62 protein-coding genes and 2 pseudogenes (2 of these 64 running past the window's edge) are annotated in these 57,026 nt (G+C 48.1%); 25 read left to right on the plus strand and 39 right to left on the minus strand.

The window, feature by feature from the left end:
- On the minus strand, positions 1-106 hold the 5' end (the start) of the coding sequence (locus RGB73_RS20055; RefSeq protein ID WP_310764518.1) for an HAD family hydrolase. The gene continues 689 nt to the left of window position 1, outside the view; the window shows 106 of its 795 coding nt (coding positions 1-106); its start codon is at positions 104-106; its stop codon lies beyond the left edge, outside the window.
- A 211-nt stretch (positions 107-317) separates the two neighbouring features.
- Between RGB73_RS20055 and RGB73_RS20060 the strand changes: the two genes are divergently transcribed.
- Positions 318-476 (plus strand): hypothetical protein, encoded by a 159-nt coding sequence (locus RGB73_RS20060; RefSeq protein WP_310764519.1) that lies wholly within the window; start codon positions 318-320, stop codon positions 474-476.
- Positions 477-570: 94 nt separating this feature from the next.
- Here RGB73_RS20060 and RGB73_RS20065 read toward each other — a convergent pair whose 3' ends face one another.
- The 3 genes from RGB73_RS20065 to RGB73_RS20075 form a co-directional block, all read right to left on the minus strand.
- The gene (locus tag RGB73_RS20065; protein WP_310764520.1) at positions 571-1,428 is read right to left on the minus strand and encodes a hypothetical protein; all 858 of its coding nucleotides are present in this window, start codon (positions 1,426-1,428) and stop codon (positions 571-573) included.
- On the minus strand, positions 1,421-2,002 hold the full coding sequence (locus tag RGB73_RS20070) for a sigma-70 family RNA polymerase sigma factor (protein WP_310764521.1): 582 nt from the start codon (positions 2,000-2,002) through the stop codon (positions 1,421-1,423). The genes RGB73_RS20065 and RGB73_RS20070 overlap by 8 nt, the downstream gene beginning before the upstream one ends.
- A gap of 426 nt (positions 2,003-2,428) precedes the next feature.
- Positions 2,429-3,181, minus strand: coding sequence for a GNAT family N-acetyltransferase (locus RGB73_RS20075; RefSeq protein WP_310774444.1), 753 nt, complete (start codon positions 3,179-3,181; stop codon positions 2,429-2,431).
- 467 nt (positions 3,182-3,648) lie between these two features.
- Between RGB73_RS20075 and RGB73_RS20080 the strand changes: the two genes are divergently transcribed.
- Complete coding sequence (locus tag RGB73_RS20080) at positions 3,649-4,887, plus strand: winged helix-turn-helix domain-containing protein (protein WP_310764522.1); 1,239 nt, start codon at positions 3,649-3,651, stop codon at positions 4,885-4,887.
- A gap of 206 nt (positions 4,888-5,093) precedes the next feature.
- On the opposite strand, the gene RGB73_RS20085 is transcribed toward RGB73_RS20080, so the two are convergent.
- Positions 5,094-5,495 carry a DUF6223 family protein gene (locus RGB73_RS20085; protein WP_310764523.1) on the minus strand — a complete coding sequence of 134 codons (402 nt, stop codon included), beginning with the start codon at positions 5,493-5,495 and terminating at the stop codon, positions 5,094-5,096.
- Between the two features lie 314 nt (positions 5,496-5,809).
- On the opposite strand from RGB73_RS20085, the gene RGB73_RS20090 reads away from it, so the two are divergent.
- The 4 genes from RGB73_RS20090 (at position 5,810) to RGB73_RS20105 (ending at position 9,325) form a co-directional block, all read left to right on the plus strand.
- Positions 5,810-6,496, plus strand: coding sequence for a response regulator transcription factor (locus RGB73_RS20090; RefSeq protein ID WP_310764524.1), 687 nt, complete (start codon positions 5,810-5,812; stop codon positions 6,494-6,496).
- Complete coding sequence (locus RGB73_RS20095; protein WP_310764525.1) at positions 6,493-7,662, plus strand: sensor histidine kinase; 1,170 nt, start codon at positions 6,493-6,495, stop codon at positions 7,660-7,662. The genes RGB73_RS20090 and RGB73_RS20095 overlap by 4 nt, the downstream gene beginning before the upstream one ends.
- Entirely contained in the window at positions 7,659-7,898 is a 240-nt protein-coding gene (locus RGB73_RS20100; protein ID WP_310764526.1) for a hypothetical protein, read from the plus strand. Before RGB73_RS20095 ends, RGB73_RS20100 begins: the two co-directional genes overlap by 4 nt.
- A 614-nt stretch (positions 7,899-8,512) precedes the next feature.
- Positions 8,513-9,325: a DUF6492 family protein gene (locus tag RGB73_RS20105; protein WP_310774445.1), complete on the plus strand. Its 813-nt coding sequence runs from the start codon at positions 8,513-8,515 to the stop codon at positions 9,323-9,325.
- A 482-nt stretch (positions 9,326-9,807) separates the two neighbouring features.
- Here RGB73_RS20105 and RGB73_RS20110 read toward each other — a convergent pair whose 3' ends face one another.
- From RGB73_RS20110 to RGB73_RS20130, 5 genes are all read right to left on the minus strand, one after another.
- Entirely contained in the window at positions 9,808-10,011 is a 204-nt protein-coding gene (locus RGB73_RS20110; protein ID WP_310764527.1) for a hypothetical protein, read from the minus strand.
- Positions 10,012-10,054: 43 nt separating this feature from the next.
- Positions 10,055-11,851, minus strand: coding sequence for a GmrSD restriction endonuclease domain-containing protein (locus RGB73_RS20115; RefSeq protein WP_310764528.1), 1,797 nt, complete (start codon positions 11,849-11,851; stop codon positions 10,055-10,057).
- Between the two features lie 205 nt (positions 11,852-12,056).
- Complete coding sequence (locus RGB73_RS20120) at positions 12,057-13,025, minus strand: helix-turn-helix transcriptional regulator (protein ID WP_310764529.1); 969 nt, start codon at positions 13,023-13,025, stop codon at positions 12,057-12,059.
- A 138-nt stretch (positions 13,026-13,163) separates the two neighbouring features.
- The gene (locus RGB73_RS20125; protein WP_310764530.1) at positions 13,164-14,630 is read right to left on the minus strand and encodes a 3'-5' exonuclease; all 1,467 of its coding nucleotides are present in this window, start codon (positions 14,628-14,630) and stop codon (positions 13,164-13,166) included.
- Positions 14,560-15,426, minus strand: a complete 867-nt coding sequence (locus tag RGB73_RS20130) for a phosphorothioated DNA-binding restriction endonuclease (protein WP_310764531.1) — start codon at positions 15,424-15,426, stop codon at positions 14,560-14,562. Before RGB73_RS20130 ends, RGB73_RS20125 begins: the two co-directional genes overlap by 71 nt.
- A gap of 1,623 nt (positions 15,427-17,049) precedes the next feature.
- Here RGB73_RS20130 and RGB73_RS20135 point away from each other — a divergent pair.
- A complete protein-coding gene (locus RGB73_RS20135; protein WP_310764532.1) occupies positions 17,050-17,487 on the plus strand; it encodes a VOC family protein in 438 nt (145 codons plus the stop codon).
- A gap of 417 nt (positions 17,488-17,904) precedes the next feature.
- The gene (locus tag RGB73_RS20140; RefSeq protein ID WP_310774446.1) at positions 17,905-18,774 is read left to right on the plus strand and encodes an NAD(P)-dependent oxidoreductase; all 870 of its coding nucleotides are present in this window, start codon (positions 17,905-17,907) and stop codon (positions 18,772-18,774) included.
- 848 nt (positions 18,775-19,622) lie between these two features.
- Here RGB73_RS20140 and RGB73_RS20145 read toward each other — a convergent pair.
- The 4 genes and pseudogenes from RGB73_RS20145 to RGB73_RS20160 form a co-directional block, all read right to left on the minus strand.
- A complete protein-coding gene (locus RGB73_RS20145; protein WP_238504043.1) occupies positions 19,623-19,931 on the minus strand; it encodes a hypothetical protein in 309 nt (102 codons plus the stop codon).
- Positions 19,932-19,944: 13 nt separating this feature from the next.
- Entirely contained in the window at positions 19,945-20,199 is a 255-nt protein-coding gene (locus RGB73_RS20150) for a YolD-like family protein (RefSeq protein ID WP_310764533.1), read from the minus strand.
- A gap of 617 nt (positions 20,200-20,816) precedes the next feature.
- A complete protein-coding gene (locus RGB73_RS20155; protein WP_246005779.1) occupies positions 20,817-21,173 on the minus strand; it encodes a magnesium chelatase subunit ChlI family protein in 357 nt (118 codons plus the stop codon).
- Positions 21,174-21,224: 51 nt separating this feature from the next.
- Positions 21,225-21,293: pseudogene (locus tag RGB73_RS20160) on the minus strand (hypothetical protein); the annotation flags it as partial.
- 59 nt (positions 21,294-21,352) lie between these two features.
- Between RGB73_RS20160 and RGB73_RS20165 the strand changes: the two are divergent.
- A complete protein-coding gene (locus RGB73_RS20165) occupies positions 21,353-21,760 on the plus strand; it encodes a helix-turn-helix domain-containing protein (protein ID WP_310764534.1) in 408 nt (135 codons plus the stop codon).
- Between the two features lie 84 nt (positions 21,761-21,844).
- Here RGB73_RS20165 and RGB73_RS20170 read toward each other — a convergent pair whose 3' ends face one another.
- From RGB73_RS20170 to RGB73_RS20185, 4 genes are all read right to left on the minus strand, one after another.
- The gene (locus RGB73_RS20170) at positions 21,845-22,060 is read right to left on the minus strand and encodes an SOS response-associated peptidase family protein (protein ID WP_310764535.1); all 216 of its coding nucleotides are present in this window, start codon (positions 22,058-22,060) and stop codon (positions 21,845-21,847) included.
- 313 nt (positions 22,061-22,373) lie between these two features.
- Positions 22,374-22,970, minus strand: coding sequence for a TetR/AcrR family transcriptional regulator (locus RGB73_RS20175; protein WP_310764536.1), 597 nt, complete (start codon positions 22,968-22,970; stop codon positions 22,374-22,376).
- An 88-nt stretch (positions 22,971-23,058) separates the two neighbouring features.
- A complete protein-coding gene (locus tag RGB73_RS20180) occupies positions 23,059-23,454 on the minus strand; it encodes a hypothetical protein (RefSeq protein WP_310764537.1) in 396 nt (131 codons plus the stop codon).
- Positions 23,455-23,801: 347 nt separating this feature from the next.
- Complete coding sequence (locus RGB73_RS20185) at positions 23,802-24,593, minus strand: hypothetical protein (RefSeq protein WP_310764538.1); 792 nt, start codon at positions 24,591-24,593, stop codon at positions 23,802-23,804.
- A gap of 199 nt (positions 24,594-24,792) precedes the next feature.
- Here RGB73_RS20185 and istA (RGB73_RS20190) point away from each other — a divergent pair, with 199 nt between their 5' ends.
- The 11 genes from istA (RGB73_RS20190) to RGB73_RS20240 all read left to right on the plus strand — a co-directional run bounded on the left by istA (RGB73_RS20190) (position 24,793) and on the right by RGB73_RS20240 (position 32,058).
- Positions 24,793-26,016, plus strand: a complete 1,224-nt coding sequence (gene istA / locus RGB73_RS20190; RefSeq protein ID WP_310764539.1) for an IS21 family transposase — start codon at positions 24,793-24,795, stop codon at positions 26,014-26,016.
- Entirely contained in the window at positions 26,013-26,816 is an 804-nt protein-coding gene (istB, locus tag RGB73_RS20195) for an IS21-like element helper ATPase IstB (protein WP_310764540.1), read from the plus strand. The genes istA (RGB73_RS20190) and istB (RGB73_RS20195) overlap by 4 nt, the downstream gene beginning before the upstream one ends.
- Before the next feature lie 28 nt (positions 26,817-26,844).
- Positions 26,845-27,573 (plus strand): hypothetical protein, encoded by a 729-nt coding sequence (locus tag RGB73_RS20200; protein WP_310764541.1) that lies wholly within the window; start codon positions 26,845-26,847, stop codon positions 27,571-27,573.
- Positions 27,574-28,073: 500 nt separating this feature from the next.
- Positions 28,074-28,559, plus strand: coding sequence for a hypothetical protein (locus RGB73_RS20205; protein WP_221842855.1), 486 nt, complete (start codon positions 28,074-28,076; stop codon positions 28,557-28,559).
- 124 nt (positions 28,560-28,683) lie between these two features.
- Positions 28,684-29,559: a tyrosine-type recombinase/integrase gene (locus RGB73_RS20210; RefSeq protein ID WP_310764542.1), complete on the plus strand. Its 876-nt coding sequence runs from the start codon at positions 28,684-28,686 to the stop codon at positions 29,557-29,559.
- Between the two features lie 89 nt (positions 29,560-29,648).
- The gene (locus RGB73_RS20215) at positions 29,649-30,062 is read left to right on the plus strand and encodes a hypothetical protein (protein ID WP_310764543.1); all 414 of its coding nucleotides are present in this window, start codon (positions 29,649-29,651) and stop codon (positions 30,060-30,062) included.
- A 13-nt stretch (positions 30,063-30,075) separates the two neighbouring features.
- On the plus strand, positions 30,076-30,318 hold the full coding sequence (locus RGB73_RS20220) for a hypothetical protein (protein ID WP_310764544.1): 243 nt from the start codon (positions 30,076-30,078) through the stop codon (positions 30,316-30,318).
- 78 nt (positions 30,319-30,396) lie between these two features.
- Positions 30,397-30,876, plus strand: coding sequence for a JAB domain-containing protein (locus tag RGB73_RS20225; protein ID WP_310764545.1), 480 nt, complete (start codon positions 30,397-30,399; stop codon positions 30,874-30,876).
- Between the two features lie 2 nt (positions 30,877-30,878).
- Positions 30,879-31,205, plus strand: a complete 327-nt coding sequence (locus tag RGB73_RS20230) for a DUF960 family protein (RefSeq protein ID WP_310764546.1) — start codon at positions 30,879-30,881, stop codon at positions 31,203-31,205.
- Between the two features lie 90 nt (positions 31,206-31,295).
- On the plus strand, positions 31,296-31,433 hold the full coding sequence (locus tag RGB73_RS20235) for a hypothetical protein (protein ID WP_310764547.1): 138 nt from the start codon (positions 31,296-31,298) through the stop codon (positions 31,431-31,433).
- 256 nt (positions 31,434-31,689) lie between these two features.
- Complete coding sequence (locus RGB73_RS20240; RefSeq protein ID WP_310764548.1) at positions 31,690-32,058, plus strand: ribbon-helix-helix domain-containing protein; 369 nt, start codon at positions 31,690-31,692, stop codon at positions 32,056-32,058.
- A 380-nt stretch (positions 32,059-32,438) separates the two neighbouring features.
- On the opposite strand, the gene RGB73_RS20245 is transcribed toward RGB73_RS20240, so the two are convergent.
- Positions 32,439-33,665, minus strand: coding sequence for an IS256 family transposase (locus RGB73_RS20245; protein ID WP_171506495.1), 1,227 nt, complete (start codon positions 33,663-33,665; stop codon positions 32,439-32,441).
- A 118-nt stretch (positions 33,666-33,783) separates the two neighbouring features.
- Here RGB73_RS20245 and abc-f point away from each other — a divergent pair.
- Positions 33,784-35,082 (plus strand): annotated as a pseudogene (gene abc-f / locus RGB73_RS20250) (ribosomal protection-like ABC-F family protein); the annotation flags it as partial.
- 97 nt (positions 35,083-35,179) lie between these two features.
- Here abc-f and RGB73_RS20255 read toward each other — a convergent pair.
- The 7 genes from RGB73_RS20255 to RGB73_RS20285 all read right to left on the minus strand — a co-directional run bounded on the left by RGB73_RS20255 (position 35,180) and on the right by RGB73_RS20285 (position 42,653).
- Positions 35,180-36,412 (minus strand): cytochrome P450, encoded by a 1,233-nt coding sequence (locus RGB73_RS20255; RefSeq protein ID WP_310764549.1) that lies wholly within the window; start codon positions 36,410-36,412, stop codon positions 35,180-35,182.
- 117 nt (positions 36,413-36,529) lie between these two features.
- Entirely contained in the window at positions 36,530-37,258 is a 729-nt protein-coding gene (istB, locus tag RGB73_RS20260) for an IS21-like element helper ATPase IstB (RefSeq protein ID WP_023555238.1), read from the minus strand.
- Complete coding sequence (gene istA / locus RGB73_RS20265) at positions 37,255-38,760, minus strand: IS21 family transposase (RefSeq protein WP_024985199.1); 1,506 nt, start codon at positions 38,758-38,760, stop codon at positions 37,255-37,257. Before istA (RGB73_RS20265) ends, istB (RGB73_RS20260) begins: the two co-directional genes overlap by 4 nt.
- An 80-nt stretch (positions 38,761-38,840) precedes the next feature.
- Positions 38,841-40,085 carry an IS256 family transposase gene (locus RGB73_RS20270; RefSeq protein WP_310764550.1) on the minus strand — a complete coding sequence of 415 codons (1,245 nt, stop codon included), beginning with the start codon at positions 40,083-40,085 and terminating at the stop codon, positions 38,841-38,843.
- A 464-nt stretch (positions 40,086-40,549) separates the two neighbouring features.
- A complete protein-coding gene (arsC, locus tag RGB73_RS20275) occupies positions 40,550-40,975 on the minus strand; it encodes an arsenate reductase (thioredoxin) (RefSeq protein WP_122905067.1) in 426 nt (141 codons plus the stop codon).
- A gap of 34 nt (positions 40,976-41,009) precedes the next feature.
- Positions 41,010-42,308 carry an arsenic transporter gene (locus RGB73_RS20280; protein WP_310764551.1) on the minus strand — a complete coding sequence of 433 codons (1,299 nt, stop codon included), beginning with the start codon at positions 42,306-42,308 and terminating at the stop codon, positions 41,010-41,012.
- A gap of 21 nt (positions 42,309-42,329) precedes the next feature.
- Entirely contained in the window at positions 42,330-42,653 is a 324-nt protein-coding gene (locus RGB73_RS20285; RefSeq protein WP_212132944.1) for an ArsR/SmtB family transcription factor, read from the minus strand.
- A gap of 206 nt (positions 42,654-42,859) precedes the next feature.
- On the opposite strand from RGB73_RS20285, the gene RGB73_RS20290 reads away from it, so the two are divergent.
- The 4 genes from RGB73_RS20290 to RGB73_RS20305 are packed head-to-tail and all read left to right on the plus strand — an operon-like array spanning position 42,860 to position 44,914.
- On the plus strand, positions 42,860-43,309 hold the full coding sequence (locus RGB73_RS20290) for a MarR family winged helix-turn-helix transcriptional regulator (protein ID WP_143864386.1): 450 nt from the start codon (positions 42,860-42,862) through the stop codon (positions 43,307-43,309).
- A gap of 56 nt (positions 43,310-43,365) precedes the next feature.
- The gene (locus RGB73_RS20295; protein ID WP_310764552.1) at positions 43,366-44,232 is read left to right on the plus strand and encodes a permease; all 867 of its coding nucleotides are present in this window, start codon (positions 43,366-43,368) and stop codon (positions 44,230-44,232) included.
- A gap of 14 nt (positions 44,233-44,246) precedes the next feature.
- Positions 44,247-44,393, plus strand: coding sequence for a hypothetical protein (locus RGB73_RS20300; protein WP_170163441.1), 147 nt, complete (start codon positions 44,247-44,249; stop codon positions 44,391-44,393).
- Positions 44,394-44,419: 26 nt separating this feature from the next.
- Positions 44,420-44,914, plus strand: a complete 495-nt coding sequence (locus tag RGB73_RS20305; RefSeq protein ID WP_238504412.1) for an arsinothricin resistance N-acetyltransferase ArsN1 family A — start codon at positions 44,420-44,422, stop codon at positions 44,912-44,914.
- A 292-nt stretch (positions 44,915-45,206) separates the two neighbouring features.
- Here RGB73_RS20305 and RGB73_RS20310 read toward each other — a convergent pair whose 3' ends face one another.
- The 13 genes from RGB73_RS20310 to RGB73_RS30635 all read right to left on the minus strand — a co-directional run.
- Positions 45,207-47,324, minus strand: coding sequence for a heavy metal translocating P-type ATPase (locus RGB73_RS20310; protein ID WP_122905063.1), 2,118 nt, complete (start codon positions 47,322-47,324; stop codon positions 45,207-45,209).
- Complete coding sequence (locus RGB73_RS20315; protein ID WP_122905062.1) at positions 47,314-47,685, minus strand: ArsR/SmtB family transcription factor; 372 nt, start codon at positions 47,683-47,685, stop codon at positions 47,314-47,316. The genes RGB73_RS20310 and RGB73_RS20315 overlap by 11 nt, the downstream gene beginning before the upstream one ends.
- A 209-nt stretch (positions 47,686-47,894) precedes the next feature.
- Positions 47,895-48,143, minus strand: coding sequence for a LexA family transcriptional regulator (locus RGB73_RS20320; RefSeq protein ID WP_238504249.1), 249 nt, complete (start codon positions 48,141-48,143; stop codon positions 47,895-47,897).
- A gap of 457 nt (positions 48,144-48,600) precedes the next feature.
- Positions 48,601-48,996 (minus strand): Rok-like winged helix domain-containing protein, encoded by a 396-nt coding sequence (locus tag RGB73_RS20325; RefSeq protein ID WP_310764553.1) that lies wholly within the window; start codon positions 48,994-48,996, stop codon positions 48,601-48,603.
- A gap of 273 nt (positions 48,997-49,269) precedes the next feature.
- Positions 49,270-50,103 (minus strand): ThiF family adenylyltransferase, encoded by an 834-nt coding sequence (locus RGB73_RS20330; RefSeq protein ID WP_310764554.1) that lies wholly within the window; start codon positions 50,101-50,103, stop codon positions 49,270-49,272.
- Positions 50,090-51,205, minus strand: a complete 1,116-nt coding sequence (locus tag RGB73_RS20335; protein WP_310764555.1) for a Mov34/MPN/PAD-1 family protein — start codon at positions 51,203-51,205, stop codon at positions 50,090-50,092. Before RGB73_RS20335 ends, RGB73_RS20330 begins: the two co-directional genes overlap by 14 nt.
- A gap of 121 nt (positions 51,206-51,326) precedes the next feature.
- On the minus strand, positions 51,327-52,670 hold the full coding sequence (ltrA, locus tag RGB73_RS20340) for a group II intron reverse transcriptase/maturase (RefSeq protein ID WP_310764556.1): 1,344 nt from the start codon (positions 52,668-52,670) through the stop codon (positions 51,327-51,329).
- 556 nt (positions 52,671-53,226) lie between these two features.
- Entirely contained in the window at positions 53,227-53,883 is a 657-nt protein-coding gene (locus tag RGB73_RS20345; protein WP_246005800.1) for a prokaryotic E2 ligase family D protein, read from the minus strand.
- A gap of 79 nt (positions 53,884-53,962) precedes the next feature.
- Positions 53,963-54,484: a hypothetical protein gene (locus RGB73_RS20350; protein WP_122905056.1), complete on the minus strand. Its 522-nt coding sequence runs from the start codon at positions 54,482-54,484 to the stop codon at positions 53,963-53,965.
- Between the two features lie 14 nt (positions 54,485-54,498).
- Complete coding sequence (locus RGB73_RS20355; protein WP_148039111.1) at positions 54,499-54,849, minus strand: hypothetical protein; 351 nt, start codon at positions 54,847-54,849, stop codon at positions 54,499-54,501.
- Positions 54,850-54,908: 59 nt separating this feature from the next.
- Positions 54,909-56,033, minus strand: coding sequence for a DNA polymerase III subunit beta (gene dnaN / locus RGB73_RS20360; RefSeq protein WP_238504245.1), 1,125 nt, complete (start codon positions 56,031-56,033; stop codon positions 54,909-54,911).
- Between the two features lie 108 nt (positions 56,034-56,141).
- A complete protein-coding gene (gene radC / locus RGB73_RS20365) occupies positions 56,142-56,825 on the minus strand; it encodes a RadC family protein (protein ID WP_310764557.1) in 684 nt (227 codons plus the stop codon).
- A 100-nt stretch (positions 56,826-56,925) separates the two neighbouring features.
- Positions 56,926-57,026 carry the 3' end of a DUF6573 family protein gene (locus RGB73_RS30635; RefSeq protein WP_396136118.1) on the minus strand. It continues 433 nt past the right edge of the window, so only the last 101 of its 534 coding nucleotides appear in the window; its start codon lies off the right edge, out of view; its stop codon occupies positions 56,926-56,928.

Consider the following 57,026-nt stretch of genomic DNA (forward strand, 5'->3'; position numbering starts at 1 on the left):
ACTGTTTTGCCGCCTCCGCGCAAGTGGCTTGGAACGCCTCTTTTACGCTGCGCTCGTCCCACAAGAGCGTATCATCCAAATCAAAAAGAACCGCTTTGATCGACATCTGTTGTATTCTCCTTTTTCCCTCGTATGGTCTCTCTACGTTCTATGATCAAGGAATCAGGGCGTTTTTTCAAGATCCGTGTGGAATATTCACCGCGTATTTTGGGCAACCATGCTTCGTACTCATTACCTATAGATGTTTCACGGAGAAACTGATTGAAGAAGCATCCGTAAACAATCTTGTCAGAGACGAATGAAGGAGTTGGTTGTCCGTGACGATCAAGACTTTGATTCTGTGGATCATCGCCATTGTTGCCTTGGCGCTTGTGGCAGCTTTTGTGTCCAGCGGTCCGATCCGCCTGATTGCCATCATCGGGATTTTGTTGATCAGTTTTGTGCTGCAGGGGACGATCATTCGATATAAAAAATAAAATTCGGAATCCGCATCCATTGCAAATAACAGCAAGGTGTTCCACAGCCCTATTGGCTATGGAACACCCATTCCCGCAAGCGAACGGATTCGCTTCATTTCCCTTCGGCAGGAGCTGGAGCAGGTCCTGCTTTTTGGGTTTGTGTCAAGCTGTCCCATTTCGTTTGCGCCTTATCGATTTCCTCCTGCGTCAACGCCTTACCGACCGCAAAGCTGCTTATGATTTTCCCGAGCGTTGCCTTGTCAAAATCCTCTCGCGCATACAGCTCTACCGTAAAGCCTTCCTCTTCCCAAATCACGATGCCATTCGCGAAATAGACCTTCTTCCCTTCGATCATCTCTGTTTTCACAGGGTCCGTGGTTCCAATGCCATTTTCCCCACCTTGCGAGATCAGGAAATTCACCGTCTTCTCGCCTTGGCGATATTGTGCTTCCACCATGGTTTTTCCGTGAATGACCGTATTCACGTATGCAAAATCCGCTACCCAGGTAGGCGCAGGGAAATTCATTCCTGTTGCGGCGCGAGCCTCTTGCAGAGTGAGTTGGGGAACAGCTGGCAATTCCCTCACCGCGGATTGCGCACCACTCTTCTCCCCGGCCGAAACAATGTTTGTTTCTGAAACCGGCACTTCCTTGTCATACTGGACAATTTCCATATTGCCCACTTGAAAACGCGCCAGGATGGATTGGATCATTTCTTGCGCATAGGAGGTTGTCGAAAGCGCACCTCCAATAAGAATTACTACGGCTGCCGCTGCTGTGGCCGTTTTCCATTTTCTGTTCATCTTCTCGATCCCATCCTTCTTCGTATTTTGGGGTTGAATGCTTCCCGTCTCGATTTTGTTTACCAGACGCTTGAAAATGCGTTCTTTGGCCAGCGTGTTATCGATCTCCATACGTTCAAGCAGCTCAGCGACTTTGCCATATGCTTTCGGGTCCTGTTTTTCACTCATCCGCGAACCTACCTGCCTTCAAGATTTTTTGCAGCTTTTTTAAACTACGGTAGACGACGACTCCGATGTTGGACTCGCTTACCCCCATCAGTTGGGCAATCTCTGAATTCTTCAGACCAGCCGCGAATTTCATGGCGATGATGTTGCGCTCTTTATCACGAAGTTTTGCCAACGCCTGAAACAGCGCCTGATGATCATCATCCCGGATCGCCAGTTCTTCTGGCGACGGCTTCAACAGCACGAAGTTCGTGATGGAATCCAGCGAAAAATGAAATCTTTTTTTCCGGGCGCGAAAGTAATCGGTCACCGCATTTCTTGCAATGGCAAACAGCCACACGTCAAACTTGGCTTTATCCTCCGAGAAGCTGCGGTATTTGGAAATGACCGTTTCAAATACCTGACTGCAAATATCCTCCGCTTCATGCTGGTTTTGAATCCGGTAACAAATGTACTTGTACACCCGATCGAAGTACTGCTCGTACATCTGCGAGAATTGCTCTGCCGATAAAACCTCTTCGCAAAGCTCTTCTTTCCGATTGTGGTAAATTTCCATGTTTACTCGAACACTCTCCAACTCCCCTCCTCCTTTCTTCTCCATTCGTCGTGCTGGTGAAGGAAATTTACGTATGTTAATACGTGGTGACGAGAAAAGCATTAACAAAATGGGTCAACAAAAAAACCTCCCCGGTTGGTTCCGTTTGAGGTTTGCCCCATCAAGGCTTTTATCTGTGATCCAGGTGTATCGATCTGTATCTGGCCAAACTTGCGATCGTTCTCAACATCCGCCGTTGTGTTCTCCTATGTAAATCGTTTCATCGATCCGTTTCCCAATTGGAAATTAAAAAATCCTCGACAAACAAGTCGAGGAGCAAAAGTGAGGTTATGATGGTCGTATCTATATTATAGTATACACCAGATGATATACTCAATTTATATATTTTGGCAATTCACGAATGAGTTTCCGCTTTCTTTTTGCCACTCATGTGGAATTCCAAATCGCTCATAACAGGCTCGAGAGCAGCTTCTCAAATTTACTAGGGCTCAAGATTTCATGGGTAACAAATTGTCCATTGAAAAACACCCCAAAAGTGGTCCAGATGAGAGGGGCGTTTTGCGCTTCTTCTCTCGTGGAAATCCGGTGGATATGAATGGGGACTTGCTTGTCCTCCGCTACTTTTCTTAGTTCCTCCAACACACCGACTGCAAAAGGACACTGGGCTGTGTAATAAATGGAGATTCCTTTTTCTCCTGGAGCAGGTTTTCTCTGTTTTTTAAAAGTAGGCCGGGCAGTTTGGTCGTTCCACTTTAGCGCGACCAGTTGAAAATAGGGTTCTGCTTGATCCGCCACGTGAAATCCCATGTGTTCAAAGAAACGTTTCTCGCTTAAATACGGGTATTTGTCCTTGCCGACCACATGCACGATCCCATCCATTCCGCGCTTTATCGCATCCTCTTTGCAGTAGTCCAGCAATTGTCTAGCATACCCGCTATTTTTGTATCGCCCCGACACCCACAGGCAATTGATGTACAGATAATTCGGGGCATCTAGGGGAACCCACGCCATTTCGGCAGGCAAGTATTCAATAAAGACTTTCGCTCGTTCATCCAAACGGTAAAAAACCAGCCCATCCTCCATGCGTTCTTTCAGCCATTGCTTCTTTTCATTCACGGCGTGCTCATATTGTTTGGCTCCCAATGCGCAGCATATATGTTGCGAATCGATGTTGTCCTTTGTTAATTGGATGAAGCCCATTGACCTGCCACCACCAAGTTTATCCAAAATTGGGTACCTCTGAATAGATACGTTCAAACTAGTTCCTTGGTTTCACTCAACAAAAGATTCGTCGCTCCCGCCCTTCCTTCTTCGCCACATTTCTCGCGTCGCTAGTTCAAAGGTAGAAGCAAAATCATTTTGGGCACGACCAGCGGGACCTATCAAGGGGCGCTTTGTTGAAGGTATACATATTTTGGTTGATAGACTATGATAGCTGTATCTGTTTCACAATTCTGTCATCTCTTTTTCTTCGCAAACCGAATCTGCGAGATTGATAGGATAGAGCATCATCGTTTGGCGAAGCCATACGGTTGTCCGCGTGCTGAAAGACGAACAGGATGAAACTGTGTTCCGAGGGAGCCAACAGATTGCAACTTGTCCGTACCTCCTCTGGAACTTCAACGAAACGTATCACGACCTCACGTCATTGGAAAGGATGTGCCCTTATGAAATCAGGTTCCCGGCAACCACTTGTCATCAGCAAAACAGAGGCTCGGCGGTTGGCCATTGTTCGTCAGCATCTGGCTGCCCCTCGCGAGGTCGCAGATGAGGAAAATCTGATGAAGGTCTTGCGGTCATTGCGGTATTTGCAGCTGGACCCGGTCAGTGTCGTGGCACCGAGCCATGAATTGGTGCTGTGGAGCCGTTTCGGAGCCGGCGCTGTCCCACTGCTCGATGACCTATTGTGGCGCCAACGGTCGTTATTCGAGTATTGGGTCAGCTGTGCAGCGATTGTCCTGACAGAAGACTATCCGTTGCACCGGGCATTTATGAACGCCTACCCGCCAAGCCGCATCGCGGAATGGATGAACGCGAATGCTTCCTTGCGTGAGCACATCTTACAACGCCTCCAGGAAGATGAGGCGCTGCCTACGAGCGCTTTTGAGGACCTCTCCACCGTGCCCTGGAAGTCAAGCGGCTGGACGGCCGATCGAAATGTCGAGCGCATGCTGCAGTTTTTGTGGCTGGGAGGCTCAGTAATGGTGACCGGTCGCGCGGCTGGCCAGCGCCTGTGGGCCCTGACCGAAGCTCACCTGCCGCCGGAGACCGATCGCGCGGCGTTGCCGATGGACATGGCGATCAACGCTGCCGTCGAACACAGTGTACGCGCCCTCGGCGTAGCGCGCGAGGCTGACGTGAAACAATACTTCTTCCGGCTCGAATCGCGAGTACCACTTCGTTCGGCACTCGATCGGCTGCAAAACGAGCGGAAGGTGATTCCCGTAGAAATCGATGGAGAGGCTTCGCGGCAAACCTGGTTCGTCCATGTTGACTCGCTTCAAGAGGTCGACGCCATCCGGGCAGGGAACTGGGAAGGGCGTACGACACTGCTGTCCCCCTTCGACAACCTGATAAGCGATCGGGACCGCACCGAGCGACTATGGGGCTTCTCCTTCCGCAACGAAATGTACGTTCCCAAGGCCAAACGGCAGTACGGCTACTACCTGTTGCCGATCCTGCATGGCGATCAACTGGTTGGACGGATTTCACCCAAAGTCGATCGCCGCCGCAATGTGCTCACAATTGAGGGACTTTACTTGGAACCCGACGTCCGCCCAACCGAAGACTTGTATCACGCGGTCACGGAGCAGATCAACGACCTCGCAGCCTTTGCTGGTGCCGAAACGGTCGAGTACAGCAGCCAGGTGCCGGAGTCTTGGCTGGCCAAGCTGCGTCGGGCTTGAACGACTAGTAGGCGATAGGATGCTGTTGGTTTGTAATGGACCAAGAGTTAAGTTGCGCTAGCAATATTCCAATAAACAAAAGCGGCACTCAGAATCATTGGAGTGCCGTTGCTGGTTGGACATTCTGCTACCGGAAATATACTGGGTAATACGAGGTACAGAGCGCTTGCCCAAATCTCCCTTGAAAACCTAACACCGTGGTCGGGTCAGCCCGTGCGGCGGGAGCGGGCCAAAGTTAGCCCAGCGAGCACCATGCTGGTGAGGCCCATCACGATGGCAATGATGGCCCCGGCTCGCCCGCTTCCTGTGCCGAAATCACCTGTGAAAATGGTCAGATGCAGCATCGCATAGGCGATAACGATCAGTCCCACCACCACGGCTATCATAGCCCCACGTCGCCCGCTGCCTGTACCGAAACGACCTGCGGAGCGAGCCAGAGACAGACCAGCCAGAACCGTGTTGATCAGCCCCACCAGCGCGTCTATCGTAGCCCAGATTCGCCCCGTGGTGATGATTTCATAACCGCCATTGCCGTAGGTCGCTGCAGCAGAGGCAATCGTTGGCACAAGCAGTTGTGTACCGAGTATGACGAATGAAACTAGCTTCATTTTCATTTGTGATTTCCCCTTTTTATGTGGATGTTCCCACTTTCACAACACTCGTCCGTAAGCAATCACTGTGCAGAACTCAGCTAACAAACGTTCCTTGAAATCCACCCCCCCTTACGCTCGCTTTCGATTACACCTATCCTCCAGTTCCTCTCCCTTCACAGCCACTTTACACAATAAATGTCGAGAACTGATGCAGATCCTCCTCTCATTGTGTGGATTCCTTCTTGTGCCGGTGAAATCACGGTATAATCTCGGTAAGCCGTATCATTTTGTCAACGAAGGCAGCTACAATTGGAAAAGAGGTGATTGGAATGGAACCGAAGTTGTTGCTTGTGGAGGACGAAACGGGCATGCTTGAGGAGATGCAGACCTATCTGCAGCGTGAAGGGTTTCGTGTATTGACCGCCCGCACCGGCACGGAAGCGCTCGCGATTGCCCGGTCTGAACGGCCTGATCTTGTCGTGCTTGATTGGATGCTTCCCGAGAAAAGTGGTCTCGACGTCTGTCGTGAAATCAGGCTAACTTCGCAATGCGGCATTATTATGGTCACGGCTCGATCGGATGAATCGGATAAAATCGTCGGACTGGAAATCGGCGCGGACGATTATTTGACGAAACCGTTCAGCTTGCGTGAACTCGCTTCACGTATCCGAGCGTTGCTTCGCCGCTTGCGCGGAGCTGAGGACAGGTCCATGTACTTGGAAAGAGATAACTTGATCATTTCCGAGGCCAAATGCCAGGTATTAAAAGACGGCCAGGAAATCCAACTGACTCCGACCGAATTCAAAGTTTTGTACACGCTGGCGGCTCGTCCCGGCATTGTCTTCAGCCGTCTGCAATTGCTAAAAGTGGCTTTGGAGGATGAGTACATGGGATACGAAAGAACGATGGATTCCCATATCCGGAATCTTCGCCGCAAGCTGGGAGACGATCCGGCCAATCCCCGTTATATTCAAACGGTATACGGTTTCGGTTACCGATTCGGTGAACAACCATGACATTGACGGTACGCCAAAAAATATTTGTCTACATGGGACTGATCGTTCTTATTATCGGCGGCTCTCATGCCGTAACCAATCTGGCCTATATGGAGTTTTTGTTCGATCAATTTCGTAAGGAAGAGCTCCGTGCTTCTTTTTTGAACGCTCCCCCCGGGGAACAAATCGAGTTGTTGAAAACGTACGTGATGGGCAAGATGAAGTTGTTTTGGCTCGGAAAATGGGGCTTTTTCCTGGCAATCGGCCTTTTCTTCAGTTTATGGATTTCAGGAGTACTGACTCTCCCGCTTCGAAAGCTCATTGCCGCGATCGAACGCGTTGCAAAGGGGGATCTGGAGGTGAGCGTTCCTGTACAATCCAAAGACGAATACGGGAAAGTCATCCAGACGTTCAACGATATGACACTTCGCCTGCGGGAAGCGGAGGACGCCCGAAAGCGGTTGGTGGCCGACATCACTCACGAGCTTCGTACACCGCTGTCCATTATGCAGCTGAAGCTGGAAAATTATCAGCAGGCCGGTCATCATGTCCCGCCGGAAATGCTTCGGATTCATGATGAAGTGATCCGATTGAGCCTGCTTGTGGATGATCTTCATGTCTTGTCGTTGGCAGAAGCTGGCCGGTTGCCGCTCGATTGCAAACCGCTCGATCTGACGGCACACCTGGAACGAATTGTGGATGACGTAAAATACGAAGCGGAAGAAAACGGATTGGAAATTCGCCTCAATTCGATTTCACGGCCGGTTACCGTAATGGCCGATGCGAGACGAATTACGCAGGTTTTCATTAATTTGCTGACCAATGCGATTCGTTACACGGCTAGCGGAGGTACGATTACCGTTGAAATCGAAGAACGGGTCGTTGAGCGGAATGCGTTATTTGCATGTGTATCCGTGATCGACACCGGCATCGGAATACCGGCGGAAGAGCTCCTACACCTATTCGATCGGTTTTACCGCGTAGAAGAAGCGCGCTCGCGGCACACAGGCGGTACGGGGCTCGGATTATCCATCGCCCATCATTTTGTAAGAGCCCATGGCGGCTTCATCCAAGTGTCAAGTCAGCCTGATGAAGGCACTGTATTTACCGTTAATCTACCTATTGGCAGTAGTACATGCGCGGCTGACACTGCCATTCAAATCGTACAATGGAGGAAAAACGTATGAACTTTACCCCACAACAACAAGCTGTATTACTGGCATTAACCACGGAATGGCAGACACCGGTGCAGATTGCTAGTCATCTTTCGGATGCATGGGGGAATCCATCCCACCTAAATGAGCGGCTCAAGGAACTGATGAGTGAAGGATTGGTGCAGGCCAATCCGGTCGTGCCAGGCCTGTATCGATTAACAACCGAAGGCATGGCCAGAAAGACGTTGGAATTGGGTGAGAACCGATAAAACAAAACGATTCGCAGCAACGGCATAGAACATCGAATGGAGGACCTTCGATCATTTATTGAAAACTCGTCATCGCTGCAAGATCCTACGATCCAAAAATGGGTTTCGCGGTCACAAGAGCTTGTGAAGAACCCTGAATTATTCGACTACGATAAATCGTGTAATGGAGAATGGATCTTCGTTTTTTGGGACGACTAATTACCGCTGCTAGTCTCCTGGAATGCTTTGTTATGTAGGCAACCAGAGTTAGAAGTTTGTCGGAAAGAATATATGTAGACTTTGACATCTTGGTTGTACGATTAAATGACCCGCTGTAAGTAGTCCTCTCTTTCTTATCCGTTGATGGAACGCAGTGTGCGCTGCAAGTCGTCTGCACGGTGTAGGCTCGAATGAAAAACCTAGCTGTCGGCATCAACCACCGAACCTCGTCTACTACTCGGGGGCTTACATGCTTCCTTTGACTGCGGCAGCACTCCACACGCCCATTTCGCAAGATTTCCATATCTGTCATATTCACCACACGGGAGAAAAACATATCCTATCTGGAAAGTCGCTCTGGCCGACCTGTTCAGACACCTATGCTGGAAACTGCTTTGCGAATAGGAGTGGAGAAGTTGACACGTTCAGCGATTGGCGCCTTCAGCAGCTCTATCAAAATTGATGTCCTGATCCCCGCTATTGAGAAAGACCTCGGCACTCTTCCCTATGTCATTGACAGTATTCGTAAGCAAGTGAAGCATCCCATCGGCAAGATCATGGTGGTATCGCCACCAAGCAAGCGAATCCAGGCCCTTTGCCGGCGTAAAAACTGCGTCTTCATCAATGAAAAAAGCGTCCTGCCGATTACAAAAAAAGACATTCGCTACCAAACCAAACGCGCCAATCGCTCAGGCTGGCTGCTCCAGCAATTGTTGAAGCTGGCAGGAGGAAACTTGACCGGGCAAAGGTATTATCTCGTGATGGATGCCGACACCATTCTCATCCGCCCTCATGTCTTTCTCGTCAACGGGAAAACCGTTTTTTACTGCCGTAACTGGAGTCGTCCCGAGTATTTTCGTACCTACAAGAAATTATTGGGGACCAAGCCAACCGCGAAGCGCTCTTTTGTTGCCCACTATATGCTGTTCGACAAATCGAAGCTCTCCCAACTGAAGTCTAAGATGGAGGCCAGACATAAGACCAGGTGGTACTGGGCGATTATCAAGAAAACCAACAAACAGAGTTATGCCGGCTTCTCCGAGTTCGAAACTTACGGTAACTTCGTGAAAGCTCACTACCCCGGTCAAATGGTTGTAAGAAGCTCCCTGAACAAAAGCCTCTCTTCCAAACCGGGATCACTTACTCGCAAACAGATCATCAGACTGGCCCGGAAATATCGGTCCCTCTCCTTTCATAAACGCAGGTGGTATATCCGGAAGAAGGGGTAGGAAAATAACGAGCTGCCGAGCCCTACTGCTTGCGGTGTAAGGTAGTCTCCAAACCTGGTTGAATGTGTCTGGGGCAATCTTGGACTCGTGAACAGGGGGATGAAGAGGGATCATGCGTGCAGGAAGGCTTCCTCATCCACTTCTGAAACACATGGCACGAAACGCATCATTTGACCCGCAATCGGCAACTCCGAGGTCCTTGCAGCATCCTTTCCGGCAGCTGCAAATTTTGGCGATTTTCAAAAGGAAACAAGAGTGCTTCTCCTTCCTACTCAAAAAGAAATCCAGTCCGTACCAACGCACGCTCCCACGTCATTTGCTTTGCCATCATTGATCATTCTCTCTTGTCTGTTCTTTACTATGAGCGATTGTAAGATCCGCACCGTACCATCATGTAACGGGGACAGCTGGACAGCATGTTCGGGCAAAAGTAAAGCCACGGGGGCTGCCCGTGGCTGTCGTGTCATCCGTGATCCAAAATGTCAGTCAGGAACAAATCGCAGAAGGTCCAGTCGGTTATCGGAAAGCCCCCGTTCGGCCTGTCGCTCGATCACCTCGTCCTTGTTCAAATGCAGGACCTTGCAGATCTGAATGCCGTCCATCCACCAACGGCCGAGATCACCGGCATCCTCCTGGCGTTCCCGGAGCAGTTTTTTCAGGAGTTGTGCCAGGGTTGGCGGGGGCATGCGTTGTTATCCTACCTTTTCAATCAGGATGCAAAAGCAAGAGCTACAAGGAGTAATAGAAGTTGCGAATTTTGTTCGCCATGAGTATGCGGCGCTCCTGCAAGAAATCCTCATAGTGATCGGCGTTCATCGCAAAGATGCCGGATGGGATGCAGCAGGCTTCCAGGTTGGCCAGTACTTCATTCATGTCCTGAATTTCACCGTATTTCGATGTTTTCTGCTGGCATTGCTCTTCGATCTTTTTCATGTAGGCTTCCGGTGCCTGATCTTTGATGACGATGTTAATCTCTTGCTGCATGTACACATAATTTGCGATTTGGTTGTACTGATTGCGATTTGTATATCCTTTTGACTGCAAGTATTTCTTCGGGAAAATATGGTGAATATCTCCCCGCTCCTCGATCAGGTGCTTCACTTCCGTCGCTTTGGATAGGAAACCTTTGTCGCCGCTCTTGATTTGCGCCATCAGGAATAGGTGAAAGTACGGGCTGCTGGACACGGAGGTATTCAGCCGGGTGACGAGGATATTCGACCAAAACGCATCAGACAGTTCCCCTTCTTCCGTATGCTTCAAATACTCCTCCACATCAGACGCCTGGTGGAAACGACGCACATCATACTCAAACGTCGATTCAGCGGAGCCCGAGTATCTGCTCGTCAGAATGGACAAGACAATCCAGCGCCGGACGACCCTATTGATTTTTGCCTGCTCCACTCCTTGGTCTTTCAAAAGCAGGTACAGGATGTAGCCAAAGTTCAGTACGTTCTGGGAGCGAATCAAGCTTTCATGGATCATCCCCGTGGACTTGACAATCATCAGATAGCGCTTGAAGTTGGTCTCATTCACAAAAGCCAGCACGCCTGCCTCCAGTTTCCGGAAAGAGGCCTCCGTGATTTCTTCCTTGTACTCCCTCGTTTCAAAGTCCCGACCGGATAACAGACTGACCAAATTCGCCAGTTTCCCCCGCAAAAACTTGAAGGTAAACGCAACCCGAAGCAAATCGGAGTAAGTCGGGACATACAGTGAATCCGTGTGGTCTTTCACCCACATGATCTTTTGGAAATAGGGGGTGCCGGAAAAGGAAGTGTCGTTCTCCTTGATCGCATGATAATCCGCCGGGTTAATGGCCAAATGGCAAAAATAGTCGATCATCTTGCGGATGTCGACGCCATTGTATTCTTCGTTGACGGCAATCTTGGACATGGCGAAGTCTGCCTGGCTGAGCACGACTCCCTGGGAGTTGATTCGGATGAAAATTTCGGTAACCGTTTCGATGTCCAGGTCGTGGGACAACTCGATCATGCCCAGGCTGCTGAATCGGATGTTCACCAAATGGTTCACGATATTTCCGATCCGGCTCGTGTCCGCCCCCTCATTTTTTGTGCAATACTGATGAACAAATTCAAATAGGTTGAATTGCTTCTGAAAAAAGGCAGAAATATCCGGGATCCACGCCGCATCCTTCTCGATAGCCGGGTTGGCCACCTCGAACCTTTCTTCCAATGGATTGAATGCGATGCGGATTCGCTTCTTTTTATAATCCGCCCCGACGACTTCTTTTCCCAGCAACGCAGCGGTCATGGCCGTGATGCGTTGCTGGCCGTCGATCAGAATCTTTTTTCCCATAGCATGGGTGCCATCCTTCAGTTTCGTATCCGGATTGCGCCATGTGATGATGTAGCCGACGGGAAAGCCTTGGTACAGGGAGTCCATTAGATCCCGTACTTTTGAAGCTTCCCATACAAACGGACGCTGGATTTCCGGGATGGCAATTTCTCCCCCGTGAATCCATCCGAGGATCGTTTCGATTGTGCTGTTGTTTACGATGTATTTGGACATGGTGTTTGCTCCTTTAACGAAATGCGCTTCTTCTCGTTCAAGGGTAGAATGGTAGTTCTTATGAATCTTCGCCGCTATTTTTTTCCTAAAAGGCATCGATGGTGTTGGACTTCCTACGATTGTTTGGTCATAAGCTGCCGTTTGGATATTTTCCCCATCAATACCGCATATACCGATCGTACATACCCATTAAAAGACGAAACCGTCAGAGAACCTGAGCTCCCTGACAGTATCTTTCCGCCATTTCCCGATATTCTTCATACAGTCTCTGCCGGTATTCCACAGGCTCCAGCAGCTCCGCGTCTTTCCCGTACTGCTTCATCCAGCGCATGAATTCTTCTGCCCCGCGGGTCGTGACCGTGACGATGAGGGAGCCGTCTTCCTGATCCGTAAAGCGCGGCTTCGAGTCGTATTTGTGCTCTTTGATATAGCGGGCGACTTCCCGCGAGAATCTCACGATGAATGTCGTCTCGTCGCTCTCCGCCTTGATCCCCCACAGCTTGTCCAAAAAGGAATCAATATCGAAGTCGTCCTCGATGAAAAACTTCTTGCGAGTCAGCTCGATGGAATGAAAACGGCTCAAGCGGAACGTGAGAACCTCTTCGCGCAGATGGCAATATCCGATGAGATACAGATAACCGCCGCGCGGGACCAAGTAATACGGATCGATCATCCTTTTCGTCAAATCTTCCCGATACATCGAGTAATACTCGCACTCGATCGTCACGTCTTCCACAATCGCCTGAATCATCCGCTGCATGAGCAGGTCTTGCTCTGAATTCATCTGCTCTGTATGGATGCGGATTCGCTTCCCCAATTGCAGAAGGTTGTCGTTTACCTTGAAACGGGTCAGGATCTTCTCCATGGCGGACTGAAAGGACTTTTGGAAGAGCTGCCCCTTCAGTCGGGATTGGCTTGCCAGCATCGGGTACAGAGAGATGGCGAGATATTCGTCTACACCGAGCTTTCCCGGAGTCTGTATGTAGTTGTCCACGATGAAATATCCCTTGCTGCCCTCCAGCATGACTTGAATCCCGCATTTATCCAGATCCTTGATATCCCTGTAAATGCTTCGCACCGAGGTTCCCGTCAGCTCGGCAAGCTGTGGCGCGGTTATTCCCGGCCGCTGCTGGATCGTCGTGAGGATGTAGAATAATCGCTGTGTTTTGTCCACGTTGTTCACTCCAGAAAAGGTAAAAATCTCCTAGGAGTTATTCTCGATGAATGAGACTAAATCCTCTTCCCAGCGAAAAACAGCTCGCTTCCTTCTCTATGAAAATAGCTCGCCCATGAGGGGAGGTTTCTCTTTCCGTCACGAGGAGACTGCTTCCGTTCTTTTGCTGATAAAGGAAAAGTCATGGCTGTATTGAATCATGCGGGCAATATCCTCTACTTCACGCTTGGAAATGCCAATCGAACTTTGAAAGCCAACCACCAGCGGATTTCCCTTCTCGTCTTTTGTACATTTCACTCGGACCTGATCGGCTTTTCCTGCCTTTTCGATGGAAAGCTTGAAAAAGAAATGATGGCCTCTTCTCGTGTAATACCGGACCTCTTTTATTTGCATGCCGCTCCGTCTCCATAATTCAATGGATGAAAGCCCCGGATTGCTTTGAATCTCTTCCTTCGTCCGAGGATTTGCGAAGCACCAATACACATAATTGATGAATGCGCCTACGCCCAGTCCGTTCAACTCGGCCAGATAATTGACAAGCCTGTCCCAATTGCCGGCAATTTCGGGGTCATTCATCGACTGTATCCATTCAAAGGGATTTTGGTCTGCTTTCCATCCGTTTAATTCCTTCTGTAACGGATAGACATTGCCTGCGTACGTGCCGCCATGACCGATCGCTAACGGAATAAAATGATCGATGCTCAGATCCGAACAGTTCTGTGTGAGCGCACAGCGATGATCGAATGTGGCTAAAGTCTGTTGAAATTCACTCACGAGAAGGCTCGATTCCAAGCCTTTTTCCCTCGATCTTTTTATATGATAGGGGATTTTCTTCCATAACAGCCCATTCTTCTTTTTCCGCTTGAGATTGGCTTTGCCTGCTTTCGGTTTCATGAGCAGGTTGTCCTTGCCTGTGAAGGTCGAAAAGAATTTCATAAACATCTCGCAGGCGTGCTTCGCATGGTCAACCGCACTATGCTGTTTGCCTTGAAAGGGGATATTCGCTCTTTGTAGCGCCTGCTGGAAACCCAATTGTCTTTTTGCTCGAACGGCTCTCATGAATTCTTGCTGCAGATCTTTATGCGGGCCGAGCCAGCTTGTGCCGATGCGGTGCACTTTGCAATTTTGCTCGAGCACTTGCTGGTCTTGCTGTCCCCACGTGTACAGCACATACCTTTCCTTTCCCAGCCATTTAAAAAAGGCCTCCATGGTTCTTGGAAAGGAATCGCAGTAATAGAGATGGGAATGTTTCACTCCTGTCAGATGAACGGTTTTCCCGTTCACTTTCCGAAACGAGGGACGAATGAACCGGTGGAACTCTCCCCCTTTCAACACGAAACCATCCACTTCTTTTACCTTCACAGCGGCAATCTCCATAATTTCCGGCAAGTCATCGGGAGACGATGGCACAATCCATTCGATATCTAAAATGACGCAGTTCATGGGACCCCCTCCTTGCTGAACAGTGTAACGCTCGGCGTGACAAAGGCTGTCAGGGAACGTGCGTTCTTTTATCCGCGAAGAAGTAGGGTCATCATAGATACCTGGCCGTCCCCTTGAAAACCTCCCGTACGTGCCAATGTTTAAAAGAATCGTTCGGGGCATAATCAGGACGGATGGGCTTTCGCAGCGTTTCGCCGTGAAATCGCATTAACCACTCCTCAAAGCCGTTTGTTCCATGCGCATCCTCCGAGACGAGCAAGCGATCATCGGCCGAGATCGTAAATACGCCTCGATCAAACAATTTATGGTGAAGCGAACATAGCGCAATCCCGTTTTCTTCACAATCCGGTCCGCCTACTTGATGCCATTTGATATGAGCTGCCTCGATTGCGACCAGGTTCCTCCCCAGCCGGACGTTAAAGCCGCATACCGCACAGCTGTATTCATACGCCCGCAGAACTCTTTCTCGAAAATGATGATCCCGCTGTTTCTTTTGGAAAGAATGAAAGGCCAGTCCCGTTTCCTCGAGGATATCCTCGTGCATCGTATCGGGAAAATGCTCGTTTAAAAGCTGCGCTGCAAGCTCCTGAACGAGCTGACCGTCACCCTTCAGGAGAGCGATCACTTCCGGCGTGAACCCTCCTGCGATTCTATCGTTTAGGAGCTGTCTGTCACTAAAGCTCTTCTTGTCCACCGCCGAGGACAGTTGCCATAGCCCATCCCCTACAAGGCGAACAAACGGTTCCTCCGGGTGATACGATTTCCTTGCAGGCCCAAATTCGATCAGCAGTTGTTTCAGCTTATCTCTCACTTCCTCATAGGGTAGTTCTACTCTGGCTGCGTTTTGGAACTGCCCGAGGGCGTAGAGGATCAACAGGGGCTTGTGAGGCGCTCGCTGTCCGTTCTTTTTCCAGATGGACATCGAAGAGATTTTCTTTTTCAGTTCTGGTACGTTCATGGGTTGATCACCTGTTTTGGATGTGATTCACTTTTCTATCAAATTCGCGATTACCATATTATACCGGACAATCACGACTGGTGGTCAAAGCAAAGTGAGGCAGCAGGATGTCAGCCAGCCAGATCTGGGGCTGAACAGCAAAATATCCTATCTACTTAATTGAGATAGGCTCCCACAAGGACTCAATAACCAACTGAGATTCCCGTAGACTCGTAAATTCATGACTCGGTACAATATCGCTGGTGCGAGAGGCTAGGCGTATCGATTGATCCACCTATTGCACATGCTGACAAAATACGATCCCAGAATGTCCGTTGTCAGTTTACCAAGATATACCTGTAATTTTTTTGTAATAGGCGCACAGAGAATTTCCATCTATGTAAGAATCAATTGATATAGGATCAATCCTTAGCGATATAAAACACACAAGTAGATCCATCTCGCTTGAGAAGGGCTGTACTTTCGGAATTTCCTTGCCTTATTCGGAAATATAAAAACCCGTCCTGCGTGCAATAGTAGGACGGGTAAATTCTTGGGTAATCTGTGGGCTCGATCTTTGCCAAAAAGGACGAGTTGCTCACTTATTTCTCAAGAGCTTGATAGCCCTGATTAATGTTAAGCATCCAAATATTATCATGATTACTAATCCGATAAGATTCAGAATAATAACAGGTAATTCCAGAAAATCAAGATCGCTCCCTACCTTCAACAGTGTGAATACAAAACCTATTAGAAAGGTTAGGAAGACTGCTACTGTTTTTTCCAAAATCGACACCACCTTTTTTTAATATAAAGGTGTGTCTATTATATTCCGCGATTCCATATGTTGCCAGTTGATTAAAATTCTTTCATCGATGGCTTTTCTATTGATTCATCGTACCGTTTGGATTGGAATCGCTGCATCGTCATTTGGTAGTCCGGAATACCGGTTTCCGGATCAAATGACTGCGAGCCCTCGGGGCCATCTGCAATCTGCTCAGGATATTTTGTAGTAACATCCTTAGTGTGCCTTCGTAACACGTTTACTTCGTGAAAACAGGAAGCGGTGCCCGTCGATTTTCGGTTCAAAAATGCAACGGCCGCCCGATAACGGTTTGTCGACTTGTTCCAGCAGCAGCGGTGGTATAAACATTCCTCCCCCTCCATAAAAAAAAGCCCCCAACTGCACTTGGCAAGTGGGGGTATTCGAGAAGTAATACGTGAATAAAAAAGTAGTTACGGATATATTACGCTATCCGAAGAATATTGAATACAAGTATATGCAGGAAAGCGTCCCTTATCTTGCCACAAAAAAATAGCGCCGATTCGTCTGCACAAATGGAGTCGTACGCTTATCCCCAAGTGAATCTATACTAGGTTACACAATTATTATCGACTTGCTATTGCTTTGATTTCATGCGTAAATACTGGTAATTGCTTCGACAGTGCAAACCGCTAAACGAACGGACAGGATAATAGAGCGATAAACAGATTGCATGATTAGCGAAACCGAATTGAACAGATGCCTCTAGTCTTCCAACAAACGCCCCAGTTTGTTGGATAAAGAGGAAAAACTATGTGCAATCGTGAAGAAGTCTTTTGAATACATGTTTGTTAATTTTATGTACTGGGAGGTACGGGGATATGAAGATCCAGCGATTAGATCATGTGAGTATAAACGTAAATGATCTTTCCGCAGCTAAAGCGTTTTTTCTCGATTTGGGACTTGAGGTACACGGGGAATGGGAAATGGAAGGAGAGTGGTTGGGTCAGGTAGTTGGGCTTACTAACGTTAAAACAGCATGTGTAGGATTGCGAGCGCCAGACGGTCAGGCATGGATAGAGCTAGTCAAATATTATACGCCGTCAGATGAAGTAGATTTTCAGAAACCCTTTGCAAATACGCTGGGTATCCGGCATATTGCATTTGCTGTTGATGATATTGAAGCTATTATTGCCAAATTGAAAAAGAAGGGCACGGAAATCTTTAGTGAGATTCAGCAATATGAAGAAAGTTATAAGTTATGTTATGTTCGTGGGCCAGAAGGCATTATTTTGGAATTGGCTGAGAAAATCAAATAACTATTGAGGGTTAAGCTGACAAGATTGATAGTGTAATTATTAAAACCAGTCTAACACATGAATTTCGTGTTATTGACTGGTTTTTGCTTATGAAGTTCGCATAGTCTACAGCTTATTGTTCAAAGGCAAACGATTATCCGCGTTAAGAATGAGAAGAAATTTATTTAGTCCCTCACGAGTATGTGAAAAACGAAAGCTTTTCCCCTATGGCTGTTCCTTATGTAAAAATGCTTGAACTTGGCGTTCCCCGTGGATTCCGTATTCAACGGAATCCACCAAGCTCCACACCGAAGCTCCTTCCTTTTATTGCCGAAGTCATCGTTTTTTCTTGACTTTGACACTAATGTCATACATTAAAGTTAATTCCAGTTCGTATGGAAGGGAGCTTTTACATTGAAAAGTAATAACAGGTCACCGGTGACGGTCATCGGACTCGGACCGATGGGCGTTGCGCTCGCCGAGGCATTTCTGGCCCAGGGTCACCCTACGACCGTTTGGAACCGTACTCCCAAGAAGGGGGACGGTCTGGTTGCCAAAGGAGCCAGACGCGTGGATACCATTTCCGAAGCTGTCTCTGCTAGCAAGTTTGTCGTTGTCTGTCTCAAGGATTACGACGCCATGTACGCCGTGCTCGATCCTGCCGACGAGGCTCTGTCCGGCCGTGTCCTGGTGAACCACAGTTCCGGTATACCGGAACAGGCTCGAAACGCCGCCATTTGGGCTGCCCACAAGGGTGTTGACTACCTCGACGGGGCTATCATGGTGCCTCCGCAGGCTGTCGGACATCCCGACTCCGTGTTTCTCTACAGCGGGCCGCAGTCTCTCTTCGAGGCCCACGAGAAGACGCTACTGAGCATGGGTGGTACCCGCTATCTCGGCACTGACCCGAGCCTCGCGGTACTCTACAACACGGCGCTGCTCAGCCTGATGTACTCGTCCCTGCAGGGATTCCTTCATGCCGCAGCCCTGGTTGGGTCGGCGAACGTCAGGGTGACAACTTTCGCTGAGATCGCAATTGGGTGGTTCCTGCCGTCCGTCGTGAACCCCTACTTACTTATGGAGGCACCCGACATTGACAAGGGCAACTACCCCGGAGACAGAGGCAACATGGTAATGAATATGACCGCGCTGGACCACATCTTCCACACTAGCAAAGAGCAGGGTATCAGTTCCGACTTGCCTGAGCAGTTGAAGAAGCTCGCCGAGAACGCGATCTCCGCCGGTTATGGCGACCGCAACTTCATGGCCGTTATCGAATTGCTCAAGAATCCATCGAAGGAGTCGTGACTGTTCCATAAGAGTAAGGAGAACTGAAGCCGCCCCGGCGCGTGCATCGGCCGGGGCCACCTCGCTTCTCGTTCGATAGCACAATAAAAGCAGCGGCAGTCTAGGTCTGATATGCCTCCCTTACAGTAGACAGGTGAAACATATAAACCTATGAAATATCGTTGTGACGCTGTAAATGATAAACCTCCCTTTTCACTTACTATTCGTTTGGATAGCTCCCCTTTAAAAAAGGAACGCTTCTGTGCGATACTCGTTCTTGATGAATACGAAACAACCATCGTTTACAATTGTAAAACCATTCCCCTGAACGTAGAGATTTCACCATTGCACATAAATCGGGACATTACTGATTTACATAAAGACAAACGATCCCACTTTGTTGATAGGGCTGAACAACAAGCTAATAGCTTTTGCAGCAAAATTATTATTACGAGAATCAGTAATGAATCTAAACGTTTTATATAACTTTAGTTGAATAAAGGTTGTCAAAATGTTGTCAAACAACAACGAAGTGGGGCTTACGTTGTCAGGGTGGATGATCGAAGGCATAAGAAAAGCCCTTGATTCCTCAAGGACTTCAGGTTCATATGTATGGTGATCCGGACTGGGTTCGAACCAGCGACCCCCACCCTGTCAAAGGGAAACAACGCTTTGGCTGCAACCTGTTATAGTCTGATGAAAGCTTATTTTATTAGGCTTTCGAGCGATACCCTTCGGTTTTGTTAGGAACCGTTATGATGATTGGGGACGAATTTCGTCCCCAATTCGTCCCCAAGTGTCCGTCGGATTTCTTACAGATATTGAAAGCAAAGACCCTTCTCCGATTAATGCAGCGGGTCTACAGCTTCTTATTTGTTGAGCCACTCCATATACGAAATCATCTGTCCGGAATCAAGCCTTGATTCTTTGGTGTAAATTTTATCTGGGGGCCCTATCTGAGATGTCAAAAATACGAGTAAGTTGTCGAACTGTTGGTAATCACCGTTACCAACCGAAATTTTCAATATTTTTCGGTTGTAAGTAACAACGTACGTGGTCCCAGTACTCTCATCTACAAATTGTGCTATCGCTTCTGGTTTTTTAAAAACAACAAAAATAGCTCCAATGATCCTACTTCTTACATCCATTGAATCAAATGAGGTAAGTACATTTGACACGTTGCTCTCCCCTTTATGGAATTACGTTAATGATTGCATCCATCTGAATCCACCGGCTCTCCTCATCGTTCACCAGTTTAACCCGCCGGCTGTTTTGATCCATCCACTTGATCACGCCCCACATGCTGCAGGTTTTGCCCAAGTCCTCTTTGACTGGTTGCCACCAGGTGATGGTGATTGCATAGTCCTCGCGGGCTGAGTCTCGGATCAGGTAATGAAATGACTCAAGCTCGTCTTGCTCGAGTTCCGGCATCTTTACCAGCTTCATATCCTCCCTGTGCTGCAGATACAGCTCCCGCTGTTCGGGCAGGACAAAACGGGACGCAGCCCACATATTTTCTATCTTACTTGCCGTGGATGATGTACTCCCCTTTCCCATGCTTCCAACAGCTCGATCTTGTCCGGCTGCATGCGGTCCCACTCGATGTATGGTAAAGTCACAAGGCGCTCTTCGGGTGAGCAGTATGCTATCAGTCGATCACCCACGATCTCACGCGGCCGCAAAGTACGCTGCGTTGTATTGCCGTTGCTGTCAAGGTACATGATCTGGGTGAGATGCTGCTGGATTATAGCTCGCTGTTGAAAGGAATACACTATGAATTCAAAACTAACCATTATAGGCAGCATACTCCAACCCTGTGCGTACGGAAGCAATTCTGTTGTACCACATAGATAATGACGTATTGCCCCTTTTTTAGGAGGAATACTAAATGGACGAAGACAATGATTTAGATAGATATGATTATTGTAAAAAAATCCATTTATGGGAACTAAACAAACTAACCCAACAGCAGTGCTCCATTCTCCGTGAAGAAGATACTTATTTCGTTTGCAAATATTGTACTGGTAAAATTCAAGCGTTAGGAGAAGGGAGGAGCCAATCACTCATTCCCCCATCCTCCCGCGATCCAGTGCCCGGTAGCGGATCGCTTCCGCTACGTGGGCTGCTTCCACCCGTTCGGACTGATCCAAGTCGGCGATGGTGCGGGCCACCTTGACGATCCGGTCGTAACCACGCGCGCTTAAACCGAGCGTCTCAAAAGCGAGGCGAAGCAGTTCCTGCCCTTCCTTGTCCACCTGAGCATAGAGGCGCAGTTCCTGGCCATTCATGGCACTGTTGAACGGGCAAACCGGACGATCGCGGTAGCGTTCCAACTGAATCTCCCTCGCCCTCTCCACCCGCTTGCGGATCGTCTCCGACGCCTCTCCCGCCGCTCGTTCGTGAAGGAGTTGGACCGGCACCCGAGGGACTTCCAGATGCAGGTCGATCCGGTCAAGCAGCGGACCTGACAATTTGGAGCGGTATTTTTGGATTTGCTGTGGCGTGCAGGTGCATTCGCGCTGGTCACGTGTGCCATAGAAGCCGCAGGGACAAGCGTGAAGATAACAACCTAGAAATTTCGATTCACAAGGAAACGTCGATGTCTCCTACATTGCCGGAAGATGATACCCCTGGAGGGCGCATCAGACGTGCACGTTTAGAGAAAAACATGTTGCTTGTCGATCTTGCTGCTGCAACCGGTCTTAGTGTCGTGTCTCTTCGTCTGGCCGAACAGAACAAGACAACAGTAAGCCCGCCTAACCTCAGAAAGTTGTCTGAGGCATTGGGGGTGTCAATCGCTTACCTCGGTTGTTTCGAAAACCTTCCGGAACATACACTAGGCCAGCGGATCAAAAAGGCTCGTCTGTATCATGGATATAACAAAAGAGAATTTGGAGAAATTCTTGGATTGAGTCCGCGGATGATATTAGGATGGGAAAAAGACGAGTACCAGCCTTCCGAAAAATATATGGAGCATCTTGATACTTTCCTAGCTGTTTTGCATTAACATGAAAGCCCTCCTCGGTCGAGAAGAGCTTGATTCATTACTCGCACGCGATTCAATCTTAGACGAATAGACAGGAGGTTGTGGCTACTGCCAAGCAATCTCCTCAATGCATTCAGGGAAATCATTTTTCGGGTTTCCAACAATCGTTGATACTGGATACACTCGCATCTGTCCGGGGTCAAATGGAACGAGCAGCAACTGTAACAAGTCGGGATCAAATTTCTCCCGGTCGAGCCATAGGTCTTCATCCTCCCGCCGTAGAATCACCGGCATCCGGTCGTTTATATTAAATGTCAACATTCATGTGAAGTTAATCGAATTTTGTGGAATTTTAATATGATGTGTCACATTTCTTTTGATTGCGAAAATAATAGTGCATTCTGAATGATATATTTACATTCGCTGGATATCATTTTCCACAGATAATAAAGTTTTAGACTGAAGATTTCCAAGACTTTCACACAAGAAAATCAAATAAAACAAAGGACCACACATTATATTTATGTCTAATATGTGTGGCCGTGTTTTTAAACTTATTTAATAATCAAGTCATTCCGTATTACCATCACTCAAGAAATCCTCTGAGGATTATTCATGTGTTAATGTTGGCCCTCTATCGACTGGTAAATCTATAGAAATAGTGATCTATAAATAAATCAATCTGCTGCTCGATGGACATATTCGTGCTATCAAGTGTCGTGTTGCTGGCTGTGTTAATTTCTTCATGCAGGTTTCTCCTAATAACTGACGGGAATAATACAGCAGCTAACATTTGTTGAATCATGAACATAATCTTGTCTTGATTCAGGTTGCCAACAATTTCAGTTATCGTGCCCACCAACTTATCGAAACCTTGACTCTTTAAGAAATCAAGATATTCGTAATGTGATTTAAACAATTGTTCCTGTGATATCGCATGTTTTGCCAGTTCCGGGTGCTCCGCCAATCTTGACGCATACATAATCAAGAACTTTTTTAACCGCTCAAGCGGAGGAGATTCTTTTTCATCAAGAATATTGAAACATTCTCGGAAAGATTCAAATTGATTCTTTAATATTTCATTGATTAGATTTTCTTTTGAACCAAAGTGATAATTGAGCAACGCCACATTAGTGCCGGCAAGTTCAGCTACTTTACGGATTGTTATGCCTTCGAGACCTACAGTCTTAATCAGTTGGGCCGTTGCTTCCAATATTCTTTCTCTAGACATTAGGTTCACCTCAAGCTTCAGTCTATCGTCTCTGTTAAAATGGATTTTTTAATCAAAAGTATTTAAGTGATTGATGGATGTTTGAGACTTAGGAGACAACGTACTCGAATAACAAGCGAAGTATGCATGTCTCCAGAAAATTAGGAACTGGCATGACGACTTTCTCTGGATCAACGTCATTCTCGTCGACAAAAACTAGACGTAGGTGAACCTTAATGCCTGCCTTTGTCTTTCGAAAGACAGCCAAATTGTACTTCTCCAAACAAAGTCCGCTGGTAGTCGAATCGATGATTTTGAAGTCTTTTCGGCACCTCCTGGTATTAGCTTGTTTTAGAATTTGGGCAACGAGTTCTGCAAAGATCTGCTCCAGTAAAGCAGTCTCTACCTGAATATGTTTGCGACTTAACTGCGCTGCCGAGATCGATTCAAGCCCTAGTTCCTTTTGAAATTCTTCCGAAAGAACGTCATCTGCAACTTCTCGCAATCCATCGCACTGCTGCAGTTGAGCGCATGAAGAAACAATTTTAGGTAGGCTGGAGTCGTCAGCTTTTTCACATACTTATCTTGCTTTACTTCAGCAATGCGTTCTTTGAAGTCCATGTACTGAATCCTTTCGATGGATTATGGACAGGAACTACCTGCCAATCCATTGTAAAGGAATTTTTTGTTAATGGACTAAGAAAAGGCAGGAGATTATGCACATTCAGAGAAGATTAATGCAACGCTTGCACTGTAGTGCCTGAACTTTTTATTATGCTGTCCACTTCTGTAATAACCAATCACCTGAGGCATCGTAGCGAATATAAGTCACTTGAATGCTAAACTGATTCTTTAATTTTTATTTGCTAACTCAGCTGCATAATGCAATACATTGTTAAATTCAACTGCAAAATGCCATTTATGCCCTTCAATCATTTCTTTTGGTGCTGCCTCTGGTAAAAACGCGCCTAATTTGATTTTTAGTCCATCTTCTGTAGGTTTGAATTGGTGCATTGCAATTAATTTTGTATCTGTACCATCAGACGCTAATTTAATTGCAGCGCAGAGGGTCATTGCCGTATCAGCATCTAGCTCAATAGGTTTATAGCCATCATTCGAAATCTCTAATCTCCAATATGATGGTTCTTTATACATACCAAATGTTTCAATAATAGTTTGCACACCAGGTACTATATCACCATAATAATGTTCCGGATGGATTCTTGAAGCCATTGCTAATCCACCTTTTTCTTCTATTTGTTTGAAATAAACTGCAAATTCCTGAATAGAAAGACCTTTTGCCTCAACCTCTATAATACAAGGCTGTAAATTTTCCCTTGCAGGTGACTTTTCTGCAATTTCACGCCACATTGCATCGCTTAATTCTAACTTTTCTTTATAAAGTTCTTTTATGGCGTCATTCCCAAGTCTCTCTTTTGTTTCTGCCAATGCTTCTTTTGCCTTTTCCAAGTCAATATTGTCAATTTCTTCTCTAGTCAAAGGAATTCCTTCGTATGTTACGCTTTCTCCTAATGAAATTAATTCGTCAATTACTTTTTTAGATCTACTATATTCCACTGCACGAATTTCTTCTTGTGATACTTCTTTACCGTCAATAATAAATTTAATATCTACATTACTCATATTTAATCCTCCTAATACACATTCTTACAAACAATCTTCCAGCATCTATTGTTTATCCGATATGTGTTGTTTATGCTTCATAAATGGTTTGTCACCGCCGGGATATAATTGACCCAGGTTCGCCGGAATGAAAATGACCCACCCCTGTAGAATACTCTCTCTGAAATTACCGACCAAAGTAGCTTCAGAGGGGAGACATATGCTAAGGAGTGGGACTGTGATCAGATTACACGAACTTCAAGCATGCGGCAAGAGTATCCGCGAAATTACAAGAGAAACGGGGCATTCCCGTAATACCATTCGAAAATATCTCCGCGCAAACGGAATCCCGGAACCTCGCTCACGAAAGAAGAGAGTTTCCAAACTCGATCCGTTCAAATCCTTGTTGGATCAATACCTGGAAAAGGGAATTTTCAATTGTGAAGTGCTGCTGCGTCTCTTGAAAGAGCGAGGTTACACGGGGGGTATCACGATCATCAAGGACTATGTGAAGCCCCGTCGGCCCCCAAGACAGGCACCTGCGGTGCAACGCTATGAGACAAAAGCCGGGTACCAAGCCCAAGTGGATTGGAAGATTTGTGAGTACATCGATTTAAACGGTGAAGTGCGTAAAATCCCTGTTTTTTCGATGGTGTTGGGTTACTCCCGAGCGATGTACATCGAATTTACAAAGCGTTGTGACATCCACAGTTTCTTACGGTGCTTGATGAATGGTTTGGAATACTTCGGCGGTGTCCCTAAGACCATGCTGACCGACCAAATGAAAACCGTGATTCTTGGCATGGGCGATGATCGTAAGCCGAGATGGCATCCGTTGTTTGAAGATTTCGCTGCGACGATCGGCATGATCCCCAAGGTCTGTCGCGTTCGTCGTCCCCAAACGAAAGGAAAGGTCGAACGAAGTGTTCAGTTCATCGAGCAGAACTTCATGCCAGGGCGATCATTCACCGATCTTGGTGACCTAAACCGCCAAGCCAGACAGTGGTGTGATGAGCAAAACCGTCGGATCCACGGTACAACTGGAGAAAGACCGATCGATCGCTTGGCACAAGAGAAGCTCGGTATGCTTCCGTCTCCGGAACGCTGGGCAAAGTACCGATTTGAACCGCGGAAGGTAAGCCGTGACGGATTTGTGAGCTACGACAGCGTTCGTTATGGCGTTCCATGGCGGTATAGCGGACGTGAAGTAAAGGTGCGAGACATAAACGGATTCATCGAAATTTACTGTGAGAAGCAGCTCATCGCTCGGCACGAGAAGCAGTACCGATCCCGGACGCTCGTCATGTGTGAGGACCAATACGCGAATCTGAGTACGGCTCAGGGGTATGCTTATCCTAGGCCGCAAGGCGTTCAGATTCCTGTTCAAGACGTGGAAGTGCGTCCGTTGGACGTGTATGAGCATCTTGTGGAGGTGGGCGCATGATCGAGCTGGAACAAGCCCGTCACCGTTTGGAGGAGCTCGGATTGGGCCAAGCGGCCCAATCGCTCGATGCCAAGCTGGAAGCCGCCAGTCGTAGCCAAAGCACGTATCTGTCTTTCCTCAATGAATTGCTGGATGCTGAGATCCAGGAGCGCCAGCGCCGAAACGTAGAGGTTCGCATGAAGCTGTCCCACCTGCCTTATCGGCGCACGCTGAACGAATTCGACTTCTCCTTTCAGCCGGGGATTGATGAGCGGCTGATTCGTGAACTGGCGGCTCTGACGTTCGTTGGGAGGCAAGAAAATGTGCTGTTTCTCGGTCCTCCTGGCGTGGGGAAAACGCATTTAGCCGTTGCCATTGCCATGGAGGCGATTGGACAAGGATTGCCAGTGTATTTCGTCTCACTCGCACAGCTCGTGGGTGATCTTCGGAAAGCTTACGAAGAGAATCGCCTGGACAAGCGAATGAGGGTATATCTCCGTCCACGCATCCTCATCGTGGACGAGGTGGGTTACCTCCCCCTCGATCCGCTTGCTGCAAACCTGTTTTTTCAGTTGGTTTGTGCGCGTTACGAGAAAGGAAGCATGATTCTGACCAGCAACAAGAGTTTTGGCGAGTGGGGTGAACTTATGGGAGATCCCGTTCTTGCAACAGCTGTTCTTGATCGCTTATTACACCACTCCCACATCGTGAACATCCGAGGGAACAGCTATCGACTCAGAGAAAAACGAAAAACCGGAATCTATTCGACGCCAGGCGCACAGGTGGGTCAAAATTATCCCGGCGCTAGTGGGTCAAATTAATTCCGGCGTTGACACTGCATCTATTGATATGACTGTAACTGGTGATGCTGATGCACTGGATACCGCAGCTCTTGCAGCAGCAATCACTGCGGCACAAGCTAAGCATGATGCTGCTGTTGAAGGCGACGCAGATGGTCAATACGCTGTTGGTTCCAAAGCAGCTTTCCAAGCAGCAATTGATGCAGCAGTGACAGTACTGAATGATCCAGCATCTTCCCAAGCGGATATTGATCAAGCTGTAACGGATCTTGCGGCTGCTGAAGCAACGTTTGACGCAGCAGAAGTAAACGTAGATACCGCAGCTCTTGCAGCAGCAATCACTGCGGCACAAGCTAAGCATGATGCTGCTGTTGAAGGCGACGCAGATGGTCAATACGCTGTTGGTTCCAAAGCAGCTTTCCAAGCAGCAATTGATGCAGCAGTGACAGTACTGAATGATCCAGCATCTTCCCAAGCGGATATTGATCAAGCTGTAACGGATCTTGCGGCTGCTGAAGCAACGTTTGACGCAGCAGAAGTAAACGTAGATACCGCAGCTCTTGCAGCAGCAATCACTGCGGCACAAGCTAAGCATGATGCTGCTGTTGAAGGACCGAACACAGGTGAGTATGCAGCTGGTTCTAAAGCTACCTTCCAAGCAGCAATTGATGCAGCAGTGACAGTACTGAATGATCCATTATCTTCCCAAGCGGATGTTGATCAAGCTGTAACGGATCTTGCGGCTGCTGAAGCAACATTTGACGCAGCTCAAAACTAATTCTCAAGGGATCGGTGCCTGTCACCACCCGAAAAATGTCGAAAGGGTCTGTCTCGAAAGAGGCAGGCTCTTTCATTTTGTTAAGGAACTCACTGAAAAAAGCTCTACAAACTCGCTGAATTACTTTTGGGATCAATCTCCTAGATAGCTAAATCTAGACAAGTCAAGTTATTAAACCAACTCTCGGAAACTGAAAATTATAAAAACTGCAGTTAATTCGACATAATTCAACAAAAATCGGCACCAACAGCCGATAACTATAATAGACGTTCGATTCACCTCGTTCCCCTTAGCACTTAGCTGAGGGGCCTTTTCTTTTTTGCGTAATAACTCAAAACTCAAACATATATTATTTCCCTGATCCCCCACCCGAAAGGAGGCAGAGAAACCGGCTCGCGTCCACTCCGCCGCTTGCAAAACAATTACATAAACGTAAACATCTACGCACACGTAGTCGTAGGCGTTGACGTAACCAAAGCATCAGAGCAGGAGTGGACGAGATGAACGACACGAAATCAATCCTTGCTAGAGTACTTGCCCAGCAGGAGGCGAAAAAGGCCGCACAAGCAGCCGAAAACCAGCAGCAGGGAGCTTCCACAGAGAGAGCAAATGTAGTACCTCTCGAGGAAGCGCAACAAAAAATCCAGGAAAGGAGGAACCATGCACCGAAACCACCGGAAAGTCAACAAGCCAAGCCGCTGAGAGTAAGGCCACGGCAAACAATCAAGGCAGAAGGAACAGACAAAGCTGTTAAAGCGGAAACTGTACTGCCACCGTCAGAGCAGCAGTCTACGACAAAGATCCCAAAGAGACAACCCCCGTTCGAGAAACGGTGCCGTAGAGTCACGACGTACCTGGAGAACGGCGTGTACGACAAGGTACAGCAGCTGTACGAGTCGGGAGAGATCGACCGGATCAGCAATCTGGTCAACACGGCTGTCAGGCTGTACCTCATGAAACACTACGGGTACGGCAGCAAAGAGTAGCCCGAAATCCCGCGCAGAACGTCTTGTACGCAAGAAAAAACGAAAAAGTGATGCAACCCACAGCCCTACGTCCCTGAGCGGATGTAGGGCCTTTTGCGTTGTGTTTGGAAAGGAGGAAGGAAACGTGGACGAGATCACGCAGTTTGAGCAGTACCTTTTGGAAAACGGCATCGCGCCAAAAACCATTGAGTCCTACGTGGGGGACGTAAGAGGATTCTGCGAGTACCTACGGCAGATGGGCGTGGAAAGCGAGACAGACCTGAAACGATTCTACGTAGTCAGCTACAAGAACCATCTCGTCGAAAACAAGTACGCCGTCGCGACGATCAACAAAAAAATCAACTCTCTGCAGGCGTACAACCTGTACCTCATCGAAAAAGGCATCCTAACGGAACAGGTCGTCACCCTTCAGCGAGATCGCATCAAGGTGGCCGCTGGCAGCGAAGGAGAAGTGGACGTGTTCACCGAGCAGGAAGTCAACCAGCTGCTCTTTTTCGTTCAGGACAGAAGCAAGGTCAGCCTGCGGAACCACCTCATCGTTTGGCTGCTGCTCTACACGGGAGTACGGGTGAGTGAGCTGTGCGGAATTCAGTTGGCAGACATCGACTACCTCACCAACACACTCAGGGTCACAGGCAAGGGAGGGAAGTACCGTGAGATTCCGCTTCGGCCTGACCTAGCGGAACTCATCCGTGAGTACGTCCGGACAGAACGGCAGGAGAACAAGTACAAGGACAGTCCCTACCTGCTACTCAGCCAGCGTGCGCCCAAACTACACAAAGACGCGGTCAACACCATGCTGGAAGGACTGGAGAAGCAGCTCGGCTTCAAGATGTACCCGCACAAGTTCCGGCACACGTTCTGCACCATGCTCCTGAAGAGAGGGGTGCCGCTGACGACGGTGAGCAAGCTTGCCGGACACGCCCACATCCAGACGACGGCGCACTACTACATCAACACCAGCAAGGAAGAGAAGGAAAAGGCGGTCGCGCTGCTTTAGGGCAATTTGAATCAATTGCTGACAATCAATCAAAGGCATCTTCCCGACGCAATGGGAAGGTGCCTCTTTTCGTGTGAGGAGGAAAAACGATGAGAACGATCAAGACTCAAGCCGATTTGCGGTGCCTGCGGAAGGCCCAGGTGTTTTCGGAGCCGTTCACTTCCTACCTGGAAGAGGAATTTCTTCAGCTGAAAGAGGCGTTCGATTTCGACGGCGCTGACGAACAGTTCACCTTAGACATGTACGGCTACATGGTCGTGCTGGAGAAGGGGGATAACCTACGTGACCTGAGCACCGTCGGCTTGAGAAGGGAAGAAGGCGGCCTGCTCGGAAGCCTTCCGGAATTCGTCGAGAAGGTGGAACGAAACGGCGAGTGCTGGTACAAGGTGGTCGTGATCTACACCAACGAGTACGGGATGGCTTTCTACGTTCCGGCGGAAGCCATAGCAGACGACGAGCAAGTCGCGTCCTGGCTGGAGGAACAGGCGGACAACCAAGCGTAAGGAGGAAGAGCACATGAACAAAGAAGAACTGATCAGACAATACAAGCAGGAACTGAAAGAGGGCAAAGTGGTCCTCGTTGAAGAGAACCGGGAATTGTTCGTCAAAAACGGACTGCTGTACATGAGGCGTACGGACGGAACGCGGGAAATCCAAGTCCACGTCGATCAGGCTAGGGCGGCTCTTGAAGAGCTGGCGAAAAAACGCATCCGGGAAATGGAGCAGGCCATCGAAGTGCAGCGGTTTCTCGACGAGTAGGGATGTGCTGGACAAAGGACAGGGGACTTCCTTGCAATGGGGAAGTCCCTTTCGATTTTTGACGGGAGGGGAATCAAAATGAAGGACATATTGGCTACCAAAACGAGCCGTACACCGGCGAAACGGGTGAACATCGTGCGGATTCAGATGGTGAAGGAGGCGAGCCTGCTGTACCCGGCGAGGCGGGTCAGAATGGCGAGGGACGTGGTGGAACTGTTCCGTGAGTTTCTGCAGGAAACCGATAGGGAGCAGTTCTTCCTGCTGTGCCTGAACACGAAAAACGAGCCGACGGCGATCCACACGGTGTCGATCGGCTCTCTTGACGCAAGCATCGTACACCCGAGGGAAGTGTTCAAGGCGGCGATTCTCGCCAATTCCGCTTCGGTGATCGTGGCCCATAACCATCCTTCGGGCGATCCGACGCCAAGCCGGGAGGACATCAGCGTGACAAGGAATCTCCAAAAGGCCGGAGAGCTTTTGGGGATTACCGTTCTCGATCATATCATCGTCGGATCGGAAGGGGCCTACTATAGCCTGAAAGAGAGAGGAGACATGTGAGCATGGGAAACAGAGCGACGTTTTCGGGGGACAGGTACGCCACCAGAGGGATCGTGGATCGGATCGAACCGACCATTCAGATGGCGCTCTGGCGGGCGATTGAGATGCGCAAGGCGAGAGGCGACGTGCTGGACTACCTGCAGGTGTTCGAACTGTCGGTGGAGATGGTGGACGGGGAGCCGCTGCAGAAGGTGCTGAATCGGCAGGAGCAGCCGGAGCATCGGGAGTCGTTCTACGTGGATGGCGTCCAGGAGCCGTTCGGCGGCGTGACGATCTGGGTGATGGATTCCGGTTCGTACTGCACGATGCTTTTTCCGGATGAGTACTGAGGGGTGATGACGTGATCATCACGATCATTCATGCCATCCTGCAGATTCGTTTGGGAGCGAAAAGATGACAAGGGAAAGGGGGCATTTTCCGTGAATCCGATCTTGAAAGAAGTGATCTGGATCATCGCGAAACTGGTTCTGGACGGAATGAGTCGAGAGCAGGCGATTGCCACAGTAGCAAAAGAGCGAGGGATAGATCAAGAGGAGCTACCTGCGAAACTGCTGTAGTGTGGTCATGCAGGGACGCCTCCTACATCCAAGGGCAGACGCTTGGTTTGCCCACTTTTTTTCTTTCGCATACAGACAGAAACATTCTGATAAAATCGACGCGTCCGACGACGTCGATGTCGACTCACAAAGAAGCGGAGGGATCGGGATGTTTGAACGGCGTAAACGTAACTTGAATCTATCAGGGACAAGGGAACCTACCAGGCAAGAGGAAACGACGCACGGTATCAACTGGGGCCGGGATCAGAGGCAAGAAATGAGCATCGCAAACGAGTCAACACACGACATGGAGTTGGAATACGGCTGGGAAGAAGTAGGCGAAGAGACAGGCATGGAACCACGTGAAAATTTCAGACAGCACCCACCGATCGGCCAGCCAGGACTGGCCTTTTCGGATCGGCAAAACGCAAAAATCGCTTCTTTCAGGCAGCCCGATCCTTCCTACCCTGGTCTGCAAAGGAGACCGGATTTCTACGAGCAGCACAAGAAATTGACGGTCTACGTGGAAAAGGATCTGCTGGAGACCATCGAGACACTGAAAAAGAGAAGGTACATCCCGAGCTACAGTTGGCTGGTAGCGGAAGCTATACGCTGCTATCTCCAAGGCAAGAAGAGCGATCAATGAAGTGATGATGTTCCATCCCTAGTAAAGGGATGGAACAAAAAATCATTGAGAAGTTAACAAAAAAGGATTGATAGATGAAAGAGTATGTGATAAATTATTAATCACAGTTGAATACCTCGACCATGGAAGCAATTGCAGGGTTAACCCTCTGGGAGGGCCGGATCAAGTCCATATTTGTGTGTAAATTCGCCCTTGGTTAGAATGAGCCCCCTTCCGTCCCCCGGAGGGGGAGACGCAGGGGGCACGCCCCCTGCACCCCGTCACTCGCCGTGTGGCAGCCCCAGCAACGGATTGCTGGGCCTATCAAAAGTTTGTTGAAAAGAGCCTGTCAAGGCTACATGGAACGCTTCGCGGCCTTGACAGGCTACGACAGGCGTCGGTCAACCGATGCGCGTCACTTTGGCACTCATGTTAGCGGCCTGTGATTCACGCCACTCCAGATACTCGGCCATATCCAGATACCTTCTCCCGCTTGCCCACTTCTCATCGATTTCCATGAGCAAAGCACCGATCAGCCGCAGAGCCGATTCACGGTTCGGAAAAATCCGAATCACCCGTTCACGGCGGCGGATTTCCTCGTTCAGACGCTCCAGGCCGTTTGTCGTGCGAAGCCGTTTCCGATATGGTTGGGGCAGCAGCAATACAGCCGTAGCATCTTCGAAGCCCGCCTCCAGAACGGCCATCGCTTTTGGTGCTTTCGTTTCGTACATTTCAATCGTCTGGTTTAGGAGCAACCGTGCTGTATCCATATCCGGGGCATCCAACATGGCCCGAACCCGACTATACACCTCGTCTTGCAGTGCTTTCGGCGTGGCGTCCAGAATATTGCGCAGGAAGTGCGTTTGGCACCGCTGCCAGGTGACTCCTTGGAATTGCTTGCGAATGGCTCGAACCAATCCACCATGGTCATCGGACACCACGAGATCAACGCCTCGCAACCCGCGGCTTTTTAGCCAGCCAAAAAACTCACTCCAACTGGCTTCTGACTCACTGTCACCAAGCATCACACCCAATACCTCCCGGTAGCCATCGGTGTTGACACCCATGCCAATGAGAGCACCTCGTGACCGCACCCGACCGTCTTCGCGCACCTTGAGTACCAAGGCATCAACGATGACAAAGGGAAACGAAGTGTCATGAAGCGGACGGTTGTTCCATGCCGTTACGACAGGATCGAGCTGTTTGCACAGTTCTGACACCGTGGATTTCGAAAACTCCGTGCCACACAACTCCTCGGTGATCTGGGCCACCTTACGGGTCGACACTCCGTTGACCACCATCTCCATCAAGGCGAGCACCAAAGCCTGTTCGCTGCGTTGGTAACGGGCAAACAACTCTGTCGAGAACTTCCCACCGCGAATCCGGGGGACTCGAAGCGTAATCGTTCCTACGCGAGTCGTCAACTGGTGGGGATATGAGCCGTTCCGATAACCTTGGCGATTTTCCGTCCGTTCGTAGGGTTCCGCCCTCAGTTGTTCTGTAGCCTGGGCTTCCAGCACTTGGTTCAATACGGATTCCAGCAGTTTGGCCACTCCCGCATCCTGAGAATTCCCTAAAAAAAGCTGATGCAAAAGCTTGGAATCTACGCTAATCTGGTATTGAGCCATAACAAAAACTCCTCTCTTAAGAATGGTGTCTGCAAACTTCATTCTAACCGAGGGTTTTTGAAATGGCTCTCTTATTTTTAAGAGACTCCATTTTTACACAATTATACGGACTCAACTCATTTCTGCCCATGTCCAGTTTGAATACTTTCCTTTCCCTGTCGCAAACAAGGAAAACAATACCATCCACGTCATCAACGAGATGATTCCCGACCATGTTCAATGGGAATTGATGCGTGAACTATCCTTGCTACAGGTCTCCGAGGATGTGCTGTATCGTCCCTTTGCCACATTGTCCAACGGCGAGCAGACCAAGGTGTTGTTGGCAGCGCTGTTTCTGAAGGAAAATCATTTCCTGCTCATTGACGAACCAACCAACCACCTGGACATGAATGCCAGAAAGCTCGTCAGTAATTACCTCAGGACCAAAAGCGGATTTATTCTCGTGTCGCACGACAGAGCATTTCTGGACAACTGCGTCGACCACATCCTTTCCATCAACAAGACCAACATCGAAATCCAAAAAGGCAATTTCTCTGCTTGGTGGGAAAACAAGCAACGACAAGATCAGTTTGAACTGGCCGAGAACGACAAGTTGAAAAAAGACATCAAACGCTTGTCAGAAGCCGCCAAGCGAACCAGCAACTGGTCGCATGAAGTGGAAAAAACAAAAAACGGAACGCGGAATTCCGGTTCCAAGGTAGACAAAGGATATATCGGCCACAAGGCGGCCAAAATGATGAAACGCTCGAAATCCATGGAGCATAGACAGCAATCCGCGATCGAGGAAAAGGCCAAGCTGCTCAAAAATTTGGAAAGCCACGAGAGCCTCAAGATTGCGCAGCTCCCGTATCATAAAAAGCAACTGGTCGAGCTTGACCGTGTTTCGATTTATTACGGCGAGAAGATCGCATGCCAAGATATCAGTTTTACGATTGAACAAGGGGAGCGGATTGCCGTTTCAGGGAAAAACGGCTCGGGAAAATCGAGCTTGCTCAAGCTGATCTGCGGGGAGGAAATACAGCATACAGGGACGTTCAGAAGGGGAAGTCAGCTGAAAATATCGTATGTATCCCAGGATACCTCGCATTTGCAAGGAAACCTGACGGACTACGCGAGAAACAACGGGATTGATGAAAGTCTGTTTAAATCGATTTTGCGAAAACTTGATTTCTCCCGTGTTCAATTCGAAAAGGATATGTCCGCTTTTAGCGGCGGCCAAAAGAAAAAGGTGCTGATTGCAAAAAGCCTTTGCGAGAAAGTTCATTTGCATGTCTGGGATGAGCCGCTTAATTTTATCGATGTCATCTCCCGCATGCAATTGGAAGAGCTGCTGTTGGAGTACCAACCAACGATATTGTTTGTGGAGCATGACAGCGAATTTTGCAAAAATATCGCGACAAAGACCGTGGAGCTCTAAAACGTTGACATCGCGAAATCGAAGCCTGTGGGTACAGGTACATGCTGAAAAAGGAGGGGGCCAGTCCCCTCCTTTTCGCGTCTTCGCAACGTCACTTTTAGCGCCATACCTTCATCGGCAAGCTGGAGAGAGACTGACCGGGAGCAGATGGCTGCAAATTTGCCTCCAGATCGAAGCCAGGAACCGGTTCAATCCGGGAAAATGTCTCGACAAACGTTTTGATCGCAATCGTGGATTCCAGCCGTGCCAGAGGTGCTCCCAAGCAAAAATGCGGTCCGTTGCCAAACGTTTGATGGCGGTTGCTGTTTTCCCGGTGGATATTGAGCGTGAAAGGGTCTTCGAAAACATCTTTGTCCATGTTTGCCGCGCTCATCCACGCGATGACCAGATCGCCTTTTTTTAGCTCGACTCCGAGCACGTCGTTGTCTTCCGTCACCATACGGTCCATTTTGCTGATGTGGAAACGGTAACGAAGCATCTCCTCCACGAGATTGGGGACAAGGTCGATGTTGTTTCGTACTTCCGCGTAAAGGGCGGGGTCGTCATATAAAAAGGAATAGAAAGAGCTGGCCAAGAAATGACTGGTTGTCTCAATCCCCGCCCCCAGAATAAACATGGTCATGCTCACGATTTCCTCATCCGTAAACCGCTCGCCCTCATATTCAGCCTGGATCAGGTCTGAAATGATGTCGTCTGCAGGCTGGGATCGTTTGGCGACCACGAAAGGATATAAGTATTGAAAATACGCTAGCGCCGCTTCTCCTTTCCGTTTGTTGACCTCCTCGGCATTTTCCGCATGGAACGGAAGGAACAAAATATCGACCCATTCCTTGAACAGCAGCTTGTCTCGATGCGGAACGCCAAGCAGGTCAGCCATGATGATGATCGGCAGGGGAGTGGTAAATTCCTTGACAATATCAAGCTCCGACTTGTCTCCCATGTCGCGGATCAAATCATGTACGACTTGTTGAATACGCGGCTCCCAGGCCTTGAGGCTTCTTGGGGTAAAAGCAGCCGATAACAGCGAACGTGCCTTTCGGTGTTCGGGCGGATCGGTGTTGATAATATTGATGCGGTTGGGTATGTTCGCCTCCTCGGTTCCGACTCCCACGTTAATCAGCGTCCGTGTACGTCGATTTGAAAACAAATGGTAGTCAGTGAGCACCCGTTTGACATCTTCGTATTTGAAGACATTCCAGGTGTCCGTGCCCGGATGGTAATAAATCGGGTTTTCCGCCAGCATTTTTTGATACCAGGCATATGGACTGAATTCCTCGGATTTGGTTGTAAAGCCTGTAATCTCGGAAAGGGGAACAATTTGTTGTTTCATTGCCTTACACTCCCTTGTAATCATGTACAGCCAGTAGTATGTGTATTTTGCAACTCAAAAATGCAGAGTTTGGCGGCCAATTTATGCAGAACACTGCCAACATCAATACAAAAGAATTTAGGAAGACTTCATGCTGGATAGAGCATGGCGCAGTCGGTAGCTTTCTCCGGTAAACGCCAGAATATGGGCGTGGTGGACGAGGCGATCCACAAGGGCTGCCGTCAATCGCGTATCTCCAAACACCGTATTCCACTGCCCAAACTCCAAATTCGACGTCACAATCACACTGTTTCTCTCATAGCAGGCCGAGATAACATGAAACAACAGCTCAGCCCCCGTTTGGTGAAAGGGAACAAACCCAACCTCGTCCAAAATCAACAACTCACAGTCTGCCAGTTCTTTTTGAAACCGCATCAGTGCCCCATTCGCGTGTTTTTCCTGCAAGAGCGCAACCAGATCGGGAACACGGAAGAATCGAACGGCATATCCCCTTCGGCACGCCTCTACGCCAAGCGCTGTTGCCAGATGGGTCTTCCCCGTGCCCACTTTTCCCAGCATCAGCACATTTTCCTTGCGCTCCAAAAAACGTAGGTCGATCAATCCCTCCTTTGTACATGTTTCCGGTAAGGTGACTGCCTCAAAAGCGTAATCTTCCAGTGTCTTCAGTTGGGGAAACGCGGCTTTCTTTATCAGTCGCTTCAGCTTTGTCTCCTCCCGCCGTTGAATCTCCATCCGCAAGACTCCCAGCAAGAAGCTCTCCCGATCTTCAAACGGCACCTGTTCATAGGTTTCCATCACATGCGCCAAATGCAAAGTTTTGCACACCTTTGCCAGCTCTTCTCTCATTCCACCCTCACCCCCAGGATCCGGTCGTACTCATCCAGCATGGGTATCTGCCCGTGAAGGGCAGGGGGTGTATGCGACTCTGAAAACGGTTCCGGGCGGAAAACAGGGTGTTTTATCGCGTAAAGGGCATGCTCCAAGGCAACAGCCAGATGCTCTTGCTGATGCGACAATTCTCCCAGTACTTGCCCGATTTCCTCCAACGTATAGGTGTCGAGCAATCGATGGAGCAGGCGAATTCGTGCTTTTCGTGCATTCATGTCTTCCACCGTCAAAAACGTTTGGAGCGCCTGAGGCATCATGTTGGTAAAGGAAGAATACATCACCGCCCGCGGGCGTTTTTCATATCTCTTCAATACCGCCTTCCAATCTACTGAAATGACTTTCTCCGTATAGGGACGAGGCAATGTCACAATCGGGGTATATGTCCCGTCTGCCGTTAACACCTCCAGCACATCCCACTTGACTTTCACCAAAACCGGCTGCATGGCCCGACACTGCGGCAACGGGAAGAGAGCCGCGTCAAACGACAGCTCAGCGTATTTGTTCAGGTGGCACGTCTCCAGCCGGAAAATCTCCAGCGGTGTCGTCGGCAGCGTCAGCAGCTTGCATTTTTCTTGCTCCCACAACTCGGCAATGGTTTGCTTTTTCACATAGTGAGGGCGCTGCATATCCGCACGGGCAGCTTCCGCCAAATACGTCTCCAGTTGTTCCGGCGTATCGATAACCGGTGGCGGAACACACCAGTTCCGGCGTCCATACCCCACTTTGTTTTCCACATGGCCTTTCTCATGGCCGCTGTATGGATTGCAAAACAGGGGCTCAAAGCGGTAATGGGCGCAGAAACGCCGAAACGCTTCCGTACACTCTCGTTTTCCGCCTTGCTGGATGGACACAACAGCAGCGGACAAGTTGTCAAACCAAATCTTGCGAGGAACCCCTCCCATTTGCTGAAATAGCCGCCCTAAGGCCTCCAGAAAGCATTCCGTGTTTTCTTTCGGAACCGGGAACACAAAGGCGGCATTGCTGTACGGAAACGACAGGGTCAATACTTTCCGCTCCACCAGTTCTCCCGACTTGACCACGTACACCGTCCCGAAGTCAGCCTGAGCTTCTCCACCTGGATGCTCCAAACGCTCAAAATGTTCGGCTCGTTCGGCTGCCATGGCTTTCTTCCGTTTGGAGACATATTCGGATACCGTTCGCTGCCCGCCAGGGAAGCCGTACTCATCCCGTAACCGCTGAAACATGCGGACGGCTGTATGGCGTTGCTTGCGTGGAAGACGCTCATCATCCTCCAGCCATGTGTCAATAATCTCTAAGTACGGTCCCAACACCGGATGGCGGCCTTTTCGCTTGCATACCGGTTCATTCCAATCGTCGCGATCCGCATATTTCTTGGCGGTTCGCCAATTCACCTGGACACGTTCCGCAATTTCCTGAATCGAACACCCTTCGACTTCTCGCAAAAATCGGATATACTGTTGTTGTGGCACTTTCAACATTCCTCTCACTCCCTCAGATTTTCGCCAAATCCAAGGGTAGATTTTGTAGGGGGATGTTGGCAAGTGCCTTTTTCATGGCCTCAGAATTGCGGTGGAACTCTGCAGTTTTCCGCCGCAATTCTCTGCACTTTTATCCTGCCATAAACATCTCGCCATTCCAAATACTCTGCCATATCGAGATACTTTTTGCTTGCCCATTTTTCGTCTATCTCTATAAGCAAAGCTCCGATCAGGCGAATAACCGATTCACGGTTAGGAAAAATGCGAATGACACGTTCTCGTCGGCGAATTTCTTCGTTGAGTCGCTCCATGCCATTTGTTGTCCGAAGACGTTTACGGTACTTTTCGGGGAGCAGAAGAACGGCTGTGGCATCATCAAAACCATTCTCCAAAACGGAAGTCGCCTTTGTAGCTTTGGACTCGTACGTTTCCACCGTTTGTTGCAACAATAACCGTGCCGTCTCTAGATCAGGAGCATCCAAAATCGCACGAACACGGGGATACAATTCCTCCTGCAGTTGCTTGGGCGTGGCATCGAGGATATTTCGCATAAAATGAGTCTGACACCGTTGCCACGTCACCCCTTGAAAATGGGTTCGAATGGCTCGTACGAGCCCGCCATGTTGATCGGACACAATGAGTTCTACGCCTCGCAAGCCTCGATCTTTCAGCCAGCTAAAAAACTCACTCCAACTGGCCTCTGATTCACTATCTCCAAGCATCAGTCCTAGGACTTCTCGGTAGCCTTCCGTGTTGACCCCGTAGGCCAACATTACGCCACGAGAGCGTACACGCCCCTCTTCACGAACCTTTAAAACGAGGGCATCTACAATGAGAAATGGATAGAAGCTCTCTCGTAAATTTCGGTTGTTCCAAGCCGTTACAATCGGATCCAGGCGTTTACACAGATCGGAAACAGTTGACTTAGAGAACTCGGTTCCACACAGTTCCTCCGTGATTTGCGAAACTTTTCGAGTTGATACCCCATTCACCACCATTTCCATGAGGGCTAAAACCAAGGCTTGTTCACTTCGCTGATAGCGAGCAAACATTTCTGTCGAGAACTTTCCATTTCGAATCCGTGGCACCCGAAGGGTGATCGTTCCCACCCGCGTTGTCAGTTGATGGGGATATGTACCGTTTCGATAACCTTGGCGTTCATCTGTACGTTCGTACGGTTCCGCAGACAGTTGTTCCGTAGCCTGGGCCTGCAACACCTGATTCAATACCGATTCCAACAGTTTGGCCACCCCCGAATCCTTCGAATTTCCGAGAAAAAGTTGCTGCAAAAGCTGCGAATCTACAGTAATCTGATATTGAGCCATAACAAAAACTCCTCTCCAGGAATGGTGTCCGCAAACTTCATTCTAACCGAGGGTTTTTGAAATGGCTCTCTTAATTTTTTAAAAGAGATTCCGTTTTTACACAATTATACGGACTCAACTCGGATTCATGTTTGCACGAGCAAGATAAATAGCAGCAGTGAGTCCTGCAGGACCAGTTCCAAGGACAACGACTTTTTGCATGATTATTCCTCCTGAGGTGTTTAGTAAAATACCCCTCATCTGACGGAGCCTTTTGCCTCATTGCAACCACATCTTCCGTGTTTTCTACTTGGAAGCCCAAGTGGTTTAGTACACCTTTTTTCTCAAAAAGGACGTACATTCAGGGAAAAATGCAGGGCTGGCAAGTCCAGTTCAAATTTGGCGTAGTTCTCTTTTACCTTTGTCAGTTCCTCACTGAAGAAGATACGTTAAAACTGTAATGATGCTTCTAATGTTGTTCCTCTTTATTTGCCTTCAGCAAGGAACTGTTCGATTCGGGCTTTAATGGAATCACGAACGGTACGGAATTTTGCCATGATTTCATCCTCGGTTCCCGTAGCTTTCGCGGGATCATCAAAACCCCAGTGCCATTTTACTGCGTTCTTGTTGGGGATCATCGGGCAATGCTCATCGGCATGACCGCAAAGCGTAATCACATAATCAGCACGAGCGAGGGTTTCTGGATCAATCACATCGGATGTTTGACTGCTGATGTCTACACCGGCTTCTTTCATCACCTGTACGGCGCGGGGATTCAGCCCATGTGCTTCAAGACCGGCACTTTTTACTTCGTAACGGTCACTGCCTAATGCTTTCAGGAAGCCTTCTGCAATCTGGCTGCGGCAAGAGTTTCCCGTGCACAAAAAGTAGACGAGTGGTTTTTTTTCCATGTATCTCCTTTTACGATGTTATCGATGTCGGTTATTAGGCAACAATTTGCAACCACATATAGAGTCCCACCAGCGTGATAAACAGCGTCGGGATCGTCAGAACGATACCGGTTTTGAAGTATTGTCCCCAGGTAATGGTTACATCTTTACGGGATAAGACATGTAGCCAGAGCAGTGTCGCCAGCGAGCCGATGGGGGTAATTTTCGGACCCAAGTCGCTGCCGATAACGTTGGCGTACACCAATGCTTCCCGGATGACGCCGGACGTCTGTGTCCCCTGAATGGCCAGTGCGTCAATCATGACGGTCGGCATGTTGTTCATGATGGAAGACAGGACTGCGGACAAGAAACCCATGCCGACCGTTGCGGCAAACAGTCCCTGATTGGCAAACGTTTGGATCAACTGCCCCAACATGTCGGTTAGACCGACATTACGCAAGCCATACACGACAACGTACATCCCGATAGAAAAAACAACAATCGCCCAAGGCGCTTCTTTAACGATACGTCTTGTCTCAATGGCCTTACTCCTTTGTGCAGCCAACATAAAGATGATGGCTGCCACTCCTGCTGTAACCGAAACCGGAATGGCGACGATTTCGTTCATCAGGTAGCCTGCAAGTAGGATAGCCAGAATGACCCAGGACAACCGGAACAGGCGAACGTCTTTTAACGCTTCATGGGGTTGTTTCAGTTGGGATAGATCGTACTGCTTGGGAATATCTTTTCGGAAGTACAAGTACAGGACAAGTAAACTGGCTCCCAGTGAGAAGAAGTTAGGAACAATCATGCGTGACGCATATTCAACGAATCCAATGTCAAAGTAATCGGCAGAAACGATGTTGACCAGATTGCTGACGATAAGCGGTAACGAAGTGGTATCCGCAATAAACCCACTGGCCATGATAAAGGGAAGAATCATCTTGTCTGGAAACTTCAATGCCCTCACTTGCGCAAGAACAATCGGCGTAAGAATCAGCGCTGCTCCATCATTGGCGAAAAAGGCTGCAACGGCGGCTCCCAAGAGAACCACATACACGAACATCAGTCGGCCGTTTCCTTTTGCTAACCGCGCCATATGCAAGGCTGACCACTCAAAAAAGCCGATGTCGTCTAAAATCAACGAAATCAAGATAATAGCCACAAAGGCAAGCGTCGCGTTCCATACAATGCCGGTTACCGTAACAACATCTGTAATACTTACCACGCCAAACAACAAAGCCAAGATCGCTCCGCCCGTTGCGGACCAACCAATGTTCAGTCCCTTCGGTTGCCAAATGACGAAGGTCAACGTCACGGCGAAGATCAGAAAGGCACTCCAGATGGCAAACATGATCTCTCTCCCATCTTTTTTCTATTCGCAGGTCACCAGGAGACCCTGCTCTCCCAGTTTCTCAAATTCATGGGAGTAATCGGGCAGGTTGCCCAATGCATGACATACTTGTTCATACCGTTCTTGGTTGATAGAATAAAAGACCCATTGCCCCTTTCTTGTTTCAATCACCAGGTCTGCACTTTTTAGACGGCTCATGTGTTTAGACACAGCCGGTTGGGAAATCCCAAAGATGGGGACCAGTTCGCAGACACAACAGCTGCGGGTATTTAACAAGGCGATGATTTTTAGCCTTGTCGGGTCAGCTAATGCTTTCAATGCATTGACTAATTGCTTTGTGTCCATGTCCAATTCCACACCCTCCTCTCTCGACATCATATTATTATAACCATATGGTTATTTCAATATAAAAAATGGCTTTCCCCCACATTTGGGCATTTTTGATTCCAAGTTCACTTTATTATGTGATATCGATCAAATTTTTTTCGTGATAATTTTTTAGTTGCATTTTGCAAACAAAACGTATATAACTGTAGCAGAGGTGATTTTCCATGGAAAACCTTCGAGAACTATTCCAAATCATGACCCGCCGTTTCGGATTTCTCAATAAATACTGCTGCATCTCAGGCGGCCGGGAGATTTCCTTGATTCAAAGCCACATTTTATATGAAATCGAACGGCAGCACAAACCATCCATGCAACAAGTATCAGAAGCGTTGGGGACAGACATTACAACGTTTAGCCGGCAGATCCAAACGTTGATGAAAATGAATCTGGTGAAAAAAACACCCGATCCGGAAGATAGACGGGTACATATCCTTTCCCTTACACCAGAGGGAAAAGAAGTGGCCGCGACAATCGACCGGCAGATGAACGCTTACTTGGATGAAATCTTTTCGCATATGAACGAGTTTGAAAAAGAGACTGTCATCCGTTCCATTAAGCTGTTGAATGAGGCGATGGCCAAAACCGACAAGTGTTGTACTACTCCCTTGGGGTAGTTTCTTTTCAGCTTAATACTTGCATTTTACAAATAAAAAAGACAAGGGTGATGTTCATGTTTTGGGATGTGTTGCAAAGTTTCTTCTCTATTGCCATTGAGTTAACCCTTTTATTTGTGGTTATTTCGCTCCTGATTAATCTAATTCAAGGATTTATTCCTTATGACAAATTGAATCAGTACCTATCAGGCAAAAACACTGTCTTGGGAGCGCTGGCAGCTCTGCTTTTTGCTTTTGTCACACCGTTTTGCTCTTGCTCCACCATTCCCGTTGTCGTGAACTTGTTGAACAAGAAAGTTCGTTTTGGCATCGTGATGGTGTTCTTGTTCTCCTCCCCTGTCCTTGACCCGACCATTATCACGCTGATGGGCGCCATGCTAGGTGTCAAAGTAGCTGTAGCCTATACCGTGATTACCTCTGTATTGTCGGTCATGATCGGTTTTACCCTTGAAAAGCTTGGATTCGAAAAGGCTGTGAAGCAAGTGGTTATGACCGGTTTTGAAGAAAAAACGAACACATTCAGTTGGAAAGCAGCTTGGTCGGAGACGGTAGGGCTAATGAAAACCGTCTACCCCTATCTGATCATTGGCGCCGCTATTGGATCGGTCATTCATGGCGTGGTTCCAACTGAATGGATCTCCTCTATGTTTGGCGGTAACCAGTGGTGGTTGGTTCCTGTGGCTGCAGCCATTGGAATTCCGTTATACGTTCGTCTGTCGATGATGATTCCCATGTCCCAGATCCTGATTGCCAAAGGCATGGCAATTGCACCGGTCATGGCCTTGATGATCAGTTCTGCCGGAGCCAGTTTGCCTGAAGTAACACTGTTGAATACCATCTTTCAGAAGCGATTGGTTGCTGCTTTCGTGGCTTCTGTTATGATGATGGCTACCCTATCCGGCTTCCTGTTTTACTTCATTTAAAGGAGGTGATATCTATGGGTTTGTTGAAAAAAATCTTTGGTAAGCAAGGATCTTGCTGCGATGTGAAGATTGAAGAAGTGAAAAGCGACAAAGAATCGTGCTGTAATGTAAATATTGAAGAAGTGAAGAACGACAAAGAGAACTGCTGTGATCAAAAATAAAGAAACAGGATTTTGGGGGAAAGGCCATGAAACAGGTTACGATTCGGAAAGCTCAGCATCACGATCTGGGGTCCATCCTTCACATCTATAACCAGGGAATTGAGGACCGGATTGCCACGTTGGAGTTGGATACAAAAGACTTAACTTATATGGACAACTGGTTTCAAGAACATCAAGGTCGATATACCGTACTTGTTGCTGAAGTGGAGGGATCAGTTGTAGGATGGGCCTCCTTGAACCGTTATTCTCATCGTTGTGCCTATAACGGCGTAGCTGACCTTTCCGTCTATGTAGATCGCCGTGTACGAGGCCGTGGGGTGGGTAACCATTTACTCGAAGCATTAGAAACAGAGGCGAAAAACAACGGATTCTATAAAATCGTTCTCTTTACATTCCCCTTCAATGGCCTCGGGCAGGGACTATATCGAAAGAGGGGCTTCCGGGAAGTCGGCGTGTTTGAAAAGCAGGGCATTCTGGACGGCCAGTTCGTTGACGTGATGGCGATGGAAAAAATCTTATAGCTCCTAATGCTATCGGCTCTTCATGTTGAGGAGCCTTCTTTTTTTACTAATCAAATGGATAGAAATTTTCCAGTTAGAAGTTTCGTATCAAAAACATCCCCCCAATAATAACATGCAAGTCCGGATATCAAGGTCTACACGCTGAATCGCCTTGAAATAAGGGCGCTTTTTACCATTCCCTTTTACTTTTCTTCAACCCCATCTTTTCTGCAACCATCGTTCCAAACAAAAAGAGGTTACCCTTCGGATCAAACTCATTGTCCCGACGTAACCTCTTAGTCACTTTACACAGTTATTCTTTTACCCTTAGTAAGCGTAATCCGTTCAACGTAACGATAAGAGTCGCTCCCATGTCGGCAAAGATGGCAAGCCACAGTGTGAGCCATCCTGGAACAATTAACAGTAGTGCTACCAGCTTAATTAAAAGCGAGAAAGCAATGTTTTGTTTGATGATACTGAGTGTTTTTCGACTCAAATTAATTGTAAACGGCAGTTTGGTCAAGTCGTCGGCCATTAGTGCGATATCGGCTGTTTCTAGAGCCGTATCGGTTCCGGCACCACCCATGGCGATCCCTACATCAGCAGTGGCAAGTGCCGGCGCGTCGTTGACACCATCGCCCACCATTGCTACTTTCCCATGTGCTTTCAGCTGTTTAATGGCCTCCAGCTTATGCTCAGGCATCAGTTCCGCCTTTACCTCATGAATTCCAATCCGTTTTCCAATTGCCTCCCCGGTTGCACGGTTATCCCCTGTAAGCATAACGGTTTTCGTTATACCCAACTCTCGAAGTTTTTGAATTACGTTTTTACTGCTTTCCCGGACTTCGTCGGCAACGGCAATTAGGGCAAGTATCTCATTTTCCGTTCCGAGTACCATAACCGTTTTTCCTTGTTTTTGCAAACCTTCGATTTCGGCTTTTATTTTTTCGGTTAGGTTCGACGTATTCAACTCGGAAAACAAATTCGGACTGCCGATGTAGTACAGTTCCCCTTTTACTTTTGCCTTTACCCCTTTACCAGTAATGGATCGGAACTCTTCTACTTCGGATGACAAATCGACGTTTTCGTTTTCAGCTTTGCGGATAATTGCTGAAGCCAGTGGATGTTGGGACCCTTTTTCGATGACGGCTGCAATAGCCAACAATTCATTTTTCTCTTGACCACCATAGGTGATAAAGTCCGTAACCACTGGTACCCCTTTCGTCAAAGTTCCTGTTTTATCAAAAGCGATTGCAGACAATCGTCCTGCTTCCTCCAAATGAATGCCACCCTTAATCAAGACACCGTTCTTTGCGGCATTCCCAATGGCAGTGACAATCGATACAGGTGTGGAGATCACCAGCGCGCACGGACATCCTACCACTAGTAACGCCAATCCTCGGTAGATCCACTCACCCCAACCGCCTCCAAGTAGAAGCGGAGGAACAACAGCAATGCCCAGTGCTAAGATCATAATCGCTGGCGTGTAATACTTTGCAAATCGGTCAACGAATGCTTGAGACGGAGCGCGTTCCGCTTGCGCTTCTTCCACCAAATGAATAATCTTGGAGATCGTCGTATCCTCAACCCGTTTTGTTACTTTGACTTCAAGAAGCCCCTCTTCGTTTAGCGTACCTGCGAACACTTCATCACCAACGGTTTTTGTGACAGGTACAGATTCCCCTGTAATAGCAGCTTGATTGATGGTGGATGTTCCTTTGATTACAACCCCATCCATGGCAAGTTTCTGCCCTGGTTTGACGATCATAATGTCGCCCACTTGGATGTCGTCCACATGAACCATTAGCTCTTCGCTACCACGACGGATTAACGCTTCTTTCGGAGCGATGTCCATCAACGAACGAATGGATTGTCGAGCTTTTTCCATGGAGTAACGCTCCAATACTTCACTGATCGCAAAGAGGATGACTACTGTTGCTCCTTCACCCCATTCACCAATCGCCGCCGCCCCTAATATGGCTACGGTCATGAGAGTGTTCATATCGAACTGGAGACGGAACAAGTTTTTAATCCCTTTAATGAAAAGCTCATAGCCGCCGATGAGAATGGAAGCAGCATAGACTACAGCAGTAAGGACATGTTCTTCCCCGAATTGCTGACCCAACAGGTATCCAAAGAGTAGAAGGACAGCTGAAAGCACTACTTTACCGTGCGCTTTCCAGAACGGTTCTTTCTTTTCTTCAACCCGTTCACTTTCGGATATAATCTTCAGATTTTCAAATGCCCCTGCTTTTTCTAGTTCCTCGACAGTTGCTTCTCCAAAAACAGTTACCTTCGAAGCTCCAAAGTTCACTTGTGCCTCTTGAACGCCAGGCAGGTTTTTGACGTTCTTCTCGAAGATGGCTGCACAGTTGGTGCAGGTAAAACCTTGAACCCGATAGACCTTTTTTTGCTCTGCATTACTTCCCATGGGTCACGACCTCCTGACTATGTGTCGAAGCAATTTGAACAAGCTGTCGTACATGTTCATCTTCCAACGAGTAGAAAACCAATTTCCCTTCCTTGCGATATTTTGCTAATCCCAATTCTTTTAACATCCGCAAATGATGGGAAGCCGTTGCCATCGAAGACCCGATGATGTTGGCTACATCACATACGCAGAGTTCATCTTCTTGGCATAACGCGAACGCTATCTTCATGCGTGTTTCATCCGCTAATACCTTAAACATCTTTGCCATAGTTGGGATGTCTTGTTGACCAAGAGTCTCTTGGACACGACGAACCTTGGATTCGTCATAACAATAAATTTCACATGTATCTTTTTCTTTCATGAAATCACCTCCGACAATCAAACCATCGTTTGATCATTATTATCATAAACCATTATCCTTATACATTCAAATGAACTTTTGAATGTATGTGTGCATAAATTAAAAAGTTGTTAGGATTTACCTAACAGCATCTAATTACTTTTAAGTGAATTATGTACAATCTCATCAAGATATAGGCAGAACAAATCGACTTGCAGCAAACATGTTATCTATCCTATCTTACTCTCCAGCTTATTGACTCCCTTCTTTCCCACGCCTCCAGCAATGTGATGTCGTCCGGGGCTGGATCGCATCCACTCGATACTCTTTTCCCGAGCCAACGCGGCCAGTACCTCCATCACGCCGCTACGACTGCGCCCGGTTTTTACGCACAGCTCATCCACTGTCGGCGTGCGCCGACGACCAACGGAAAAGTTGGCGATAATGCGCAAAACCTTTCGCTCGATGTCAGACAGCATGGAAGCTCACTCCCAATGATACGAACATTTGTTTGTATTATATGCGAACAAGGACGAACATGCAAATAAAAAATCTCCACATTAGTGGAGCATCGGTAAGTTATTTTCCCTGGGGTCTAACAGTTTTGGAGACCATCCAGGTCCACCGTCAAGAAACATCAGCGTGCCTCTTTCTCCCCAATCGAATTGAACTCATCCGGCGCAGCTGTCTGCTTTCCAGTCTGGGCCGCTTTCGGCAACGAGAAGGACACCACTCCGTCTCGATCTGGCCGAGGTCGCCTTTTATTGGTTGCCACGCGCTGTCGTTATCAACCGATCAAAGAGCAGACGCCCTTCTTCATTCCTCGGGTCCTGCGTCGCCCGTTTCCGTTACCAGCGATCCGCCCGCAACTGTCATCCAGGCGACGAACTACATGCAGTCTTTCCGGTGCCCTGGCAAGGCCTCATATCAGAGAATTTACCGAATCGAAAACACCAGTTTTCTGCCTTCCTTCTCGATCTTGACTCTCTCTGAATGCTTCAGCGCCTTTTGGAGAATCATGTACGGATTCGCCCATTCGACTGCCCGACGTTTTTGCAGTTCCCCGTAAAGTTCTGTCAGTGTCAGCGGTGCTGCCGCTTCCTCCAAAATCGTTTCTACCTCCCTGGCTATTCCCGGATAATCATGATGCTGATACGGTTTTCGGGCTTTACCCGCTCGCTGTGCCTGTATCTCATGGGGAACCGCCGATCCACTTGTTGTTTCTCCTTGCTGATCATCCGTGCCAGAAGGTACACCATACCGCTCGTCCAACTCACGGATTCGGTGTAAGATCTGCTTGATCTCCTCCCTCAGTTCTTTGTCTCGTTCCATATACTCTCTTCTTAGAGATAGTCGTTGCTCAAGCAGAGATTGCAATGTCATATGTAGTGCCTGACGTTCGTTAAATGTTGTAGACATATTCGACTCCTTTTTGATTGTTTTTTTTTGAGTAATTTGATATCTTCAATATTTTTTCCTGCGATTCTTACCACAACAACCATCCATACACTGACGTGTAACAGTCAGGTGAACCGAAACAGTATCCGAATAGTACTACGTTTTCGCAGCAAAAACAAAAATCGAGTGCCCATTTCCTGGACACTCTCAACCTTCTTGAATCCTTTCCCCACGCATGTACATTTTTTTCGCGTGGAAGAACGTTACGTGTGTAGACAAGGTTCGCTCCCCAAACAGTTCGTTCAAATAACCAGCCACCGCCTGCGCAGCAAACCGATTGGTAATTAACCTCTGTGGCTCAGACGCGATCACCTGTGAGCAGGCCATTTCAGAGGGAGCGATCTCGTCCTCATCCTCCAATATGTCCGGAAAGCGGCCGGCCACCGGTTCCAGAAACGTTTTTCCGTTCAATCTCAATCCGGCTACTACTTGTCCTGTCCATCCAGTATTCGCGTGACGCTGCTTCTCCTCCTCCGTCCACTCTTCTCGTGGCCGGCGGTCACGAGGAACCCAGGCAGCTTCCACTCCCACATCGATGTAGAGCAGCTTTTCTTGACTGAGAAAGTAACTGTGCATGACCTGGCGTATGTAGTTGTTATCCACTGCGCCGATCAAAATCGGAAGAAAAAACGTGTCCCAACTGTAACAGCCTCGATAATCCGTAAACTGAAACAATCGGTCTAACGTTCTTTCATCCTCAATGTACCGTTCATCAAACGCAGCGATCGGCACTTGATAATGGCTGCGGTAGCGGTTAGCCAGTACCGCAGCTTTCTTCTGTCCGACATCCTTTGGTATAAAGAGTTGATTGGCCAAATTCTTTTGTTCTACCGTATCCGGATCGGCCACCAGGTAAAACCCCTGTACCTTGAATATATTCATCATTTGAGCGCATTGCTGCAGAATATATCCGCCATTTGCGCCTGCGCCGATCTGAACGATATAGTAAAAGATCTTCTTCCGTTCGTTAAACCGTATCATCGTCTCCCGCTCCTTTCACGGACACTTGAGGAAAGTCCAGGTTCGTCGGAGACTCCAACGGTGATTCAAAGACAATATGGGGATTGATGATCAGATACTCCCCGTCCAGACACGTCCTCACCAGAATTTGCGGGAAGAAATCCAGCACCCTTCCCACAACCGCATAGAGGATCGGCGCCTGCTCAGATCGATCATCTTGGGAAGAAAAGTAGGCTTCCATCGTATGGTGAGAGTGGATTTCCATCACTTTCACGACGTTTTCCACGTAAGCTACTTGCTCAGTTGGTTCACACATGTCTCTGCTCACAATCTGTGCCGGTATCACCAGTCGATACCCTTCTTCTCCCCAGTAAATCTCTCCATGAACCTCAGCGCCATATGTCCGGGCGAAGTGGCGGGCGACAACCAAAAACTGCGTCAGAATCCCCCAGGGAATCCTGGGGTATTTTAGACGCACACCTTCTACCAACGTCGGAACACTAGGAACCTTCCGAGCCCTTTTGCAGATCGTTAACGCTTCTGTTTCGCGGATATGGTACATATGACCATCAGCTCCGGGAACGTACATGTTGGACCGGCGGTTTGCCACAGCATCCTCCAGCTTCAGATAGATACCATGTCGGCGTTCCAAGAGCATGCCGCTTCCTTTCTTTCGTGCGGTTAGAACAGGGATAATCATATTCTTTTCCTTAATGAATGTCATCGTTGTTAACTCTTCAGTTAGTTCGCCAAAGTCGTTCTCCAACCGCTTCCGCACGTCTTCACCAGTAATGTTCCTCAATTTCACTTCGGCGTTGTCTCCTGTAGTTTGTTCATCAGTTGGAGAACTGTCTGGAAGACCATTCGTGATTTCTTCCGGTGTAAAGTAATCGGTCAGAGGAATGTTCTCCCCGCCATACCGGATGATCGTCTCGGTGTTTAGTTCCCATGTTTCCGGTTCACTTTTCGTGACAGATACAGCCGTTTTCTTTTGGTCCTTGGAAGCTACCCGTGATTTCGTGGATGCCGTCGTCTTTTTGCCTTTTCCTGTGTCCTGGATGGCCTCCGGTTCCTCTTCTCCTAAAAAGCTGAACAAAGTTTCTTGAAACAGTTTGTCAGTCATGCTTTCCATGCCTCCTCTTGGATTCATTTCAGTAGAGTAGAGAACTGAAACTTTTGGGCGACCATATGGTCGCCTTACTCATTTCAGCTCCCCCTCATCAAACCGTACGTGAGGTTTTCCCTCATACGGCTTTCCGATGCTCTTCTTTCTTTGGCATTCGGTAGTCCTCTCCGGCAAGTTTCACCAATGATCCCCGTGTGGCTTTCATTACCTCCCCGACCCTGGAATGCTTGTTTCGCACATTCCTTTTCTTGTTAACGAATAGCGTCAGCCTTTCTATTACATACCAATCAATTCTGTTTAACCATCTTGCTGCCATAGTTGAAATTGAATAGTAGTTCTTGAATCCCTTAAGCTTTCGATTAAGCCCTTGTACCACCTCATGCAGCGACCAGTACAACTTGCTGCGCGGTTCGGTGTACATCTTAATTTTCCGTCTCATTTCTTTCATTGCTTTCTTGCTTGGAATATGTGACATGGCATATATCCTTTTTCCACCTTTAATGAGAACGGGAAATTTTCGATGATGAAAACCGAGGAAGTCAAAGCCTGCGGTATTGTCCCAGATATTGACCAATCGAGACTTTTCCTTGCTAAGAGTAAGGTCAAGTTTGCTCATAATGGCCCTTATAACCTGGATGCTTTCCAAGGCATCCTTTTTCGTCTTGCACATGACCACGAAATCATCGGCGTATCGAACTAATTCGCCAAGATGAGAAAATTGTTTCTCCCAGATTGTATCCATGTAGTTGAGGTAAATGTTCGCAAGTAGCGGCGAAATTACTCCTCCTTGCGGAGTTCCCCAATCCGTTTCATGGAACTGTACACCTTCCATGACACCTGCTTGCAGCCATTTTCGAATCAGTTTTAGTACTCTGCGGTCAGAAATCCTTTGCTCAACCAGTTTCATCAACTTCTCCTGGTTGATGTTGTCAAAGTACCCCTTGATGTCTACATCAACTACCCAATACGCCTGTTTGCTCGCTTTTCTGATTTGTGCAATCGCCTGGTGGGCATTTCGTTTCGGTCGGAATCCATATGAACAATCTTTAAAGTCCGCCTCAAAAATTGGCTCAATGACCATTTTGGTTGCCATTTGGACAACTCGATCTCGTATCGTCGGGATGCCAAGCGGTCTTTGCTTCCCATCCGCTTTCGGAATGTACGTGCGTCGAACTGGTGCTGGATGGTACCGTTTTCTCTTTAGGTCGAGGTAGATTTCATTGAGGAATTTACTCTCTCCGTATTCATGTACAATTCTTCCGATTGTCTGTCCGTCCACTCCGCCGCTTCCTTTGTTGGCACGCACTCTGCGCCATGCTTCGGCAAGGATGTCAGGACGATACACCTTGTCATACAGAGCATGAAATCGCCGTTTTGGGTGTTCCTTGGCACAAAGATATAGGGTTGTCCAAAGTTGTCGAGCTTTTACATCGGTGTAGTTAGCAAGTTTACTTGCATTCACTCACTCTTACCTCCTTTCAACCCATGAACAAAGCAGGGCTCCTTTCCTCCATGGAGTTTTGTTGTCTCCACTTCTCTGGTACTATGAGCCCCTCCGACTCCCTCTCTGCCGTCCACCACTTCCCTTACGGTTATAGGTTTCCGCTTTACACTCCCACGGAGTGTGCAAAGTAGGGTCTCCCCAGTTCCGTTCCTTACTTTCTCAGCATACCGTTCCCCTTACCCCGAGAGGTTCTTGAGTGCTGCGATCCAAGTTCTACACACCTTCCATGGCCTTCGCCCATTTCCACCAGGCTCGGCTCCTCCTTGTCCATCTTACAATGGTCTTTCTTAACGAGGCGGCAGGATTCACTTTATGTTACGGTCTGCTGATTTGCTTGCACCCTTTCGGGTTACTTTGTCACAGGGCTTCAACCTTAGGATCTCTCCACCAGTTGCCTGTCAGCTACGAGGCGACTTGGCTCTTACCTCGGTTGGACTTTCACCAACTAGCAATTAACGGCTCGCTGGGCACGCAAAAAAAAATAAAGACTATAGCTTTCGCTAAAGTCTTTGATCTACAGTTCTTGGCAGTATTGTCCAAACGTTCGTTGCTTGGATGTTAACCATTCCTCTGGAAAATCCTGCCCTTGCATGCGATTGTATAGCTCCCGCAAATCACTGATCCCGGATTCGTTCCGGTTCGTGTTGTAATAGCAGGTAGAACTGGGAGCCGCAAAAAAGACCTGGTGCATAGTAGCAAGTTGAGCCAAGTCTTTGATAACCGGCAACGTATTTCCCCCCATACAAACCACACCATTCGATACATTCGCGTAAGGAAACTTGTATAGTTCGGTGTCCTCGCGAATCCTCCCCTTGTCCTTGACGGCCAAGATGTGCAGCTGTTGAATGCGACCATCCCGGATTCGGTACCCAAACAACATCCGCGGGAATCCCACCTGTTCAAAAGTGGTGTTGTAATAGGCAATGTCCCATTTTCCTTTAGGCACCTCGATAAATACCATCTGGATCTTCTGCGCTCGATTAATCCAAATGTGTTTGACACAGTTGACGGGCAAGGTAGGAGTCTCGATACGTATCGCCGGATTTTTCATCCGTTTTCTTCCGATGATTTTTCGTAGTCGTTTCCGTTTCTGAACCCCCAGGATTCTCATTGGCTTTAAATTCTCCGATTCAGAATTTCGGATGGACTCGACAAAATCATCAAAACTCATCACGTATTCGTCTACCTTTACGCCCTCCGATGAGGTAACCTGGACAGTACAGTATGGTGTGTGCTGCGTAAAATCATCACTAAACTTCACAGTAAAATGCAGCATACCTCGCACCTCTATTTCCTTTTAAGTATTGGGCATACACCAACAACCTATCGAGTAACTTCCTGATCTGGATGAGCTCTTGAATGAACTGATTGAAATAGGACGGACTTTCGTGGATCTCGATGATAAAGCCCATTTTCTTCAGTTCGATGATCATCTCAGCTCCCGTCCAGTCGCAGACAACTCTCTTATTCCATCGGAGCTGTCTTTCGACCCATTCTTTTGTAAACACCCCAAGAAGTTCTTCGACGTCTGGACATAGGATGACAAACTTCCGGATGTCATATGACCCGTCTTCCTCTTCTTCCTCAGCGCAAGCACCAAACAGTCGCTCCGTTGCCTTCATAAAGATATCTCCCCCCATGTTTTCAAACGCATAATCCGTTACCCAGCACCCCATGTCGGATACCCGATACCCAGCATCGTGAAGGAGCTTTAACGAAAGCAAATTATCCAAGGACGACTGAATGACTTGGCAATCCTCGATACTAAACATATCAATGCTCTCCCTCAGATAAAATCGTCTTCTTCTGCATACTGTTTCTTCCTAGAATGAAGCAGTGTGTAAATGTTCTGCGTGCTCCTGACATACTCATAGATTACGTTGTACCAATTGGCCCGCTCAGTTTCTTCATCATAGATGTCTTCCATCGAATAAAGAGAATGGGCTTCATTGTACACGTAATCCAGTTCGTCCAATGTAAAGCTGTCGAAATCGACTTCCGATGCATCGGCGCCGGCATACAGGTATTCGACGATGCGAAACATACCTGGAGTTTGCCTACGTGGACTATTTGATGAGATGCTGCGAACCTGAAGTTGTTTTAGGAACTCATTGGTTGAAAATCTCCTTTTCTTCATCGCTAATGCATCCTTTCAAAAACACAGAAGGGGAATGAAATCCCCTTCTGCTCTGTAAATTATGCCGATCGCACAGGTAGTATTAAGGCAAACCCTGGTTCATTACCTGTTGGCCGGATGATAATCGGTGCATTTGCTCCTGATGCTTGAAACATGACTTCTTTGGCCTTCATATGGCGTAACGCTTCCAGAAGATACTTCGTGCTGAACTTCATCTCCAAAATATCGCCTTCGAGATCCGAGATAAACACTTCCTCCTGCACTTTTCCCATTCCCTCCTGACTGGCCGAAATGAGAAGAGAAGGCATTGCGGATGGTATCACCTGTAAGCGACACATATTGGCTTTTCCTTCTTTGGAGACGATACTCACCCGTTCCATTACCTTGACTAATTCATCCCGATTTGCCACAAATGTTGTTGAAAAATTTGTCGGGACTACCCTGGATGTTTCCGGGTAGGTACCAGAAATCAGTCGTGATATATATGTCACGTTTTGGTGCGTCAATCGCATCGAGTTTTCTGTGCAGTGGATGGTGACCTTATCGGCAGCATCTTCAATTAGCTTTATCATCTCTACTGCAGCGCTCGCAGGCAAAATCATCTTCGGTAACTTCAGTTCTTGATCCAGTTGCACTGTCCAAGAGCTCAGCCTATGAGAATCCGTTGCGACAAACGTTACTCCCTTTTCCTTGCTAAAGATATGGATGCCCTGCAGGGTGGGTCGCATTGACAATACCGAGCAGGCGTACTCCAAACGTAACCCGTTTGCCAAATCCGCTGCTTGTAACTCAACACAAACGCCGGTATCGTCCAACGAAAAGGATGGGTACTCATCAGCTTTCATCGTCTTTAGCTCGAAAGTCGATTTCCCCGCGGCAATGGAGATTTCATTCTCACCCATTTTCAGTTGGATCTCACCCGCCGGCAGCTTACGCACAATGTCCAGGAATATTCTTGCCGGTACGACGACCGCACATGATTGAGACGATGAGCAATTGTTTTCCTCCGTTATCCGGATGGTGTTATCCGTATCCGAACCGGTAATGGTCAAAGATTCTCCCGTGAAATGGAGATGAAAACCGGTTAGAATCGGAATCGTCGTCTGTTTTGCAACTGCTCGGTACGCTTTCGACAGATCAGCAACTAAACGGTCTGAATCCTTGATCACGATTTTCTTCTTCATGCTTCCTCCTACTCGAACCGGGGCCGAGTGGCCCCATAGTTCGAGCCACACGTTTTCTTACCCCGGTGGTAGGTAGAATCATTTTGGCAAATACGTTACCTTACCGTACTAAAAGTACCTCTGTTCTTTTAAACTAATATACTTTCCATCCCCGATAATGACGTGATCAAGCAGGCTAATACCAACCACCTCTCCTGCTTGCCGCAAAATTTGCGTGATCGAAATGTCTTCCTTACTTGGGGTTGGATCTCCGCTCGGATGATTGTGCAGACAAATAATCGATGCCGCGCTCCTCTTGATCGCCTCTTTAAAAATCTCACGGGGATGCACAACCGATGAATCCAAACTTCCTATAAAGATCGTCTGCTTACCGATTACACGATTTTTTGTATTCAGAAACAGACATATAAAATGTTCCTGCGTTAAGTACCTCATTTCAGGCATCATAAGTTCCGCTACATCACGCGGGAGACGAATGGAAATCCTTTTCTCTCTTGGGCTGGTTACATATTTGTGTGCCAATCCAAAGGAGGCGACGATCCGCTGTGCTGCCATTTCACTGATAGACGCAAGTTCCATGATTTCTTGGGCAGACATCGAAGCGAGTTGTTGAATCCCGATGCCAGTTAACTTTTGAATGTTTGCAGCATCTGCTTCGTTTCCAATAATGATCGTCAACAGATCGTTCAAATTCGCTTCCTTCGTCCCGTAGAACGTGATGCTTTCTTTGGCTTTTTTGACAAATTCAGTTACGATGAAATCGTATTGAAACATTTCGATTTGCTTCACCATTCCTCCCTACTCAAACCGGGCCGTGTGGCCCAAAGTTTGAGCCACACGTTTTATCGCCTCGGTGGTAGGCGAAATGTAATGTTTTTTCATGCCAGTTAGCTCATCTACATTCGATGTAACTTTCTGGCTTTGTTTCGAGATACAATGTAAACCTACACTCCCTGCAAAAGTATTTTCTGTCAGGATTGTTTTGTTCAGCTT

The sequence above is a fragment of the Brevibacillus brevis genome (genome assembly GCF_031583145.1).
Taxonomy (GTDB): Bacteria; Bacillota; Bacilli; order Brevibacillales; family Brevibacillaceae; genus Brevibacillus; species Brevibacillus brevis_E.

Bases quoted from the DNA above. Each gene is read 5' to 3' on its own strand.
- arsC (WP_122905067.1), bottom strand. From the start codon at position 40,975: ATGGAAAAAAAACCACTCGTCTACTTTTTGTGCACGGGAAACTCTTGC.
- RGB73_RS20350 (WP_122905056.1), bottom strand. From the start codon at position 54,484: ATGTTTAGTATCGAGGATTGCCAAGTCATTCAGTCGTCCTTGGATAAT.
- RGB73_RS20150 (WP_310764533.1), bottom strand. From the start codon at position 20,199: ATGAAGCTGGTAAAGATGCCGGAACTCGAGCAAGACGAGCTTGAGTCA.
- RGB73_RS20290 (WP_143864386.1), top strand. From the start codon at position 42,860: ATGGAAAACCTTCGAGAACTATTCCAAATCATGACCCGCCGTTTCGGA.
- istA (WP_024985199.1), bottom strand. From the start codon at position 38,760: ATGTTGAAAGTGCCACAACAACAGTATATCCGATTTTTGCGAGAAGTC.
- RGB73_RS20090 (WP_310764524.1), top strand. From the start codon at position 5,810: ATGGAACCGAAGTTGTTGCTTGTGGAGGACGAAACGGGCATGCTTGAG.
- RGB73_RS20335 (WP_310764555.1), bottom strand. From the start codon at position 51,205: ATGACTGACAAACTGTTTCAAGAAACTTTGTTCAGCTTTTTAGGAGAA.
- RGB73_RS20080 (WP_310764522.1), top strand. From the start codon at position 3,649: ATGAAATCAGGTTCCCGGCAACCACTTGTCATCAGCAAAACAGAGGCT.
- RGB73_RS20305 (WP_238504412.1), top strand. From the start codon at position 44,420: ATGAAACAGGTTACGATTCGGAAAGCTCAGCATCACGATCTGGGGTCC.
- RGB73_RS20315 (WP_122905062.1), bottom strand. From the start codon at position 47,685: ATGAAAGAAAAAGATACATGTGAAATTTATTGTTATGACGAATCCAAG.
- RGB73_RS20225 (WP_310764545.1), top strand. From the start codon at position 30,397: ATGAAGGACATATTGGCTACCAAAACGAGCCGTACACCGGCGAAACGG.
- RGB73_RS20200 (WP_310764541.1), top strand. From the start codon at position 26,845: ATGACTGTAACTGGTGATGCTGATGCACTGGATACCGCAGCTCTTGCA.
- RGB73_RS20130 (WP_310764531.1), bottom strand. From the start codon at position 15,426: ATGAACGTACCAGAACTGAAAAAGAAAATCTCTTCGATGTCCATCTGG.
- RGB73_RS20185 (WP_310764538.1), bottom strand. From the start codon at position 24,593: ATGAGTAATGTAGATATTAAATTTATTATTGACGGTAAAGAAGTATCA.
- RGB73_RS20320 (WP_238504249.1), bottom strand. From the start codon at position 48,143: ATGCTGTCTGACATCGAGCGAAAGGTTTTGCGCATTATCGCCAACTTT.
- RGB73_RS20115 (WP_310764528.1), bottom strand. From the start codon at position 11,851: ATGTCCAAATACATCGTAAACAACAGCACAATCGAAACGATCCTCGGA.
- istB (WP_310764540.1), top strand. From the start codon at position 26,013: ATGATCGAGCTGGAACAAGCCCGTCACCGTTTGGAGGAGCTCGGATTG.
- istA (WP_310764539.1), top strand. From the start codon at position 24,793: ATGCTAAGGAGTGGGACTGTGATCAGATTACACGAACTTCAAGCATGC.
- RGB73_RS20110 (WP_310764527.1), bottom strand. From the start codon at position 10,011: ATGCCCCCGCCAACCCTGGCACAACTCCTGAAAAAACTGCTCCGGGAA.
- RGB73_RS20075 (WP_310774444.1), bottom strand. From the start codon at position 3,181: ATGGGCTTCATCCAATTAACAAAGGACAACATCGATTCGCAACATATA.
- RGB73_RS20220 (WP_310764544.1), top strand. From the start codon at position 30,076: ATGAACAAAGAAGAACTGATCAGACAATACAAGCAGGAACTGAAAGAG.
- RGB73_RS20085 (WP_310764523.1), bottom strand. From the start codon at position 5,495: ATGAAGCTAGTTTCATTCGTCATACTCGGTACACAACTGCTTGTGCCA.
- istB (WP_023555238.1), bottom strand. From the start codon at position 37,258: ATGAGAGAAGAGCTGGCAAAGGTGTGCAAAACTTTGCATTTGGCGCAT.
- RGB73_RS20135 (WP_310764532.1), top strand. From the start codon at position 17,050: ATGAAGATCCAGCGATTAGATCATGTGAGTATAAACGTAAATGATCTT.
- RGB73_RS20270 (WP_310764550.1), bottom strand. From the start codon at position 40,085: ATGGCTCAATATCAGATTACTGTAGATTCGCAGCTTTTGCAGCAACTT.
- RGB73_RS20095 (WP_310764525.1), top strand. From the start codon at position 6,493: ATGACATTGACGGTACGCCAAAAAATATTTGTCTACATGGGACTGATC.
- RGB73_RS20355 (WP_148039111.1), bottom strand. From the start codon at position 54,849: ATGAAGAAAAGGAGATTTTCAACCAATGAGTTCCTAAAACAACTTCAG.
- RGB73_RS20165 (WP_310764534.1), top strand. From the start codon at position 21,353: ATGTCTCCTACATTGCCGGAAGATGATACCCCTGGAGGGCGCATCAGA.
- RGB73_RS20255 (WP_310764549.1), bottom strand. From the start codon at position 36,412: ATGAAACAACAAATTGTTCCCCTTTCCGAGATTACAGGCTTTACAACC.
- RGB73_RS20205 (WP_221842855.1), top strand. From the start codon at position 28,074: ATGAACGACACGAAATCAATCCTTGCTAGAGTACTTGCCCAGCAGGAG.
- RGB73_RS20065 (WP_310764520.1), bottom strand. From the start codon at position 1,428: ATGAGTGAAAAACAGGACCCGAAAGCATATGGCAAAGTCGCTGAGCTG.
- RGB73_RS20245 (WP_171506495.1), bottom strand. From the start codon at position 33,665: ATGGCTCAATACCAGATTAGCGTAGATTCCAAGCTTTTGCATCAGCTT.
- RGB73_RS20330 (WP_310764554.1), bottom strand. From the start codon at position 50,103: ATGATACGGTTTAACGAACGGAAGAAGATCTTTTACTATATCGTTCAG.
- RGB73_RS20345 (WP_246005800.1), bottom strand. From the start codon at position 53,883: ATGAGTTTTGATGATTTTGTCGAGTCCATCCGAAATTCTGAATCGGAG.
- RGB73_RS20240 (WP_310764548.1), top strand. From the start codon at position 31,690: ATGAGCATCGCAAACGAGTCAACACACGACATGGAGTTGGAATACGGC.
- RGB73_RS20175 (WP_310764536.1), bottom strand. From the start codon at position 22,970: ATGTCTAGAGAAAGAATATTGGAAGCAACGGCCCAACTGATTAAGACT.
- RGB73_RS20285 (WP_212132944.1), bottom strand. From the start codon at position 42,653: ATGGACACAAAGCAATTAGTCAATGCATTGAAAGCATTAGCTGACCCG.
- RGB73_RS20215 (WP_310764543.1), top strand. From the start codon at position 29,649: ATGAGAACGATCAAGACTCAAGCCGATTTGCGGTGCCTGCGGAAGGCC.
- RGB73_RS20300 (WP_170163441.1), top strand. From the start codon at position 44,247: ATGGGTTTGTTGAAAAAAATCTTTGGTAAGCAAGGATCTTGCTGCGAT.
- radC (WP_310764557.1), bottom strand. From the start codon at position 56,825: ATGGTGAAGCAAATCGAAATGTTTCAATACGATTTCATCGTAACTGAA.
- RGB73_RS20100 (WP_310764526.1), top strand. From the start codon at position 7,659: ATGAACTTTACCCCACAACAACAAGCTGTATTACTGGCATTAACCACG.
- RGB73_RS20310 (WP_122905063.1), bottom strand. From the start codon at position 47,324: ATGGGAAGTAATGCAGAGCAAAAAAAGGTCTATCGGGTTCAAGGTTTT.
- RGB73_RS20125 (WP_310764530.1), bottom strand. From the start codon at position 14,630: ATGCCCCGAACGATTCTTTTAAACATTGGCACGTACGGGAGGTTTTCA.
- RGB73_RS20325 (WP_310764553.1), bottom strand. From the start codon at position 48,996: ATGGAACGAGACAAAGAACTGAGGGAGGAGATCAAGCAGATCTTACAC.
- RGB73_RS20170 (WP_310764535.1), bottom strand. From the start codon at position 22,060: ATGTTGACATTTAATATAAACGACCGGATGCCGGTGATTCTACGGCGG.
- RGB73_RS20280 (WP_310764551.1), bottom strand. From the start codon at position 42,308: ATGTTTGCCATCTGGAGTGCCTTTCTGATCTTCGCCGTGACGTTGACC.
- RGB73_RS20230 (WP_310764546.1), top strand. From the start codon at position 30,879: ATGGGAAACAGAGCGACGTTTTCGGGGGACAGGTACGCCACCAGAGGG.
- dnaN (WP_238504245.1), bottom strand. From the start codon at position 56,033: ATGAAGAAGAAAATCGTGATCAAGGATTCAGACCGTTTAGTTGCTGAT.
- RGB73_RS20295 (WP_310764552.1), top strand. From the start codon at position 43,366: ATGTTTTGGGATGTGTTGCAAAGTTTCTTCTCTATTGCCATTGAGTTA.